General features: G+C 71.9%; 56 protein-coding genes, 1 tRNA gene and 1 other RNA gene (1 of these 58 cut by a window edge). 45 read left to right on the top strand and 13 right to left on the bottom strand.

Annotation, left to right across the window (positions count from 1 at the left end):
• The 3 genes from B9B60_RS09615 to B9B60_RS09605 all read left to right on the top strand — a co-directional run.
• Window positions 1–181 carry the 3' portion of a glycerophosphodiester phosphodiesterase gene (locus B9B60_RS09615; protein WP_143445526.1) on the top strand. The gene continues 968 nt to the left of window position 1, outside the view, so 181 of the gene's 1,149 nt are visible here — the last part of the coding sequence; its start codon lies off the left edge, out of view; the stop codon is at window positions 179–181.
• A gap of 159 nt (window positions 182–340) precedes the next feature.
• Window positions 341–1,048, top strand: a complete 708-nt coding sequence (locus B9B60_RS09610; RefSeq protein ID WP_159451186.1) for a DUF2470 domain-containing protein — start codon at window positions 341–343, stop codon at window positions 1,046–1,048.
• A complete protein-coding gene (locus B9B60_RS09605) occupies window positions 1,045–1,878 on the top strand; it encodes an arylamine N-acetyltransferase family protein (RefSeq protein ID WP_084451217.1) in 834 nt (277 codons plus the stop codon). Before B9B60_RS09610 ends, B9B60_RS09605 begins: the two co-directional genes overlap by 4 nt.
• An 18-nt stretch (window positions 1,879–1,896) precedes the next feature.
• Here B9B60_RS09605 and aceE read toward each other — a convergent pair whose 3' ends face one another.
• Both aceE and fdhD read right to left on the bottom strand, forming a co-directional pair.
• A complete protein-coding gene (gene aceE, locus B9B60_RS09600; protein ID WP_084451216.1) occupies window positions 1,897–4,689 on the bottom strand; it encodes a pyruvate dehydrogenase (acetyl-transferring), homodimeric type in 2,793 nt (930 codons plus the stop codon).
• An 87-nt stretch (window positions 4,690–4,776) separates the two neighbouring features.
• Entirely contained in the window at window positions 4,777–5,649 is an 873-nt protein-coding gene (gene fdhD, locus B9B60_RS09595; protein WP_084451215.1) for a formate dehydrogenase accessory sulfurtransferase FdhD, read from the bottom strand.
• A gap of 80 nt (window positions 5,650–5,729) precedes the next feature.
• Between fdhD and B9B60_RS09590 the strand changes: the two genes are divergently transcribed.
• The 12 genes from B9B60_RS09590 to B9B60_RS09535 all read left to right on the top strand — a co-directional run bounded on the left by B9B60_RS09590 (window position 5,730) and on the right by B9B60_RS09535 (window position 14,843).
• On the top strand, window positions 5,730–6,251 hold the full coding sequence (locus tag B9B60_RS09590; RefSeq protein WP_234993827.1) for a PH domain-containing protein: 522 nt from the start codon (window positions 5,730–5,732) through the stop codon (window positions 6,249–6,251).
• A complete protein-coding gene (locus tag B9B60_RS09585; RefSeq protein ID WP_084451213.1) occupies window positions 6,248–7,729 on the top strand; it encodes a PH domain-containing protein in 1,482 nt (493 codons plus the stop codon). Before B9B60_RS09590 ends, B9B60_RS09585 begins: the two co-directional genes overlap by 4 nt.
• Window positions 7,726–8,196: a DUF3052 domain-containing protein gene (locus B9B60_RS09580; RefSeq protein ID WP_185220367.1), complete on the top strand. Its 471-nt coding sequence runs from the start codon at window positions 7,726–7,728 to the stop codon at window positions 8,194–8,196. The genes B9B60_RS09585 and B9B60_RS09580 overlap by 4 nt, the downstream gene beginning before the upstream one ends.
• The gene (locus B9B60_RS09575; RefSeq protein ID WP_200811206.1) at window positions 8,154–8,660 is read left to right on the top strand and encodes a peroxiredoxin; all 507 of its coding nucleotides are present in this window, start codon (window positions 8,154–8,156) and stop codon (window positions 8,658–8,660) included. Before B9B60_RS09580 ends, B9B60_RS09575 begins: the two co-directional genes overlap by 43 nt.
• Before the next feature lie 31 nt (window positions 8,661–8,691).
• Entirely contained in the window at window positions 8,692–9,666 is a 975-nt protein-coding gene (locus tag B9B60_RS09570; RefSeq protein ID WP_084451211.1) for an isopenicillin N synthase family dioxygenase, read from the top strand.
• Window positions 9,667–9,717: 51 nt separating this feature from the next.
• A tRNA-Val gene (locus B9B60_RS09565) sits at window positions 9,718–9,790 on the top strand.
• A gap of 1 nt (window position 9,791) precedes the next feature.
• Entirely contained in the window at window positions 9,792–10,655 is an 864-nt protein-coding gene (locus tag B9B60_RS09560; RefSeq protein ID WP_084451210.1) for a Nif3-like dinuclear metal center hexameric protein, read from the top strand.
• The gene (locus B9B60_RS09555) at window positions 10,652–11,392 is read left to right on the top strand and encodes a zinc ribbon domain-containing protein (RefSeq protein ID WP_072624851.1); all 741 of its coding nucleotides are present in this window, start codon (window positions 10,652–10,654) and stop codon (window positions 11,390–11,392) included. The genes B9B60_RS09560 and B9B60_RS09555 overlap by 4 nt, the downstream gene beginning before the upstream one ends.
• On the top strand, window positions 11,392–12,513 hold the full coding sequence (locus B9B60_RS09550; RefSeq protein ID WP_084451209.1) for a bifunctional RNase H/acid phosphatase: 1,122 nt from the start codon (window positions 11,392–11,394) through the stop codon (window positions 12,511–12,513). Before B9B60_RS09555 ends, B9B60_RS09550 begins: the two co-directional genes overlap by 1 nt.
• A 59-nt stretch (window positions 12,514–12,572) precedes the next feature.
• A complete protein-coding gene (locus B9B60_RS09545; RefSeq protein ID WP_072624849.1) occupies window positions 12,573–13,067 on the top strand; it encodes a hypothetical protein in 495 nt (164 codons plus the stop codon).
• A 73-nt stretch (window positions 13,068–13,140) separates the two neighbouring features.
• Window positions 13,141–13,554, top strand: a complete 414-nt coding sequence (locus tag B9B60_RS09540) for a rhodanese-like domain-containing protein (protein ID WP_084451208.1) — start codon at window positions 13,141–13,143, stop codon at window positions 13,552–13,554.
• Window positions 13,551–14,843 carry an O-succinylhomoserine sulfhydrylase gene (locus B9B60_RS09535; RefSeq protein ID WP_234993826.1) on the top strand — a complete coding sequence of 431 codons (1,293 nt, stop codon included), beginning with the start codon at window positions 13,551–13,553 and terminating at the stop codon, window positions 14,841–14,843. Before B9B60_RS09540 ends, B9B60_RS09535 begins: the two co-directional genes overlap by 4 nt.
• Window positions 14,844–15,018: 175 nt before the next feature.
• Here the strand turns inward: B9B60_RS09535 and B9B60_RS09530 are convergent, their stop codons facing one another.
• Window positions 15,019–16,110 carry an ArsB/NhaD family transporter gene (locus B9B60_RS09530; protein WP_234993825.1) on the bottom strand — a complete coding sequence of 364 codons (1,092 nt, stop codon included), beginning with the start codon at window positions 16,108–16,110 and terminating at the stop codon, window positions 15,019–15,021.
• Window positions 16,107–16,853 (bottom strand): YaaA family protein, encoded by a 747-nt coding sequence (locus B9B60_RS09525; RefSeq protein WP_084451207.1) that lies wholly within the window; start codon window positions 16,851–16,853, stop codon window positions 16,107–16,109. The genes B9B60_RS09530 and B9B60_RS09525 overlap by 4 nt, the downstream gene beginning before the upstream one ends.
• 37 nt (window positions 16,854–16,890) lie before the next feature.
• Between B9B60_RS09525 and B9B60_RS09520 the strand changes: the two genes are divergently transcribed.
• From B9B60_RS09520 to rnpB, 3 genes are all read left to right on the top strand, one after another.
• Window positions 16,891–18,357, top strand: a complete 1,467-nt coding sequence (locus B9B60_RS09520) for an RNB domain-containing ribonuclease (protein ID WP_200811205.1) — start codon at window positions 16,891–16,893, stop codon at window positions 18,355–18,357.
• A 238-nt stretch (window positions 18,358–18,595) separates the two neighbouring features.
• Window positions 18,596–19,180: a TMEM165/GDT1 family protein gene (locus B9B60_RS09515; protein WP_072624840.1), complete on the top strand. Its 585-nt coding sequence runs from the start codon at window positions 18,596–18,598 to the stop codon at window positions 19,178–19,180.
• 30 nt (window positions 19,181–19,210) lie between these two features.
• An RNA gene (gene rnpB / locus B9B60_RS09510) (RNase P RNA component class A) lies at window positions 19,211–19,591 on the top strand.
• Window positions 19,592–19,620: 29 nt separating this feature from the next.
• Here the strand turns inward: rnpB and B9B60_RS09505 are convergent.
• The 3 genes from B9B60_RS09505 to map all read right to left on the bottom strand — a co-directional run bounded on the left by B9B60_RS09505 (window position 19,621) and on the right by map (window position 22,579).
• A complete protein-coding gene (locus B9B60_RS09505; RefSeq protein ID WP_084451205.1) occupies window positions 19,621–20,880 on the bottom strand; it encodes an APC family permease in 1,260 nt (419 codons plus the stop codon).
• A gap of 67 nt (window positions 20,881–20,947) precedes the next feature.
• Window positions 20,948–21,703, bottom strand: a complete 756-nt coding sequence (gene ppgK / locus B9B60_RS09500) for a polyphosphate--glucose phosphotransferase (RefSeq protein WP_084451204.1) — start codon at window positions 21,701–21,703, stop codon at window positions 20,948–20,950.
• A 12-nt stretch (window positions 21,704–21,715) separates the two neighbouring features.
• Window positions 21,716–22,579: a type I methionyl aminopeptidase gene (map, locus tag B9B60_RS09495; RefSeq protein ID WP_084451203.1), complete on the bottom strand. Its 864-nt coding sequence runs from the start codon at window positions 22,577–22,579 to the stop codon at window positions 21,716–21,718.
• A gap of 32 nt (window positions 22,580–22,611) precedes the next feature.
• Here map and B9B60_RS09490 point away from each other — a divergent pair, with 32 nt between their 5' ends.
• Window positions 22,612–22,854 (top strand): methionine aminopeptidase, encoded by a 243-nt coding sequence (locus B9B60_RS09490; protein WP_318843239.1) that lies wholly within the window; start codon window positions 22,612–22,614, stop codon window positions 22,852–22,854.
• 3 nt (window positions 22,855–22,857) lie between these two features.
• Here the strand turns inward: B9B60_RS09490 and B9B60_RS09485 are convergent, their stop codons facing one another.
• Window positions 22,858–23,487: a class I SAM-dependent DNA methyltransferase gene (locus B9B60_RS09485; RefSeq protein ID WP_084451202.1), complete on the bottom strand. Its 630-nt coding sequence runs from the start codon at window positions 23,485–23,487 to the stop codon at window positions 22,858–22,860.
• Window positions 23,488–23,489: 2 nt separating this feature from the next.
• Window positions 23,490–24,344 carry a 3-methyl-2-oxobutanoate hydroxymethyltransferase gene (gene panB / locus B9B60_RS09480; protein ID WP_084451201.1) on the bottom strand — a complete coding sequence of 285 codons (855 nt, stop codon included), beginning with the start codon at window positions 24,342–24,344 and terminating at the stop codon, window positions 23,490–23,492.
• 250 nt (window positions 24,345–24,594) lie between these two features.
• Between panB and B9B60_RS09475 the strand changes: the two genes are divergently transcribed.
• The 14 genes from B9B60_RS09475 (at window position 24,595) to B9B60_RS09410 (ending at window position 39,630) form a co-directional block, all read left to right on the top strand.
• A complete protein-coding gene (locus B9B60_RS09475) occupies window positions 24,595–26,928 on the top strand; it encodes an immune inhibitor A domain-containing protein (RefSeq protein ID WP_234993824.1) in 2,334 nt (777 codons plus the stop codon).
• A gap of 128 nt (window positions 26,929–27,056) precedes the next feature.
• Window positions 27,057–28,394, top strand: coding sequence for a glutamine synthetase family protein (locus tag B9B60_RS09470; RefSeq protein WP_084451200.1), 1,338 nt, complete (start codon window positions 27,057–27,059; stop codon window positions 28,392–28,394).
• A gap of 7 nt (window positions 28,395–28,401) precedes the next feature.
• A complete protein-coding gene (locus B9B60_RS09465) occupies window positions 28,402–31,371 on the top strand; it encodes a bifunctional [glutamine synthetase] adenylyltransferase/[glutamine synthetase]-adenylyl-L-tyrosine phosphorylase (RefSeq protein ID WP_084451199.1) in 2,970 nt (989 codons plus the stop codon).
• Window positions 31,372–31,427: 56 nt separating this feature from the next.
• A complete protein-coding gene (gene hisD, locus B9B60_RS09460; protein ID WP_084451198.1) occupies window positions 31,428–32,774 on the top strand; it encodes a histidinol dehydrogenase in 1,347 nt (448 codons plus the stop codon).
• Window positions 32,771–33,889: a histidinol-phosphate transaminase gene (locus tag B9B60_RS09455; RefSeq protein ID WP_084451197.1), complete on the top strand. Its 1,119-nt coding sequence runs from the start codon at window positions 32,771–32,773 to the stop codon at window positions 33,887–33,889. Before hisD ends, B9B60_RS09455 begins: the two co-directional genes overlap by 4 nt.
• Window positions 33,886–34,494 (top strand): imidazoleglycerol-phosphate dehydratase HisB, encoded by a 609-nt coding sequence (gene hisB / locus B9B60_RS09450; RefSeq protein ID WP_072624819.1) that lies wholly within the window; start codon window positions 33,886–33,888, stop codon window positions 34,492–34,494. Before B9B60_RS09455 ends, hisB begins: the two co-directional genes overlap by 4 nt.
• An 8-nt stretch (window positions 34,495–34,502) precedes the next feature.
• Entirely contained in the window at window positions 34,503–35,093 is a 591-nt protein-coding gene (locus B9B60_RS09445) for a hypothetical protein (RefSeq protein WP_143445524.1), read from the top strand.
• A complete protein-coding gene (gene hisH, locus B9B60_RS09440) occupies window positions 35,090–35,743 on the top strand; it encodes an imidazole glycerol phosphate synthase subunit HisH (protein ID WP_084451195.1) in 654 nt (217 codons plus the stop codon). The genes B9B60_RS09445 and hisH overlap by 4 nt, the downstream gene beginning before the upstream one ends.
• The gene (priA, locus tag B9B60_RS09435; protein WP_072624816.1) at window positions 35,740–36,483 is read left to right on the top strand and encodes a bifunctional 1-(5-phosphoribosyl)-5-((5-phosphoribosylamino)methylideneamino)imidazole-4-carboxamide isomerase/phosphoribosylanthranilate isomerase PriA; all 744 of its coding nucleotides are present in this window, start codon (window positions 35,740–35,742) and stop codon (window positions 36,481–36,483) included. Before hisH ends, priA begins: the two co-directional genes overlap by 4 nt.
• Window positions 36,480–37,202, top strand: a complete 723-nt coding sequence (locus B9B60_RS09430) for an SseB family protein (RefSeq protein WP_084451194.1) — start codon at window positions 36,480–36,482, stop codon at window positions 37,200–37,202. The genes priA and B9B60_RS09430 overlap by 4 nt, the downstream gene beginning before the upstream one ends.
• A gap of 265 nt (window positions 37,203–37,467) precedes the next feature.
• On the top strand, window positions 37,468–38,148 hold the full coding sequence (gene infC / locus B9B60_RS09425) for a translation initiation factor IF-3 (RefSeq protein ID WP_234993823.1): 681 nt from the start codon (window positions 37,468–37,470) through the stop codon (window positions 38,146–38,148).
• A 43-nt stretch (window positions 38,149–38,191) separates the two neighbouring features.
• Window positions 38,192–38,386, top strand: coding sequence for a 50S ribosomal protein L35 (gene rpmI / locus B9B60_RS09420; RefSeq protein ID WP_007925928.1), 195 nt, complete (start codon window positions 38,192–38,194; stop codon window positions 38,384–38,386).
• Window positions 38,387–38,425: 39 nt separating this feature from the next.
• Window positions 38,426–38,809: a 50S ribosomal protein L20 gene (gene rplT / locus B9B60_RS09415; protein ID WP_072624813.1), complete on the top strand. Its 384-nt coding sequence runs from the start codon at window positions 38,426–38,428 to the stop codon at window positions 38,807–38,809.
• Window positions 38,810–38,865: 56 nt separating this feature from the next.
• On the top strand, window positions 38,866–39,630 hold the full coding sequence (locus B9B60_RS09410; protein ID WP_084451193.1) for a TrmH family RNA methyltransferase: 765 nt from the start codon (window positions 38,866–38,868) through the stop codon (window positions 39,628–39,630).
• Window positions 39,631–39,690: 60 nt separating this feature from the next.
• Here the strand turns inward: B9B60_RS09410 and B9B60_RS09405 are convergent, their stop codons facing one another.
• The gene (locus tag B9B60_RS09405; protein WP_084451191.1) at window positions 39,691–41,262 is read right to left on the bottom strand and encodes a catalase; all 1,572 of its coding nucleotides are present in this window, start codon (window positions 41,260–41,262) and stop codon (window positions 39,691–39,693) included.
• A gap of 41 nt (window positions 41,263–41,303) precedes the next feature.
• A complete protein-coding gene (locus B9B60_RS09400) occupies window positions 41,304–41,744 on the bottom strand; it encodes a Fur family transcriptional regulator (RefSeq protein ID WP_200811204.1) in 441 nt (146 codons plus the stop codon).
• A gap of 65 nt (window positions 41,745–41,809) precedes the next feature.
• On the opposite strand from B9B60_RS09400, the gene B9B60_RS09395 reads away from it, so the two are divergent.
• From B9B60_RS09395 to B9B60_RS09345, 11 genes are read left to right on the top strand one after another with little or no spacing between them, the layout of a single operon-like run.
• Entirely contained in the window at window positions 41,810–42,646 is an 837-nt protein-coding gene (locus B9B60_RS09395) for a hypothetical protein (protein WP_084451189.1), read from the top strand.
• Window positions 42,647–42,670: 24 nt separating this feature from the next.
• Window positions 42,671–43,765 carry a phenylalanine--tRNA ligase subunit alpha gene (gene pheS / locus B9B60_RS09390; RefSeq protein WP_084451188.1) on the top strand — a complete coding sequence of 365 codons (1,095 nt, stop codon included), beginning with the start codon at window positions 42,671–42,673 and terminating at the stop codon, window positions 43,763–43,765.
• The gene (gene pheT, locus B9B60_RS09385) at window positions 43,765–46,284 is read left to right on the top strand and encodes a phenylalanine--tRNA ligase subunit beta (protein ID WP_084451187.1); all 2,520 of its coding nucleotides are present in this window, start codon (window positions 43,765–43,767) and stop codon (window positions 46,282–46,284) included. The genes pheS and pheT overlap by 1 nt, the downstream gene beginning before the upstream one ends.
• A gap of 37 nt (window positions 46,285–46,321) precedes the next feature.
• A complete protein-coding gene (gene argC / locus B9B60_RS09380) occupies window positions 46,322–47,389 on the top strand; it encodes an N-acetyl-gamma-glutamyl-phosphate reductase (RefSeq protein ID WP_223277589.1) in 1,068 nt (355 codons plus the stop codon).
• The gene (argJ, locus tag B9B60_RS09375; RefSeq protein ID WP_084451184.1) at window positions 47,386–48,537 is read left to right on the top strand and encodes a bifunctional glutamate N-acetyltransferase/amino-acid acetyltransferase ArgJ; all 1,152 of its coding nucleotides are present in this window, start codon (window positions 47,386–47,388) and stop codon (window positions 48,535–48,537) included. Before argC ends, argJ begins: the two co-directional genes overlap by 4 nt.
• Window positions 48,538–48,551: 14 nt before the next feature.
• Complete coding sequence (gene argB, locus B9B60_RS09370) at window positions 48,552–49,511, top strand: acetylglutamate kinase (RefSeq protein WP_084451182.1); 960 nt, start codon at window positions 48,552–48,554, stop codon at window positions 49,509–49,511.
• Complete coding sequence (locus B9B60_RS09365) at window positions 49,508–50,716, top strand: acetylornithine transaminase (protein WP_084451180.1); 1,209 nt, start codon at window positions 49,508–49,510, stop codon at window positions 50,714–50,716. Before argB ends, B9B60_RS09365 begins: the two co-directional genes overlap by 4 nt.
• Window positions 50,713–51,651 (top strand): ornithine carbamoyltransferase, encoded by a 939-nt coding sequence (gene argF, locus B9B60_RS09360; RefSeq protein ID WP_084451178.1) that lies wholly within the window; start codon window positions 50,713–50,715, stop codon window positions 51,649–51,651. The genes B9B60_RS09365 and argF overlap by 4 nt, the downstream gene beginning before the upstream one ends.
• Window positions 51,648–52,160: an arginine repressor gene (locus B9B60_RS09355; protein WP_084451177.1), complete on the top strand. Its 513-nt coding sequence runs from the start codon at window positions 51,648–51,650 to the stop codon at window positions 52,158–52,160. The genes argF and B9B60_RS09355 overlap by 4 nt, the downstream gene beginning before the upstream one ends.
• Window positions 52,157–53,605 (top strand): argininosuccinate lyase, encoded by a 1,449-nt coding sequence (gene argH / locus B9B60_RS09350; protein WP_084451175.1) that lies wholly within the window; start codon window positions 52,157–52,159, stop codon window positions 53,603–53,605. Before B9B60_RS09355 ends, argH begins: the two co-directional genes overlap by 4 nt.
• Before the next feature lies 1 nt (window position 53,606).
• A complete protein-coding gene (locus B9B60_RS09345) occupies window positions 53,607–54,236 on the top strand; it encodes a DNA-3-methyladenine glycosylase (RefSeq protein ID WP_084451173.1) in 630 nt (209 codons plus the stop codon).
• Here B9B60_RS09345 and bfr read toward each other — a convergent pair.
• On the bottom strand, window positions 54,223–54,711 hold the full coding sequence (bfr, locus tag B9B60_RS09340) for a bacterioferritin (RefSeq protein ID WP_072624801.1): 489 nt from the start codon (window positions 54,709–54,711) through the stop codon (window positions 54,223–54,225). The two genes, B9B60_RS09345 and bfr, sit on opposite strands and share 14 nt — an antisense overlap.
• Window positions 54,698–54,919, bottom strand: a complete 222-nt coding sequence (locus tag B9B60_RS09335) for a (2Fe-2S)-binding protein (protein WP_072624800.1) — start codon at window positions 54,917–54,919, stop codon at window positions 54,698–54,700. Before B9B60_RS09335 ends, bfr begins: the two co-directional genes overlap by 14 nt.
• Before the next feature lie 196 nt (window positions 54,920–55,115).
• On the opposite strand from B9B60_RS09335, the gene tyrS reads away from it, so the two are divergent.
• Window positions 55,116–56,387 carry a tyrosine--tRNA ligase gene (gene tyrS / locus B9B60_RS09330; RefSeq protein ID WP_072624799.1) on the top strand — a complete coding sequence of 424 codons (1,272 nt, stop codon included), beginning with the start codon at window positions 55,116–55,118 and terminating at the stop codon, window positions 56,385–56,387.
• Window positions 56,388–56,644: the final 257 nt, after the last annotated feature.

Raw genomic sequence — 56,644 nt, 5'->3', positions numbered from 1 at the left:
GACCTTCCGCTCGGAAAACTCCTTCCTGCCGGTCGACTACCGCATCGGCACCGACCCGGCGACGCACGGCCGGGCCAAGGACGAGGTGACCCGCTTCTTCGAGGTCGGCATCGACGGCGCCTTCTGCGATCAGCCCGATGTCTGCGTCGAGGCGCGCGCGGACTTCCTCGAGCAGGACTGAGCCGACCGGCAGGACGAAGGGAGGGCGCGCCCGGCGCACCCTCCCTTCGTCATGAGGTTAGGCTTACCTTCATTCGACGTGGAGGAGGCCCCAGTGGCACAGGACGCACTGCTGGCCAGGACGGTGGTCGCGACAGCGAGCTGCCTCGAGGTGGGACTGATGGGCAGCCGTGCTCCCGTCAGCCGGCACGCCACCGACGGCTCCGGAGCGGTGTTCTTCGCCCTGGCGGAGGCCGCTCCCGACTGCGTCCACCTGGCGGTCCCGGGTGAGCCCGGACCGGTCGTCGACGCGGTCGCGTACGACGTCTCGTCGGTGGCGCACCCGGGGCGCCTGCGCGGGCTGGTGCGACTCTCCGGCCCGGCCGAGGTCATGACGGAGCCCGTCACCGACGACCTCCGCGAGCACCTCGGTCTGGCCGAGGACGGGCTCGTCGGCCGCCTCGTCCCGGACACCGTCACGCTCGAATGGACCGTCGAGCGGGGCCGCTCCGACCGGTCGCCCGTCGACGTCGACGCCGGGGACTACGCCCTCGCGGACATCGACGCCCTCGGCGGCTGGCAGGACGGCTGGATGGCCCACCTCGATCAGCACCACCGCGACGACCTGCGTGATCTCGTGGCCCACGAGGTGCAGCCGGTCGCGGTGGTCCGTCCGGTCCACGCCGACGAGCGGGGCATCGTGCTCCGTGAGCACATGGGCACCTACCAGCGCGACATCAGGGTGGCCTTCCCGCAGCGTGTCCGGTGCGGGTGCGAGGCGGTCGAGGCGCTCACGAGCATCATGGCGGTGCATGCCGCGGGGGTGAGCTGCTCGGTCCGTGGTGGTCTTGACCTCAACCGGACTTCAGGTCACAGACTCGGCCCATGACCGACATCGACCTGGCCGCATACCTCGGGCGCACGGGCGCTGCGGAGGAGACTCCGTCCCTCGCGGCGCTGACCCGGCTACTCCACGCCCACGTGACGACCTTCCCCTTCGACACCGTCGACGTGCTCCTCGGCCAGCACCGGGGCGTGGACCTCGACACGGTCGGGGCGAAGTTCCTCGACCACCACCGGGGCGGGTACTGCTTCGAGCACGCGACCCTCTTCAATGCGGTGCTCCTCGCCCTCGGCTACGACGCCCGCCTGCTCCTCGGGCGCGTCGGTGACCCGGCCACGGCCCCACGGACCCACCTCGCGGTGGTCGTGACGATCGACGGCGTTCGCCACCTGTGCGACCCCGGCATCGGGGTGCCGCCGACGGCGCCGATCGAGCTGCGCGACGGTGCCCGCGTCGAGGGCGGGATCTGGCCGCACGAGATCCGCCGGGTCGACGAAGGGAGCGCCGGCGCGGCCTGGCAGCTGTGGCGGGTGCGCTCCGGGGGCTGGGAGCACATGCACACGATGGACGAGCTGCAGGTGCGGGAGGTCGATGTCGCGATGGGCCACCACTGGACGTCCACGTCGCCGCGCTCGCACTTCCGCCGCTCGCTCACGCTCGCTCGCCACGGGGTGGCCGCCGACGGCACCCCGGTCCAGGTGTCGGTGTCCACGGACACGATCACCGAGCGGAGGGCAGGGGAGCCCTCGCGGCAGCGTCCGTACGCGGTGGAGGAGCTGCCCGAGCTCCTGCCCCTGCTCGGCATCCGCCTCGACAGCCCGGAGGCCACGAGACTCGTCGAGCGAGTCCGTGGCCTCCGGGAGGGTGTGCGCTGAGCCGTGACCTGCGCCGGGTCAGGCGTCGCCCCCGGCGTTGCCGGACGTCCCGGCGGTGACGTCGAGCAGCCGGTACTTCTCGGCGGCCTTCGCCGGCACGTCCTCGGCGACCCAGCCCCGGTCGGCGAGCATCTGGAGGGCGCGGACCGCCATCGACGGGCCGTCGACGTGGAAGTAGCGGCGCGCGGCAGCCCGGGTGTCGGAGAAGCCGAACCCGTCCGTGCCCAGCGCGGAGTACTCCTCGGGGACCCACGGGCGGATCTGGTCCTGGACCTGCTTCATGTAGTCCGAGACGGCGACGATCGGGCCGACCGACCCCTCGAGCGCCTGCGTGACGTACGGCGTGCGGCGCTCCTCCTCGGGGTGGAGGAAGCGGTGCTCGTCGCAGGCCATCGCCTCACGGCGCAGCTCGCTCCAGCTCGTGACCGACCAGACGTCGGCGACGACGCCCCAGTCCTCGCGCAGCAGCTCCTGGGCCTCGAGCGCCCACGGCATGCCGACGCCGCTCCCGAGGAGCTGGCAGCGCGGCGGGGTGTCGCCGAGCCCGGAGTCGTCACCCGCGGAGTAGCGGTAGATGCCCTTGAGGAGCCCGTCGACGTCGAGCCCCTCGGGCTCGGCCGGCTGGACGATCGGCTCGTTGTAGAGGGTGAGGTAGTAGATGAGGTTGCGGCTCGGGTCGGCCTGAGGGGCGTCCCCTCCGTACATCCGCTCGAGGCCGTCACGCATGATGTGCGCGATCTCGAAGCCGTAGGCCGGGTCCCAGGCCACGACAGCGGGGTTGGTCGCGGCGAGCAGCGGCGAGTGGCCGTCGGCGTGCTGGAGACCCTCACCCGTGAGCGTGGTCCGCCCGGCGGTCGCGCCGAGCATGAAGCCGCGGGACATCTGGTCGGCGGCCGCCCAGATCCCGTCGCCGGTCCGCTGGAAGCCGAACATCGAGTAGAAGATGTAGACCGGGATCATCGGCTCGCCGTGCGTGGCATAGCTCGTCGCCGCAGCGGTGAAGGCAGCCACCGACCCCGCCTCGTTGATGCCGGTGTGGAGGATCTGCCCCTGCTCGGACTCCTTGTAGGCGAGCATGAGGTCCGCGTCGACCGAGGTGTAGTTCTGCCCGTGGGGGTTGTAGATCTTCTTGTTCGGGAAGAAGGAGTCCATCCCGAAGGTCCGCGCCTCGTCGGGGATGATCGGCACGATCCGATCGCCGAAGCCCTGCTCCCGCATGAGGTCCTTGATGAGCCGGACCCAGGCCATCGTCGTGGCGATCTCCTGCTTGCCGGAACCCTTCGCCATCTGGCTGTAGGCCTTGTCGCCCGGGAGGGGCGGGGCGGCGTACTGCACCCGCCGCGAGGGCAGACCGCCTCCGAGCTTCGTCCGGCGCTCCTTGAGGTACTGGATCGCCTCGTCGTCCTCGCCCGGGTGGTAGTAGGGCGGCAGGTAGGGGTCCTTCTCGAGCTCCTCGTCCGAGATCGGGATCTTCAGCCCGTCCCGCAGGCCCTTGAGGTCCTCGATCGTCAGCTTCTTCATCTGGTGGGTCGCGTTGCGCCCGGCGAAGCTCGAGCCGAGGCCGTACCCCTTGATCGTCTTCGCGAGGATCACCGTCGGCTGACCGGTGTGCTCCATCGCGGCGCGGTAGGCGGCGTAGACCTTGTTGTAGTCGTGGCCACCGCGCTTGAGCTTCCACCAGATGTCGGCGTCGGACCAGTCCTCGACGAGCTTGCGGGTCCGGGGGTCGCGGTTGAAGAAGTTGTCCCGCACGTAGGCGCCGTCGTTGGCGCGGAAGGTCTGGTAGTCGCCGTCCGGCGTCTGGTTCATGAGGTTGACGAGCGCCCCGTGCCGGTCGGCGGCGAGGAGCGGGTCCCACCCCCGGCCCCAGACGACCTTGATGACATTCCACCCGGCTCCGCGGAAGTAGGCCTCGAGCTCCTGGATGATCTTGCCGTTGCCACGGACCGGGCCGTCGAGCCGCTGGAGGTTGCAGTTGACGACGAAGGTGAGGTTGTCCAGCTCCTCGAAGGCCGCGGTCTGCAGCAGGCCACGGCTCTCCGGCTCGTCCATCTCGCCGTCGCCGAGGAAGGCCCACACGTGCTGCTGGGAGGTGTCCTTGATGCCCCGGTTGTGCAGGTACTTGTTGAACTGCGCCTGGTAGATCGCGTTCATCGGGCCGATGCCCATCGACACCGTCGGGAACTCCCAGAAGTCTTGCATGAGCCGCGGGTGGGGATAGGACGGCAGGCCCGAGTCGGCCTGGCCGGCGAGGTGCGCGGCCTCCTGGCGGAAGCCGTCCATCTCCTGCTCGTCGAGCCTCCCCTCGAGGAAGGCCCGGGCATACATGCCGGGGGAGGCATGGCCCTGGATGAAGATCTGGTCGCCGCCGCCGGGGTGGTCCTTGCCGCGCCAGAAGTGGTTGAAGCCCACCTCGTACATCGTCGCCGCGGAGGCATACGAGGAGATGTGACCGCCCACGCCGAGCCCGGGACGCTGGGCGCGGTGGACCTGGATCGCGGCGTTCCAGCGGATCCAGGCGCGGTACTGGCGCTCGACCTCCTCGTCACCGGGGTACCAGGGCTCGTTGGACGGCGAGATCGTGTTGACGTAGTCGGTCGTCGTCAGCGACGGCACGCCCACGCGCTTCATCCGCGCGCGCTCCAGCAGACGCAGCATCACGTAGCGGGCCCGCGAGCGGCCGGACTCGTCGATGAGCGCATCGATGGACTCGAGCCACTCCGCCGTCTCCTCCGAGTTGATGTCCGGCAAGTGGGTCGGAATCCCGTTGAGGATGGGTCCGTCGCTGAGGTGATCTGCCGATCCGGGCACGTCGTCGTCCTTTCCAAGACCATTCCTCCGGGGGTGTCGGAGGACACATCCATCTTCCCCGGTGGTGGTGCGGGTCACAAACCCGGCTCAGTCCGTGATCCGCTCCGGGTGGCTGAGGGCGGTCGCCCGCGGCTCCCGGACGAAGCCGAGGAGGGTCAGGCCCGCGCGGTCGGCCACCTCGACGGCCAGCGTCGTCGCGGCGGAGACGCAGGCGAGGACGGGCACGCCGGCGACCGCCGCCTTCTGGGCGATCTCGAAGCCGGCCCGGGAGGAGACGAGGAGCACGTGCCCACGAAGGGGGAGACCCCCTTCGCGCGCAGCCCACCCGAGGACCTTGTCCACCGCGTTGTGCCGGCCGATGTCCTCGCGGACGGCGAGCACGGTCCCGTCGGGCCCGAGGAGCGCCGCGGCATGGACCCCGCCGGTGGCCTCGAAGACCTTCTGCCGCTCGCGCATCGCGGCCATGCCCGCGTGGATCGCCGCGAGCGGCACCCGGACGTCGTCATCCGAGGGGCGGTGCGGCAGGACGGCGAGCAGGTCGTCCACGGACGCCGACCCGCACACCCCACAGGCGCTCGTCGCGACCTCGGTGCGCTCGGTGACCGGTCGCCGCAGGGAGACCCCGGCCGCGAGGGTCACCTCGACGACGTTGAAGGTCGGCGAGCCGTCCGGCGCGGTGTCGGTGCAGTGCATCATCGTCGCGACGTCCTCGGCCCCCGCGACGAGTCCCTCCGCGACGAGGTGCCCGAGGGCGAGGTCGAAGTCATCGCCGGGCAGGCGCATCGTCGTCGTGACGGTCGTCGACGGCGGACGAAGGGGGGAGCTCCCGGCAGGCACGCCCCCGTCGGGCAGGGCCGCGACCCGGATCTCGAGCGGCTCCTCGACGGCGACCGACTCGATGCGACGCAGGGTGCGTCCGTCACGTCGCTCCACCTTGAGCCGCTGCGTCACCCGACCCATCGGGCACCTCCTTGCTCGCTTGCACGTCGCTCGTCCACCACGCGTCCAGCCTACGGACCGTGGTCTGGTGTGATGGTGCCGTGGACGAGCAGCCAACCCCGCCCCCTTCGGTCCCGCACGTGCTCCCGCTGCGCGGCGACGGTGGCGCGGACTGGCGGCCCGTCTCGCCCGCGCTCGCCCGGGTGCGCCGGGTGAGCACGAGCGCGGTGCTCCTGCCGGTGGCGCTGGCCCTCGGCGTCGCCGCGGCGTTGCTGTGGCCCTGGCTGGCGGTCGGCTCCGCACTGGTCGTCGTCTTGTGGGCCTGGCTCATGTGGCTCATCGGGGTCCAGGTGCGGGCGATGAGCTGGGCCGAGCTGCCCGAGGAGCTGGCCATCCGCCGTGGTCGCATGTGGCGGCGCCTGGTCACCGTGCCCTACGGCCGCATCCAGTACGTCGACCTCAGCTCCGGTCCCTACATGCGACGCGCCGGGCTGGCCGAGATCACCGTCAACACCGCCTCGCCGGCGAGCAGCGGGACGATCTGCGGCCTGCCGGCCGACGTGGCCGAGGAGCTGCGTGTGCGTCTGGCCGCACGTGGCGAGGCGCAGCGAGCAGGACTGTGACCGGAGCCGACGCCGACGGGTTCGCCCGGGTCCACCCGATCTCGCCCTTCATCCGCGGCGGGCTCGTCGTCCTCGGCGTGCTCGGCTACCTCGTGAGCCAGCAGATCGACACCCTCGCCGCGGCCTTCGGTGGTGGTGACGGCGGCTCGGGCCGGGAAGGGCCCGCGGGCGCTGTGCCGGGTGTCGCGACGCTGCTGCAGGTCGGCGCGGTCGCACTCGTCGTCCTCGGCGCGATCCTCCTCGGCCTCGTGTCCTGGTGGTTCACGCGTTACCGGATCGGCGAGGACAGCATCGAGATGCGCACGGGCGCCCTCTTCCGCCAGCACCGTCAGGTGCGCTACGACCGCATCCAGGCCGTTGACGTCGTGCGGCCGCTGCTCGCCCGCCTGTGCGGCCTGTCGGAGGTGCGCGTCGAGTCGGCGGGCGGCGGCGACTCGCACCTGTCGATCGCCTACCTGCGAGCCGCCGACGCCGAGTCGGTCCGAGAGCGTCTGCTGGGCCTGGCCCATCGGGCGGCGGCCGGCCCGCCAACGACCGCCGGGTCTCCCGAGGAGGGCGGGCTCGGGCCCGATCGCCGCGCAGGTGACCGCCCGGAGGAGCGGTTGTTGACCGTGCCGCCGGGACGGATCGTCGCCTCGGTGCTGCTGAGCGGCGAGGCGATCTTCCTCGCCGGCATCGGCGTCATCGCGGTCGTCCTCGCGCTCGTCGGCCTCGCCCCGGCCGTCACCGGGTTCTTCCCCGTCGTCGTCGTGGCCGGCGGCCGCGCGCTGCTGCGCCTCACCCGCTGGTGGGGCCTGGTCATCGGGCTGCGCGGGGGCACCCTGACCAGCCAGCGCGGCCTGACCGACACCCGTACGTCGTCCGTGCCGATCCACCGTGTGCAGGCCGTTGCGATCGAGCAGCCCTGGCTGTGGCGCCGTCCCGGATGGTGGTCGCTCAAGGTCAACGTCGCCGGCGCCGAGATCGGATCGGCGTCCGAGGCGGCGTCCGACGCCGTCCTCGTCCCCGTCGCGACCACCGACGAGGTGCTGCGGCTGCTCGCCGTCGTCACCGACGACCCCGAGACCACCGCTGAGGTCGGGTCGCTCGTGGGGGCCACCCCCGACGGGTTCGTCGGCCAGCCGCGACGCGCCCGGTGGGTCCACCCCTTCGCCCACCGCCACATCGGCTACCTGGCCGGGCGCCGGGCCCTGGTCCTGCGACGCGGCTGGCTCGACCGCAGCCTGCAGGTCGTGCCGTGGCACCGGGTCCAGTCGCTCACGGTGAGCCAGGGGCCCGTGTCGCGCCGTCTCGACCTCGCGAGCGTCGCGGTGGTGAGCACGGTGGGGCCGGTGAGCCCAGAGGTCTGCCACCTCGACCGGGCGGGCGCCGAGGCCCTGCGCGGGCTCGTCGAGGCCCACGCGAGCCCCGCGCGACGCGACGAAGACGGTGGACCTGCTTGCAACGGCGGGCCGGACACGGTGGACTATGAGGGATGAGTGATCAGCGAGCAGCAGAAGGGACCAGTGTCGTGACGGGGGAGCCCCGGTCCGCGGGAGCGGATCTTGCCGAGGCCGCGGTGGAGAAGCTCGGCTTCACCACCGGGCAGATCGTGCAGGAGTACGGCTGGGACGACGACGTCGACGAGGACCTGCGGGCGGCGGTCCAGGACGTCATCGGCGAGGAGCTCGAGGACGAGGACTACACCGGCGTCGTCGACGCGGTGATCCTGTGGTGGCGCGACGGCGACGGTGACCTGACCGACGCGCTCGTCGACACCCTCGGCACCCTCGCGGAGGGCTCCTCGATCGTGCTCCTCACGCCCCGTCCCGGTCAGGCGGAGGAGGTCGACCCCAGCGAGGTCGACGAGGCGGCGACGACCGCGGGCCTGCACACCTCCGGGTCGGTCATGTGCTCCGAGGAATGGGTGGCCACCCGGCTGGCCGCGCCCAAGGGCGCGCGCTGAGCCTGTCTGTCGGGCAGCACGCTCCCGACTTCACCCTGCGCGACCAGAACGGCCGTGACGTCTCGCTCGCCGAGCTGCGTGCCGACCGGGCCGTGCTCCTGGTCTTCTACCCCTTCGCCTTCTCGGGCATCTGCACCGGCGAGCTCGGGGAGATCCGGGACGACCTCGGGCGCTTCGAGTCCGAGCAGGTGACGACCGTGGCGATCTCGTGCGACCCGATGTTCAGCCTGCGGGCCTGGGCCGACCAGGAGGGCTACTTCTTCCCCCTGCTGTCCGACTTCTGGCCGCACGGGCAGGTGGCTCGGGCCTACGGCGTCCTCGACGACGAGCGCGGGATGGCCCGGCGAGGGACCTTCCTCGTCGACCCCGCCGGACGCGTGGCCTGGTCGCTCGTCAACCCCACGGGGCAGGCGCGTGACTTCACCGGCTACCACGAGGCGCTCGCGCAGCTCGGCGGTCCCTGACGGGCCTGCACGACGGGTAGTCTTCGCCCTCATGAGCGATGACATCCTCGAGGTGGACCTGCTGGCCTTCGAGTCCGGGGACGCTGAGCGCGAGCGGGCCGTCGTCGACGGCCTGATGACGTCGCTGGAGACCGGCTTCGTCTACGTCAAGCACGACCTGTCGGAGGACCTCATCGACAGCGCCTACGGGATGCTCGAGGAGTTCTTCACCGCCGAGCGCGAGGTCAAGGAGCAGTTCGTCGCGCCGGGCACCCACGGGCAGACCGGCTACACGGGGCTGCTCGTCGAGACCGCCGCGACCGCCGACGTCGCGGACTGGAAGGAGATGCTCAACTGGGGCCCCGCGATCCCTGCCGGGCACCCGCTGCGCACCCGCTACCCGCACCGCTACCACGACCCGGTGCTTCCCGAGTCGGCCGTGCCGGGCATCACCGAGACGCTGACGACCTTCCACCGCTCGGTCGCCGACCTGCAGCGGCGGGTGCTGCGCATCATCGCGACCGGTGTCGGTGCCCACCCCGACTACTTCGAGAAGATGCTCGTCGACGGGCCGACCCTCTCCCGCGCAATCCACTACCCGGCGATGGAGTCCGCGCCCGAGGCGCCCCACGTGTGGGCCGCGGAGCACGCCGACATCAACCTCATCACCGCCCTGCCGCGGGCGACCGCGGCCGGTCTGCAGGTGCGCCTCAAGGACAGTGGCGAGTGGATCGACGCGATCGCCCCCGACGGCGGCGCGATCATCAACACCGGTCTCATGCTCGAGGTCGTGACCAACGGCGTCATCGAGCCCGGCATCCACCGGGTCGTCGCGGCCCCCGGCCAGGAGGGCGACCGCTACTCCGTCGTGCAGTTCACCCACCCGACGCCGTGGACGGTCCTCAGCCCGCTCGTGTCGACGGTCACCGAGGCGACCCCGCAGCTCTTCTCGCCGATCAGCGCGGCCGATGCCCTCGACCTCGTCCTCTACGAGATCAACCTCATCGAGGACGCGCGGCGCGTCTGAGGTCGGGTCGCGGCCTGACACAATGACGCCGGCGCCCCCTCGGGGCGTCCGGGGCCTGTAGCTCAGTTGGTAGAGCACCGCGTTTACACCGCGGGTGTCGTCGGTTCGAGCCCGGCCGGGCCCACATGAGCCACCTTCGCCTCCAGGACGTCCTGGCGGTCCTCGAGCAGACCTTCCCGCTCGACTCGGCGCAGTCGTGGGACCGCGTCGGCCTCGTGACCGGCGACCCCGAGCAGCCCGTGCGGCGCATCCACGCCGCGGTCGACCCGACCCTCGCCGTCATCGAGGAGGCCCGCGAGGCCGGAGCGGACCTGCTCGTCACGCACCACCCGTTGCTCCTGCGCGGCGTGCACTCGGTCGCCACGACGAGCGCGAAGGGAGCGGCCGTCACCTCGCTCGTCGTCGGAGACGTCGCCCTCTACGTCGCGCACACCAACGCCGACGTCGCCGAGCCGGGCGTCAACACCGCCCTGGCCACCGCGTGCGGCCTGACGACGAGCGAGCCGCTGAGCGTCGAGGAGGGCCGCCCCATGGGACGCGTCGGTGACCTCGACGAGCCGGTGACCCTCGCGGACTTCGCGTCGGGCCTGGCGGCGGCGCTCCCTTCGGCACCGGCGGGGGTGCGGGTGTCCGGCCCGCCCGATGCCCGGGTGCGCCGCGTGGCCCTGCTCGGCGGGGCCGGCGACGGGCTGCTCGACGCGGCGGCCGCGGCCGGTGCGGACGTCTACGTCACCTCCGACCTGCGCCACCACCCGGTGCTCGAGGCCCGCGAGGAGGCCACGAGCCGGGGCGGCACCCCCTTCGTCGTCGACGCCGGTCACTGGGCCACCGAGTCGCTGTGGCTGCACGAGATGCTCGAGCGTCTCGTGGGGTCGCTCGCCGCGGCGGGCCACGATGTGATGGGCTTGGACACCCACGTGAGCACCATCTGCACCGACCCGTGGACCTTCACCGTCGGCGCCCGACCCCTCCAAGGAGACCCGCAGTGAAGGCAGACCCCTTCGTCCAGGCACGACTCCTCGAGCTGCAGGCTCTCGACACGAGGCTGCAGCAGATCGACCACGCGCGCACCCGCGTGCCGCAGATCGCGGCACTCGCGGAGGCGCGGACCCGGTTGCAGCAGGTGAGCGACGACGTGGTCCGTGTCGAGACGGGTCTGTCCGACATCCGTCGCGAGGTCGAGCGGGCCGAGTCCGACGTGCAGCAGGTGCGCGACCGGGCGGCCCGCGACCAGGCGCGGCTCGAGGCCGGCACCGGCATGACCTCCAGGGACCTCACCTCGCTCCAGCACGAGCTGCAGACCCTCGCGCGTCGGCAGGCCGAGCTCGAGGACGTCGAGATCGAGGTCATGGAGCGCCAGGAGGGCGCCGAGGCCCGGCTCACCGAGCTGACCACCGAGCGCGACGCGGCGCAGGCCGAGGTCGACCGACTCACGGCCGAGCGGGACACCGCCGTGGGTGACCTCGACGCCGAGCGGGTCGAGGTCGAGCGGCCGCGAGCCGACCTCGTCGGCGGCATCGACGACAAGCTCCTCGCCCTCTACGACCGCATCCGTGACAGCTCGGGCGGTCTCGGGGCGGCGGAGTTCACGCACGGCCGCTGCGGCGGCTGCCGGCTGGAGCTCAACCCGGTCGACGTCTCGGCCATCGAGCGGGCCGCGAGCGACGAGGTCGTGCGGTGCGAGGAGTGCGGCCGCATCCTCGTGCGCACCCATACCGAGAGCTGATGGGTCGCACGCTGCGCGTCGAGGCCGACGGTGGGTCCCGCGGCAACCCCGGCGTGGCCGGGTACGGCGCACTCGTGCGTGACGAGGCCGGGACCGTCCTCGTCGAGCTCGCCGCCCCCATCGGCACCGCGAGCAACAACGTCGCCGAGTACCGAGGCATGCTCGCCGGGCTGGAGGCGGCACATCGGATCAGCGCCGACGCCGAGGTCGTCGTCGCCATGGACTCCCAGCTCGTCGTCGAGCAGATGGCCGGTCGCTGGAAGGTCAAGCACCCCGACATGCGCGCCCTCGCGCAGCAGGGCCGCGACCTCGTCGCCCGCATCGTCGACGCCGGTGGCAGCGTCGACTTCGTCTGGGTGCCGCGAGCGGACAACTCCGCGGCCGATGCCCTGTCCAACCGGGGCATGGACGGTGACGAGGTCGAGGACTGGCACGCCGACGAGCAGGTGCGCGACGACCTCGCGCCGTCCCGTGACGGCGAGCAGGAGCCGGCTCGACCATGGAGCGGCCGGGGCACCCCGACGCGCGTGGTGCTCGTGCGCCACGGGGTCACCGCGTTCACCGAGCAGGGGCGCCTCGACGGGCGAGGTGGGTCCGACCCGGACCTCACCGACGCCGGCCGGCGCCAGGCACAGCGAGCGGCCGAGCTCCTCGCAGAGCTCGTCGGGGACGACCCCGTGCAGGTCGTCACGTCGGACCTGGCCAGGGCGCGGCAGACCGGAGCGGTGATCGCCGAGCGGTTCGGGACCGCGATCGAGGTCGATCGGGACTGGGACGAGCAGTCCTTCGGCGACTGGGACGGCGCCGCGGTGCGTGACCTCGTCAACGATGCTGCCGAGGAGTTCCGGGCGCTGCGTGACGACCGGGGCCACGCCCGGCCCGGGGGAGAGAGCCACGACGAGATGCTCGAGCGGGTGGTCGGTGCGTGGGAGCGGGTGGTCGCGCGCGGGGGCACGGTCGTCGTCGCGAGTCACCGCAAGCCCATCCTCGCGGTGCTCGGTCTGGTCCTGGCTCTCCCGCACGAGTCCATGTGGCGGATCGCGGGGTCACCCGGGTCCCTCACCGGCATCGAGGCCTGGCCCGACGGGCAGGCCGTCGTCGCCTTCACCAACCGCACCTGAGAGGCGCCGACATCGACGACCTGCCCACCTGGCTCACGGCCTCCGGCCTCGTCGGGGCCGTGCTCTTCGGGCTGCTCTCCGCCTACTTCCCGCCGCTCAACGCCGAGATCTACGCCATCGCCGCCCCGGTGATCTTCCCCGAGACCTGGGCGCTGCACGTGGCGGCCATGACCGCCGGACTCGTCGCGGGCAAGATGACCCACTTCGTGGCCGCCGCCAAGGGGGCGGAGGCCTACACCCGGCGACGCGAGGCCAAGGAGGCCCGCGAGGCGCAGGAGGCGGCCGACCAGCGCCGCACCGTCGGTCCGGTCCGCGAGCGCCTCACCCGGTGGAGCAAGGCGATGATCGACGTCCTCGACCGTCCGCGTCTCGGGCCGCTCGTCATGCTCGCCAGCTCGGGCATCGGCTTCCCGCCGCTGGCCGTCGTCACCGTCGCCGCCGGGATCAAGCGGGTCAGCGCGGTCACCTTCCTCGCCGTGACGACGATCGGCTGCCTCGCCCGCTTCCTCGCGACATCGTGGCTGGTCAGCCACGGCGTCTCCCTGGGGCACTGACGCCCGCACCCGCCGACGTCTCGGGTGCTGACCCGAGCGGGGCGTGTGGGGGAGCGGTGACTAGCCTGACGCCATGAGTCAGCACGCAGACCTCACCCCACAGGAGGCGTGGGAGCGCCTCGAGAGCGACCCCCACGCGGTGCTCGTCGACGTGCGCACGCAGGCCGAGTGGTCCTTCGTCGGGCTGCCCGACCTGACGTCGATCGGCAAGCGGGTCGTCCCCGTCGAGTGGACGACCTTCCCCGACGGCGCTCCCAACCCGCACTTCCTCGACCAGCTGCGCACCGCGCTGCCGAGCGAGGACGCACCCGTGCTCTTCCTGTGCCGTTCGGGCGCTCGCTCCGCTGCGGCGACGGCCAGGGCAGCTGCCGCTGGGTACACCGGTGCGGTCAACGTCACCGAGGGCTTCGAGGGAGAACTCGACGCGCAGGGACACCGCGCCGTCAACGGCTGGAAGCAGGCCGGCCTGCCGTGGAGGCAGGGGTGAGCGCGACTCCCTTCGGCCCGGACAACCCTCGTCCCTACCTCGATCCCGAGGGGCTGTCCCCGCAGACCCTCGCGGTGCGGGGCGGGCAGGCCAGGTCGACCTTCGACGAGACCTCCGAGGCGCTCTACCTGACCTCCGGCTTCGTCTACGGCAGCGCCGAAGAGGCCGAGGCGGCCTTCACTGACGAGGTCGACAAGTTCGTGTACTCGCGCTACGGCAACCCGACCGTGGCGATGCTCGAGGAGCGGCTGCGGCTGCTCGAGGGAGCCGAGGCGGCCTACGCGACGGCATCGGGCATGTCTGCCGTCTTCACCGCCCTCGCGGCGCTCCTGGCACGGGGGGACCGAGTCGTCTCCTCCCGTGGCCTCTTCGGCAGCTGCTTCGTCATCCTCGACGAGATCCTGCCGCGGTGGGGTGTCGAGACCGTCTTCGTCGACGGGCCCGACCTCGACCAGTGGCGCGAGGCGCTGTCCGAGCCGACGACCGCCGTGTTCTTCGAGACGCCGAGCAACCCGATGCAGGAGCTCGTCGACATCGGCGCGGTGAGCGAGCTCGCGCACGCCGCCGGGGCCCAGGTCGTCGTCGACAACGTCTTCGGCACGCCCGTCTTCTCCCGGCCGCTCGAGCACGGCGCCGACATCGTCGTCTACTCGGCGACCAAGCACATCGACGGCCAGGGCCGCGTGCTCGGTGGCGCGATCCTCGGGCCGCAGGACTACATCGACGGCCCCGTCCGCAACCTCATCCGGCACACCGGTCCGTCGCTGTCGCCCTTCAACGCCTGGGTGCTGCTCAAGGGCCTGGAGACGATGGACCTAAGAGTGCGACGCATGGCCGAGTCCTCGCTCGCGGTCGCCCGGGCCCTGACGGAGCACCCCAAGGTGGCCCGGGTCATCCACCCGTGGCTCCCGGAGCACCCCCAGCACGAGCTGGCTCGGCGGCAGATGACCGGGGGTGGCACGGTCGTCACCTTCGACATCGAGGGGGGCAAGGCTGAGGCCTTCGCGGTGATGAACGCGCTGCGCACCGTCGACATCTCCAACAACCTCGGCGACTCCAAGTCGCTCATCACCCACCCGGCGACGACGACCCACCGCCGCATGGGCGAGGAGGCGCGGGCCGCGATCGGCATCACCGACGCCACCCTGCGGATCTCGGTGGGTCTCGAGGCCGCCGAGGACCTCGTGGCCGACCTGCGGAGCGCGCTCGGTCAGGCGACACCCACGCCCACGGCATCGAGGGACGCGCCCGGCGCCGAGGACGTCGTTCACACCGGGCACAACGACTGACGACGGCGCTGCACGTCGACCGAGCGTCAGCGAGGTGGGCGAGATGCTGTGGTCGGCGGCGTTGTCGCCACCTGGCGTCATTGGTGGCACGTGGTTGCCCTTGTCCGGGGGACCAGGTGAGTGCAACGCCGTCAGGTTGCCGGGTCAGAGGGCGCGAGCTGTGCACCGGCCGCGCTCACCCGGCGAGGGCGAGGACGGCGGCGCCGCCGGCGACGAGCGCCACCGCGAGTCCCTGGGCGACGAGGTGCAGCGGGGCGACCCGCAGTCCGGCCGCGCGCACCCGGTGCAGCCACAGGAGCGTGGCGAGCGACCCCCACGGGGTGACGATCGGCGCGACGTTGGTGCCGACGAGCAGCGCCACGAGCCGCGTGGGTGTCGTCCCGGCAGCCGCCTCGAGGGCGAGATAGCCCGGCAGGTTGTTGAGCAGGTTGGCCGCCAGCGCGCCGAGGCCGGCGACGCGGGCGAGGTCCCCCACGCCCTCGCCCGAACCCGACAGGTCGGCCAGCACGGCTCCCGCGCCCGCGTCGAGCAGCAGCTGCACGAGCACGAAGAGACCGGCGACGACGAGGGCCATGCCCCACGGCGGACGGACCTGGCGCAGCAGGAAGGGGGCACGCCACGCCATCGCGACGAGGAGGACGAGGGCGGCCACGGACGCGACGAGCCACGGCTGCAGACCCACGGCGAAGAGCGGCGCGCTCACGAGACATGTGAGCGCCGCGATCCGCAGCAGGACACGGTCGTGGGGCGCTGCCGGGGGCTCGACGGCGTAGCGCCCGGTCAGCGCCCGACGGTGCACGAGCCCGATGACGAGCAGGGTGCCCGCGACCGCGGCGAGACCGGGCAGCAGGGTCAGCCGCACGAAGTCGCCGTGGCCTGCGCCCAGCGTCGCGAGGTGCTGCACGGCGAGCAGGTTGGTGAGGTTGGAGACGGGGAGGAAGAGCGAGGCGGTGTTGGCCAGGAAGAGCGTCGTCAGCGCGAAGGGGGCTGCCCCCACCCCGACCTGCCGAGCCACCGTGAGCGCGACCGGCGTGAGCAGCACTGCGGTCGTGTCGAGCCCGAGGAAGGCCGTGACGAGGACCGCCAGCGCGGCGAGCAGCAGCCACAGCACGACGGTGCGGTGACCGGCCAGGCGGGCCGTGGCGTGACCCGCGACGTCGAAGACGCCCGCGAGGTCGGCGATCTCGGCGACGACGGTGATGGCCACCAGGAAGGCCATGACCGGAAGGGTCCGGGCGAGGACCTCGGCGGCCTCGGCGGTGCTCACCTCACGGTGGTGTCGAGCACCCAGGGCTGGCCCGGTCGGGCCGGCTCGGTGAGGCCGACCTCGAAGGCCGGCTCGAGCGCGCGGGCGAGCGCCGCGGGCGTCCGCGGCTCCCGGTCGACCCCGAGCAGGTGCCGGGTCACCAGACCGCGGGTGTGCTTGGCCATGTGGGTGGCGCCGGGCACCCGGATCTGCACCCACCGGCGCGCCACGTCGCCGCTCGGCGTCCACGCGGCGACATAGGTGCTCGACCGGCAGTCGACGACGAGCCCGGTCCCCGCCGCGGCGGTCAGCTCGTCGTCGAGGACGGGCCGCCAGTGCCCGGCGAGCGGGCCCACCCCGGGCAGGTTGACTGCCATCGACAGGCGGTAGGGCGGGATCCGGTCGGTGGGCCGGACCGCGCCGAAGAGCGCCGAGACGACGACGAGCCAGCGGTTGGCCCGCCGGCGCTGCCCGGGGGTGAGGTCGCCGAGGTCGAGGGCGTCGTAGAGCACGCCGGTGTAGACCTGCGCGGCCGGGGGAGCGGGAGTGCTCATCAGGGCGGTGTTGCGGGCGACCTCGTCGACGAGGTTGGGGCTGACGCCGAGGACCTCGTGGGCGTCGTGGGCGGCGCTCGCCGCGGCGAGCGCGTCGAGCACCTGCTGCCGGTGCGCGGTGAGTGTGGGGAAGGACAGCCGCCCGAGGTCGAGGGGCGTGCCGCGCGAGCGGCCGGTCTTGGACTCCGAAGGGGGCAGCAGCACGAGCACCCCCCGGACGATACGTCAGCCACCTAGGGTGGCTGGCATGGCAGCCGCACAGCGAACCGTCACCCTGCGCCCGAGCGACCCCCAGTCCGGGGAGGTGGTCGCCGCCGCGGGGCTCACGGAGCGCTTCGACGCGATCCGGGCCGAGCAGGAGGTGCCCGACGAGTTCCCCGAGGACGTGCTGGCCGAGGCCGAGCGCGTTGCGGCCCAGCCGCTCTCGCAACCGGAGCGCGACGAGAGCGACCTCCCCTTCGTCACCATCGACCCGCCCGGCTCGATGGACCTCGACCAGGCCATGCACCTGTCGCGGGAGGGCGACGGCTACCGGGTGCGCTACGCGATCGCGCACCTCGAGTCCTTCGTCGAGCCGGGTGGGGCCATCGACGCAGAGGCTCGTCGTCGCGGGCAGACGATCTACGCGCCCGACGAGCGCACGCCGCTGCACCCGCCGGTGCTCAGCGAGGGTGCGGCCAGCCTCCTGCCGGAGGAGGTCCGCCCCGCCTACGTCTGGGACATCCGGCTCGACGCGACGGGTGCCCACACCTCGGCCGAGCTCTACCCGGCGCTGGTGCGCAGCGCCGAGCGGCTGGAGTACACGGCCGTCCAGGCGGCCGTCGACGCCGGGACCGGCGACGAGCGGCTGGTGCTGCTCAAGGAGATCGGCGAGCTGCGGATCGCGCTCGAGCAGGAGCGCGGCGGCGCCTCGCTGCCGATGCCGGACCAGCAGGTCGAGGAGGTCGATGGAGGCTTCCGACTCCATCTGCGACCGCTCGTGCCCGCGGAGGACTGGAACGCGCAGATCTCGCTGCTCACCGGCATCGTCGCGGCCGAGATGATGCTCGAGGCCGGGGTGGGGATCCTGCGCACCATGCCCGAACCCGAGGAACGCGACGTGCAGCAGCTGCGCCGGATCGCCCGAGCCCTCGGCGTCGAGTGGGCGGCGGGCACCGACCACGGGACCTTCCTGCGGTCCCTCGACGGGACCGACCCCAAGCACCTCGCGCTGATCCACGAGTCGACCGTGCTCTTCCGCGGGGCTGGCTACACGGTCTTCGACGGCGAGCCCCCCGAGGTCGTCGAGCAGGCGGCCATCGCTGCTCCCTATGCCCACGTGACGGCCCCCCTGCGTCGTCTCGTCGACCGTTTCGGGCTGGCTCTGTGCGCCGCGGTGAGTGCCGGCGCGGAGGTGCCCGGGTGGGTGCGCGAGGCGCTCCCGCTCCTGCCGGAGCTCATGGAGGCCTCCGACCGGCGGGCGGGCGCCGTCGAGCGGGCCACGACGGACGCCGTGGAGGCCGCGACCCTGGCCGACCGGGTAGGGCAGTCCTTCGACGCGGTGGTCGTCGACGTCCCGGAGGGCGACGACGGCAAGGGGCTCGTCGAGATCCAGCTCGTGGACCCGCCCGTGACGGCCAAGGCATCGGGTGTCGCGGAGCTCGGCGCCGAGGTCACCGTGCGGCTCGAGAGCGTCGACCTGGCGAAAGGCAGGGTCGAGCTCACCGTGGTGTGAGCCCCGCGTGCGACGGGTGGTTTTCGCTCCCTTCGTCCGTGGGCTAGGGTGGGGCCAGCGAAAGGGAGTAGTCCCCAACAGGTGTGTCGACACACTGAGCCTCGGCCTCGGCCCCGGCTCCGGCGCATCGGGCCAGCACTGCTGGCGGACGAGACTTTCGACCGGTTTGTCATACGACGATCCCGGTCGAGGCTCGTCGCACCATGACTCCTCGTCCGGGCGGACGAGGAGTTTTTTCATGTTCTCAGCACTGGTGCTCAGCACCGTGGTCATCTTCGTCGCCGAGCTCGGCGACAAGAGCCAGCTCATGGCGATGACCTTCGCGACCCGCTACCGGGCACGTGACGTCATCCTCGGCATCACCGCCGCGACGGCCGTCGTGCACCTGGCCTCGGTCGGCATCGGCTACTTCATCGGCGCGAGCTTCGAGCGCTACCAGGGACCGATCGCCATCGCTGCCGGCATCGCCTTCCTCGGCTTCGCCGCGTGGACCCTGCGCGGCGACGAGCTCACCGACGAGGAGGCGCAGAAGGCGCGCAAGGCGAAGGGGTCGGCCCTGCTGGCCGTCGGTCTGGCCTTCTTCCTCGCCGAGCTCGGCGACAAGACGATGCTGGCGACGATCACCCTCGCGGTGCGCGAGAACTGGTTCGGCACCTGGATCGGCTCGACCGTGGGCATGGTCGCGGCCGATGCGCTCGCCATCGGCGTCGGCGCCCTGCTCGGGCGCAAGCTGCCCGAGAGGGTCATCAAGTACGGGGCGGCAGCCGCCTTCGCGATCTTCGGACTGGTCCTGATCGCCGAGGGCGCGGGGTGGCTGGGCTGACCTGCGCCGCACCGTAGAATGCTCGTCGGATGAGTCGGCCGGACGGCTGCGTCACCGCCTCGGCGGTGTCGAGGAAAGTCCGGGCTCCACAGGGCAGGGTGGTGGCCAACAGCCACCCGGGGTGACCCGCGGGACAGTGCCACAGAAAGCAGACCGCCACGACGACCTCGGTCGTCGCGGTAAGGGTGAAACGGTGGTGCAAGAGACCACCAGCGATCCGGGTGACCGGATCGGCTCGGTAAACCCCACCCGGAGCAAGTCCAGACAGTGTGCGTCCGAGGGCGGCCCGCCCGAGCACACGGGTAGGACGCTGGAGGTCGTCGGCAACGGCGACCCGAGATGGATGGCCGTCACCCCGGTCCGGGCAACCGGCCCGGGGGACAGAACCCGGCTTACAGGCCGACTCATCCCCCTCCCTTCGCGCCACGTGCCGAAGGGGGTCACTCGCGCGTCGTGTGCCGCACCCATCCGATGAAGGCACCGATCGCCAGGACCACCGCCCCGGCGAGGACCGACTCCCACGGCAGCAGCGCAGCCACGAGGAGGCAGCCGATGAACCCGACCGCCGCGACCGCACGCCCGAGCCAGCCGTCGTCGAGGGTCCATGCGCTGGCATTGGCGATGGCGTAGTAGACGAGTACGCAGAAGCTCGAGAAGCCGATCACCCCGCGCAGGTCGACGAGCACGATCATCACGATGACGAAGCCGGCGACGACGATCTCGGCGCGGCGGGGGACCCGGTGCGGCCCCTCGAGCCGCGCGAGCACCGGTGGCAGGTGCCGGTCGCGCGCCATGGCCAGGACGGTCCGGGAGACGCCCAGTGTCAGGGCGAGCAGCGCGCCGCTGGCCGCGAGCACGGCCGCGATGCGCAGCATGGGGCCCAGCCAGGGCCAGGCGGAGATCTCGGCCGCCTCGGCGAGCGGCGCCTCGCGCGCGGCGACCCACCCGGCACCCAGGGTGCGTCCCAGGGCCACGGTGATGAGCACGTAGAGGCCCAGCACGACGCCCAGGCAGATCGCGACGGCGCGCGGGATGGCGCGCCGCGGCTCGACGACCTCCTCGCCGAGGGTCGCGACCCGGGCGTAGCCGGCGAAGGCGAAGAACATGAAGCCCGCGGCCTGCGCGACGCCCCACCAATCGCCGGACCCCGGCGGGGTCGGCGGGGGAGCGTCGACGGTGACCGGTGGGCTCATCAGGAGCACGACGACGAAGGTGAGCACCACGACGAGCACGGCGAGCGTGATCGCCCGCGCGACCCGTGCCGGTCGCTCGATGCCCTGGAGGTTGAGGGCGAGCACGACCAGCACGACGAGGATCGCCACGGCCTTGGACCAGCCGGGGAGCACGTGGACACCGATCGTCAGTGCCATGGCCGCGCACGAGGCGATCTTGCCGCTGATGAAGGCCCACCCGGCCAGGTGCCCCCAGGGCATGCCCAGCCGCTCACGCCCGTAGACGTAGGCACCGCCTGCCCTGGGATATCGGGTCGCCAGCCGTGCGGTCGAGGTGGCGTTGACGACGGCGAGCGCCCCGGCGAGGACGACGGCGAGCAGCAGCAGCGAGCCGGCCCGGGCCGCCGCCGGGGCGAAGACGACGAAGACCCCGGCCCCGAGCATCGAGGCAAGCCCGATCCCGACGGCGTCGGTCAGGCCGAGCCGACGTGAGAGGGCCGGATGGCCCGCTCCCCGCGAGGTCGTCATGGCCCCAGCCTGCCGCATGCGACGGGTCGGGCCGGGCCCGACACCACGAGCCGAGACCGGATCGTGGTCAGGAGCCCTTGGCCGCGAGATGGGCGGCACCGATGATGCCGGCCTTGTTCTTCAGCTTCGCCGCGACGATCGGCGTCCGCAGGTCGAGCAGGGGCAGGAAGGTGTCGGCCTGCTTGCTGACCCCGCCGCCGACGACGAAGAGGTCGGGCCACAGCAGCGCCTCGAGGCGCGAGTAGTAGGTCTGCAGGCGCTCCACCCACTCCTGCGTCGACAGGCCCTCGCGCTCACGCACGGACTCCGCGGCGCGGGTCTCGGCGTCGTGCCCGTCGATCTCGATGTGCCCGAGCTCGGTGTTGGGCACGAGGTGCCCGTCGACGAGGACGGCGGTGCCGATGCCGGTCCCGAGGGTGGTGAGGACGACGGTGCCCTTGGCTCCCTTCGCCGCTCCGTGGTGCCGCTCGGCGACCCCTGCGGCGTCGGCGTCGTTGACGAGGTGGACCTCACGCCCGAGACGGTCGCTGAAGAGCTCGTCGGCGTCGATCCCGATCCACGCCTTGTCGATGTTGGCCGCGGTCTGGACCACGCCGTGCATGACGACGGCCGGGATCGTGATGCCCAGCGGCAGGTCCTTCTTCACCGAGAAGTGGTCGACGATCTGCGCCACGACGTCGCACACGGCCTCTGGGGTCGACTCCTCGGGGGTGGCGATCCGCAGCCGATCGTCGGTGAAGCTGCCCTTGTCGAGGTCGACCGGGGCACCTTTGATGCCGCTGCCGCCGATGTCGATGCCCAGGGCGTGGGGCTTCTTGCTCATCGCTACCTACCTTCAGGGGAGGGTGAGGATCTCGTTGCCGTCGTCGGTGATGAGGATCGTGTGCTCGAACTGCGCGGACCGTCGACCGTCTGCGGTCACGACGGTCCACCCGTCGTCCCACATCTGCCAGTCGGGCGTGCCGAGGTTGAGCATTGGCTCGATCGTGAAGGTCATGCCCGGCTCGATGACCGCGTCGTGACCGGGGGCGGCGTCGAAGTGGGGCACGACGAGCCCGGAGTGGAAGCTCGTCCCGATGCCGTGGCCGGTGTAGTCGCGCACCACGCCGTAGCCGAAGCGAGCGGCGTAGCGCTCGATGACCCGACCGATGATGTTGATCTGCCGCCCGGGCAGCGCCGCCTTGATGCCACGCATCATCGCCTCGTGCGTGCGCTCGACGAGCAGGCGCGACTCCTCGTCGACCTCGCCGGCGCAGAAGGTCGCATTGGTGTCGCCGTGCACACCACCGACGAAGGCGGTGATGTCGATGTTGACGATGTCGCCCTCCTCGATCGCCCGCGAGTCGGGGATGCCGTGGCAGACGACCTCGTTGACCGAGGTGCACAGCGACTTGGGGAAGCCGCGGTAGCCCAGGGTCGAGGGGTAGGCGCTGTGGTCGAGCAGGAACTCGTGGCCGATCCGGTCGACTTCGTCGGTCGTCACGCCGGGAGCCACGGCCGCACCGGCCGCGGCGAGCGCCTGCGCGGCGATCCGCGAGGCGTGCCGCATCCGCTCGATCGTCGCGGCGTCCTTGATCTCGCTGCCGTCGAAGGGGGTCGGCGCCGGCCGGTCGACGTACTCGGGCCGCGCGATGGCGGCAGGGACGGCGCGGCGGGGGGAGACCTCACCGGGTGTCACGGTTGCGGCAGCGGCAGGCATGCGGTGAAGTCTAGGCAACGAGGGCGTGACCGATGCGCCCCGGTCCGCGGGTCACCGCGAGGAAGGACGGCACGACGATGGCGTACTGGTTCAACATCGAGACCCAGCAGGTCGAGACCGACGACAACCGCTCCCAGGGCGAGGACGTCATGGGCCCCTACGAGACCGAGGCCGAGGCCGCCGCCGCGCTCGCCACCGCGCGCGCCAAGACAGAAGCCTGGGACGAGGAGGACCGCAAGGAGCGCGAGTGGCAGACCGGCGACGCCGGGGCCTGACGGTCAGCGCGGCCGGTGCACGGTCAGGGCATAGGAGCCGTCACCGGGCCAGCGCTGCGCCTCCCACGTCGCGTAGCGCGTGACGAGGGACAGGTCGGCGGCGAAGGCCGCCCGCTCGTAGTCCTCGGGCGAAACCGCGGCGGCCCCGTCGGGCTGGTGGCCCGGCAGGGACCACCCGGCGACGAGCAGCCCGTCACCCGTGAGGTGTGCCCGCAGTCGGCGCAGGACCTCGACGAGCGTGCCGTCGGCGAGGAAGGGCACGACATTGCCCGCGAGGAGCACGACGTCGAAGGCCTGCGTCGTGAGGGACAGCGTGGCCAGGTCGGCGTGGACGAAGCGGGTCACGTCGTCGCGCTCGCGGGCCACCTCGATCATCGCCGCGTCGGCGTCGACCCCGACGACGTCGTGGCCGAGCCGGGTCAGCTCGGTCGCGACCCGCCCGGTGCCGCACCCGGCGTCGAGGACGCGCACCGGTGCCTCGTGCAGGCCGTGGACGAAGCGCGCCTCGCCGTCGAGGTCGGCACCGCCGCTCGCCAGCTCGTCGAAGCGTCGCTGGTAGGCGTGCGCGGCGTCGATGCCGCCGGACACCTCCGACCACCGCGTGCGGATCTCGGGCAGGTCGTCGGGGGCCATCGTCAGCTCTCGAAGGAGTGCTCGGACGCCGGGAAGGTGCCGGCCGCGACGTCCGCGGCATAGGCGCGCGCCGCGTCCTCGAGGACGGTGCCGACGTCGGCGTAGCGCTTGACGAAGCGGGGAGCCTTGCCCGTGCGCAGCCCGGCCATGTCCTGCCACACGAGGACCTGCGCGTCGCAGTCGGGGCCGGCGCCGATGCCGATGGTCGGGATGCTCAGCTCGCGCGTCACCTCGGCCGCGGCCGGCGCGGGCACCATCTCCAGGACGACCGCGAAGGCGCCGGCGTCCTGGACCGCCCGGGCGTCCTCGAGCAGCTTGCCCGCGGCCTCGCCGCGCCCCTGGACGCGGTAGCCGCCAAGAGTGTGCTCGCTCTGCGGAGTGAAGCCGATGTGCGCCATGACGGGGATGCCCCCCTGGGTCATCCGCTCGATCGTCGGCGCCATCTCTGCGCCGCCCTCGAGCTTGACGGCGTGCGCCAGACCCTCCTTCATCAGGCGGGCCGCCGAGAGGTAGCCCTGCTCGGGGGAGGCCTGGTAGGTGCCGAAGGGGAGGTCGGCCACGACGAGGGCGCTCGCCGCGGCACCGGCGACGGCGCGGGTCAGCGGGATCATCTCGTCGAGCGTCACGGGCACGGTCGTCTCGTGGCCGTAGACGTTGTTGCCGGCCGAGTCGCCGACGAGCAGCACCGGGATGCCCGCGCGGTCGAAGACCTGTGCGGCGTACATGTCGTAGGCGGTGAGCATGGCCCAGCGCTCGCCACGATCGGTCATCGCCTGCAGGTGGGGGATGCGCACCCGCTTGGGCGCCGAAGGGGGAGGGGTGCTCCCGGATCCGTAGGGGGCGGTCGTCTCGCTCATGGGGCCACCCTAGGCCTGACCGCACGATGCGCCGGAGGATAGAGGGAAAACCCGCAGGGTCGCCGGGTCAAGAGTAAGGATTCCTTCAGAAACTCCTGTGGTGACTCCCGGAGGCCGGCAAATCTTGGTTGAGTGCGCTCACCCCCTGTGGTTCGAGCCACAACATCTTTTTGGAGGACCCGTGAAGAGACGCCACACCCATGTCGTGTCCGGCCTCGCGGCTTCCGCCCTCGTCCTGACCCTCGCGCCGATGGCCGCGAGTGCAGGGACGAGTGCCGCGGTGGCACCCGAGGACAAGGCCGCTTCGTCGGCCCGGCACGACGACCTGCCCAACCCCCTGGGTGACGCCCAGCGCGAGCTGCGCGAGGACGCCGTCGACAAGCTGATGCGCGGCGAGGCCCGCGTGGTCACCAAGAACGGCACGCAGGTCATCGAGATCACCAGCGATGACGCCGCCGAGACCCACGCCAAGGCCAAGGGCCACCAGGACAACACGACCGCCGCCAAGGGCAAGGGCAAGGGCAAGCGCACCAAGTACGTCCAGTACGACGTCGACCGGGAGGCGAGCGTCTTCACGATCCTCACCGACTTCGGTGACCAGACCAAGCCCGCCCAGGGCGGCGAGGCCGGTCCGGTCCACAACGAGATCCCCGAGCCGGACCGGTCGGTCAACAACTCGACCATCTGGGACGAGGACTTCAGCCGCGACCACTACACCGAGCTGATGTTCGGGTCCGACGCCGAGACCAAGGGCAAGGGCAAGGGCAAGGGCAAGGGCAAGAAGAAGGAGCAGGAGTCCTTCCGCGACTTCTACCTCAAGCAGTCGCAGGGCCGCTTCCTCACCAAGGGCGACGTGAGCGACTGGGTGACGGTGCCCTTCAACGAGGCCCGCTACGGCCACAACCCCGTCGAGGGTGACGGCACCACCGAGGCCGAGGGCTACTGGAACTACGTCAAGGACACCGCCACGGCCTGGTACGAGGACCAGAAGGCCCAGGGCACGTCCGACGCGGAGATCAAGGAGTACCTCGCGCAGTTCGACGTCTGGGACCGCTACGACTTCGACGGTGACGGCGACTTCAACGAGCCCGACGGCTACATCGACCACTTCCAGGCGATCCACGCCGGTGAGGGCGAGGAGGCCGGCGGCGGCGCGCAGGGCGAGGACGCCATCTGGAGCCACCGCTGGTACGCCTTCTCCAACAACATCGGCAAGGACGGCCCGGAGCAGAACAAGCTCGGCGGTGTCCCGCTCGGCGACTCCGGCATCTGGATCGGTGACTACACGACCGAGCCGGAGAACGGCGGCCTGGGTGTCTTCACCCACGAGTTCGGTCACGACCTCGGTCTGCCCGACCTCTACGACACCGCCGGCGGCGACAACGGCACCGGCTTCTGGACCCTGATGTCCGGCGGCTCGTGGCTCAACGACGGCACCGTCGACATCGGCTCCAGCCCGGGCTACATGGGTGCCTGGGAAAAGCTGCAGCTCGGCTGGCTCGACGCCGAGACGGTCAGGCCGGGTCAGGACGTCAACCTCGACCTGGGCCCCGCCGACCGTGACCACGCCAAGCTGCCCCAGGCCGCTGCGGTCCTCCTCCCCGAGGAGACGGTGACGACCGACTACAACACCCCCCACTCCGGCAGCTACGAGTGGTGGTCCGGCTCCGCCGACAACCTCAACAACACCCTGACCCGCGAGATCGACCTCACCGGGGCGACCTCGGCGTCGGTCTCGGCGCAGCTGGCCACCCAGATCGAGGCCGGCTACGACTTCCTCTACACGGAGGTCAGCGCCGACGGTGGGTCCACGTGGGAGGAGCTGTCCGCCACCGACGGCGGCGACCTGTCGTGGAACGAGGTCACGACCGACCTGAGCGCCTACGCGGGCCAGAAGGTCCAGTTCCGCTGGCGTTACCAGTCGGACGGTGGTGTCTCCGAGCCCGGGGCCTTCATCGACGACATCACCATCACGGTCGACGGGACCGCGGTCCTCACCGACGACGTGGAGTCCGGCGACAACGGCTGGACCGCAGACGGCTTCACCCGGATGTCGGGCTCCACGTCGGAGACGGTCCAGAGCTACTACCTCGCGGAGAACCGCGTGTACTCGGGCTACGACAAGAACCTCAAGACCGGTCCGTACAACTTCGGTGACCCCGAGCGCCCCGACTGGGTCGAGCGCTTCCCGTACCAGGACGGCCTGCTCGTCTGGTACATCAACAACGCCTACTCGGACAACAACACCAGCGTGCACCCCGGCTACGGCCAGGTCCTGCCCGTCGACGCCCGCCCGGCGCCGGTGAAGTTCTCCAACGGCAAGCTGCTCGGCAACCGCCGTCAGCCCTTCGACGCCACCTTCGGCACCCAGCGCACCGACGAGGTGACCTTCCACAACGCAGGCATCCCGCAGACGGTCCCCTCGACTCCGGGCATCCGCACGTTCGACGACTCCGACCCCAACCGCTACTGGTCGGCCGACAACCCGTGGAGCTCGACCAAGGTCGCCGGATCCGGCACGAAGATCACCGTCCTCAAGGAGAAGAAGGACGAGATGTCCCTCCGGATCCAGTCCGGGAAGTGATCGCACCCACCTGCTGAGCACCGCAGGCGATCGCCGGGCCCGCCTCACCCCCTTCGACCGAAGGGGGTGAGGCGGGCCTCGTCGTGCCCTGCACGATCTGTGCCGCCCGCCTAGGGCAGGATGGGCGCATGGATCGTCAGCAGGAGTTCGTCCTCCGCACCATCGAGGAGCGGGACATCCGGTTCGTCCGGTTGTGGTTCACCGATGTCCTCGGCACGCTCAAGTCGGTCGCCATCGCCCCCGCCGAGCTCGAGGGCGCCTTCAGCGAGGGCATCGGCTTCGACGGGTCGGCCATCGAGGGCTTCACCCGGGTCTACGAGGCCGACATGCTCGCGCGTCCCGATCCCTCGACCTTCCAGGTGCTGCCGTGGCGCGGTGAGCACCCGGGCACCGCGCGCATGTTCTGCGACATCCAGCTGCCCGACGGCAGCCCCGCCCTGGCCGATGCGCGCTACGTCCTGCGCCGCACGCTGGGCAAGGCCGCCGACATGGGCTTCAGCTTCTACACCCACCCCGAGATCGAGTTCTTCCTGCTCCAGCAGGGCACGCCGCGGGGCGAGCGGCCCGAGCCGGTCGACGACGGCGGCTACTTCGACCACGTGCCGAAGGGGGAGGCCCACGACTTCCGTCGTGCCGCCATCACCATGCTCGAGTCGGTCGGCATCTCCGTGGAGTTCAGCCACCACGAGGGCGCCCCGGGGCAGAACGAGATCGACCTGCGCTACGCCGACGCGCTGTCGATGGCGGACAACATCATGACCTTCCGCACAGTGATCAAGGAGGTGGCGCTCGAGCAGGGTGTCTACGCGACCTTCATGCCCAAGGTCTTCGCCGAGCACCCCGGCAGCGGGATGCACACCCACCTCTCGCTCTTCGAGGGCGACACCAATGCCTTCTACGAGGCCGGTGCCCCCTACCGGCTGAGCAAGGTCGGCCGTCAGTTCATCGCCGGCCTGCTCCACCACGGTCGCGAGTTCACGGCCGTGACCAACCAGTGGGTCAACAGCTACAAGCGCCTGTGGGGCGGCGGCGAGGCGCCGGCGCACCTGACGTGGGGCCACAACAACCGCTCGGCGATGGTCCGGGTGCCGATGTACAAGCCCAACAAGAGCAACTCCAGCCGGGTCGAGCTGCGCAGCCTCGACGCGGCGTGCAACCCCTACCTCGCCTTCGCCGTCACCCTGGCCGCGGGGCTCAAGGGCATCGAGGAGGGCTACGAGCTCCCGGCGGAGACCGAGGACGACGTGTGGAGCCTCACCGACCGCGAGCGCAAGGCGATGGGCATCAAGCCGCTGCCCTCGAGCCTCTCCGAGGCCATCGAGGCGATGGAGGAGAGCGAGCTCGTCGCCGAGACCCTGGGCGAGCACGTCTTCGACTTCGTCCTGCGCAACAAGCGGCAGGAGTGGGCCGACTACCGCAACCAGGTCACCCCCTTCGAGCTGGAAAGTCTGCTGCCGCGACTGTGAGGACCGCGTGACACCACCTGCCCGACCCGGACCCAGCATCTCCCGACGAGGCTTCGACGACACTCGTCGGGCCGAGTCCCTGCTGGCCGACCCCGCACTCGCGCCGCTCGCCGAGGTCCGTGGCGACCTCGTCGCGGCCCTGACACGAGCCGCCGACCCCGACAGCGCGCTGCTCGGGCTCGTCCGGGTCGTCGAGGCGGCTGGCGACGAGGTCGAGGCGCTGCTCGCCGCCCTGCGGGACGACGCGGCGGCGCGGGCCCGGATCATCGGGGCGATGGGCGTCTCGACGGCGCTCGTCGACCATCTCGTCGCCCACCCCGAGCAGTGGCGTGATGCCGTCGACGCCCGGGAGATGACGCCGGAGGAGCGGACCGAAGCCCTGCTCGCCGAGATCGCTGACCCCGGCGACCTCGAGCCGCAGGACGCCCTGCGGGTCGGCTACCGGCGCCAGCTGCTCGGCATCGCCGCCCGCGACACGACGGCCGAGGACCCCGTGGAGTTCCTGCCCCAGGTCGGGCGCGCCCTGGCCGACCTCGCCGGCTCGGCGCTCGAGGGCGCGGTCCGGATCGCGATCGACGAGCTGGGTGACGAGGGGCAGACCTGCCGCTTCGCCGTCATCGGCATGGGCAAGGCCGGCGGTCGCGAGCTCAACTACGTCTCCGACGTCGACGTCATCTTCGTCGCGGAGCCGGTCGAGGGCGCCGACGAGGCCGCCGCGCTCGACGTCGCCACGCGGGTGGCGACCCGGATGATGCACGCGTGCTCCGACGCGACCGCCCACGGCAGCCTGTGGCCGGTCGACCCGGCGCTGCGGCCGGAGGGCAAGCAGGGCCCTCTTGTGCGCACCGTGGCCAGCCACCGTGCCTACTACGAGCGCTGGGCCAAGACGTGGGAGTTCCAGGCCCTGCTCAAAGCGCGTCACCTGGCCGGCGACGCCACGCTGGGGGCGGAGTACCTCGCCGCGGTGCAGCCGATGGTCTGGGAGGCGGCCTCCCGGGAGGACTTCGTCGACGACGTGCAGGCGATGCGCCGTCGCGTCGAGGAGCACATCCCCGCCGCCGAGGCCTCCCGCCAGCTCAAGCTCGGTCCCGGTGGTCTGCGCGACGTGGAGTTCTCCGTCCAGCTGCTCCAGCTGGTCCACGGCCGCACCGACGAGAGCCTGCACTCGGGCACCACGCTCGACGCCCTCGCCGCGCTGTCGGCCGGTGGCTACGTGGGGCGAGCGGACACCGCCGTGCTCGCCGACGCCTACAAGGTCCTGCGCACCCTCGAGCACCGCATCCAGCTCCACCGGCTGCGGCGCACCCACCTCATGCCGACCGCCGAGGCCGACCTGCGGCGGCTCGGACGGGCCCTGCACCTGTGGGACCAGCCCGACAAGCAGGTCGTCCAGCTGCGCACCGAGCACTCCCGCGAGGTGCGGCGTCTCCACCAGCGGCTCTTCTACCGCCCCCTGCTGTCGGCGGTCGCCAAGCTCAGCCCCGACGAGGCGCGGCTGACCCCCGACGCGGCCCGCGCGCGGCTGAGCGCGCTCGGCTACCGCGACCCGGCCGGTGCCCTGCGCCACCTCGAGGTCCTCACCGACGGGGTCAACCGCACGGCGGCCATCCAGCGGCAGCTGCTGCCCGTCATGCTCGAGTGGTTCGCCGAGATGGCCGACCCCGACGCCGGTCTGCTCGCCTTCCTCAAGGTGAGCGAGGAGCTCGGCACGACCCACTGGTACCTGCGCCTGCTGCGTGACGAGGGCGAGGCCGCCCAGATCCTCGCCCACACCCTGGGGGCGAGTCGATTTGCCGGGGACCTGCTGCTGGCCAGCCCCGAGGCGGTGCAGATGCTCGGCGACCCCGACGGACTGCGCCCGCGCGAGCGGGAGGAGATCCTCAAGCGGATGCGGGCTGCCGCGAGCCGTCGGGACGAGGCCGATGCGGCCGTCGCGTCCATCCGCGCGATCCGGCGGGCCGAGATCTTCCGCGTCGCGGTCGCCGACCTGCAGGGGCGGATCAACCTCGAGCAGGTGGGCGACGCGCTCACCGACATCAGCGAGGCGGTCATCCAGGCCTCCCTCGAGGTTGTCGTGCGCGCGGTCGAGGCCGATCGAGGGGCGCCGGTCGGCACCGACCTGCTCATCGTCGGCATGGGGCGCCTCGGTGGCAGCGAGATGGGCTACTCCTCCGATGCCGACGTCCTCTACGTGCACGAGCCCCACGAGGGCACGGACGACCAGGCAGCCCAGGAGGCCGCACTCGCCGTCGTCGGTGAGCTGCGACGCCTGCTCGGCGCCCCGGGGTCCGACCCGCCGCTCGGTCTCGACGCCGACCTGCGGCCCGAGGGCAAGAGCGGGCCGATGGTGCGCTCGCTGGCGTCCTACGCGACCTACTACGAGCGCTGGTCCGAGACCTGGGAGGCCCAGGCCCTGCTGCGCGCTCGTCCGGTGGCGGGCGACCCCGGGCTGGGGGAGCGCTTCACCGCCCTCATCGACCCCATCCGCTGGCCCGCCGAGGGGCTCGACGCGACCCAGGTGCGCGAGGTGCGCCGACTCAAGGCGCGCATGGAGGCCGAGCGGCTGCCGCGCGGCGCGGACCGCAAGGCGCACTTCAAGCTCGGCATGGGCGGTCTCTCCGACGTCGAGTGGACCGTCCAGCTGCTCCAGCTGCAGCACGCGCACGACCACGAGGAGCTGCGCACGACCCGGACCCTGCCGGCGCTCGGGGCGGCCGTCGAGGTCGGGCTCGTCGGGGGCGAGGACGCCGTGGTCCTGCGCGAGGCCTGGTCGATGGCCTCGCTGCTGCGCAATGCCGGCATGCTCTTCCGCGGGCGACCCGTCGACTCGGTGCCGTCCAACCTGCGCGAGGCCGACGGCGTCGGGCGCATCGTCGGCATGGCGCCGCAGTCGGGGCTGGCCCTCGCCGAGTCCTACCGCCGCACCGCACGCCACGCCCGCCAGGTGGTCGACCGGATCTTCTACGGCGGGGTCTGACCCCGACGCATGAGACGCCGGTCAGGAGCCGGCGCGGACATACCTAGACTTGGGGCATGCTCGCGACGATCGACCTGCGCTCACAGCCCCTCGGCGCCCGGCAGCTGCGTGCCGTCCTGCCGCGGGCCGAGTACGACGTCGAGGCCGCCCTGGACGCGGTCCGGCCGATCAGCGACGACGTCCATGACCGTGGGGCCGCAGCCCTCTACGACCTCGCCGAGCGCTTCGACGGGGTGCGGCCGTCCTCCCTTCGCGTCCCGCAGGAGGTCCTCGAGGCCGCCGTCGACACCCTCGACCCGGCCGTGCGCACGGCCCTCGAGGTGGCCATCGAGCGCACCCGGGCGGTGCACGCCGACCAGCGGCGCACCGACACCACGACCGACCTCGGTGGCGGCGGCACCGTCACCGAGCGATGGGTCCCCGTCGAGCGCGTCGGCCTCTACGTCCCCGGCGGCCGGGCGGTCTACCCGTCGTCCGTCGTGATGAACGTCGTGCCCGCGCAGATCGCCGGGGTCGGCTCGCTCGCCGTCGCCAGCCCGCCGCAGAAGGAGAACGTCGGCGTCTTCGCCGGCTACCCGCACCCGACGATCCTCGCCGCCTGCGCCCTGCTCGGCGTCGACGAGGTGTGGGCCATGGGCGGCGCCCAGGCGGTGGCGGGATTCGCCCACGGCTTCGAGGACGAGGCCTCGGGGGAGCGCGGCGAGTGCCTCCCGGTGAGCCTCGTGACCGGCCCGGGCAACATCTACGTGGCCGCCGCCAAGCGCCTGCTCAAGGGGATCGTCGGCATCGACGCCGAGGCCGGCCCCACCGAGATCGCGGTCCTCGCCGACGCCACCGCCGACCCGGAGCACGTCGCGGCCGACCTCATCAGCCAGGCCGAGCACGACCCCATGGCCGGGTCGGTCCTCGTCACCGACTCCACCGAGCTCGCCGACGCCGTCGCCGGCGCGGTCGAGCGACGGGCCGCCGCGACGAAGCACAGCGAGCGCGTCGCCGAGGCCCTCTCCGGCCGGCAGTCGGCGATCGTGCTCGTCGACGACCTCGACGCCGGCCTGCGGGTCGTCGACGCCTACGCCGCCGAGCACCTCGAGGTCATCACCGCCGACGCGCCCGCGGTCGCCGCCCGGGTGCGCAGCGCCGGGGCGATCTTCGTCGGGGCGCACTCGCCGGTGAGCCTCGGCGACTATGTCGCGGGGTCCAACCACGTGCTCCCCACGGGCGGCAGCGCCGCCCACAGCAGCGGGCTGTCGGTCCAGTCCTTCCTGCGCGGGATCCACGTCGTCGAGTACTCCGAGCAGGCGCTGGCCGAGGTCGCCCCGCACGTCCTCGCGCTGTCCGAGGCCGAGGACCTGCCGGCCCACGGCGAGGCCATCAGCGCGCGCACCGGGGAGGCCCTGCGATGAGCGAGATCGAGCAGCTGCTGCGCCCCGCCCTGCGCGGACGCACTCCCTACGGCGCCCCGCAGCTCGACGTCGACGTCCAGCTCAACACCAACGAGTCCTCCTACCCGGTGCCGCCCGAGGTCGTCGCGGCCATCGTCGCCGAGCTCGAGGAGCAGCTCGGGGGGCTCAACCGCTACCCGGACCGGGAGTTCACCGACCTGCGCACGGCGCTCGTCGCCTATCTCGAGGACCGCAGCGGGGTCTCCCTTCGTCCCGAGCAGGTGTGGGCCGGCAACGGCAGCAACGAAGTCCTCTCGCACCTCGTCCAGGCCTTCGGCGGACCGGACCGCACGGCGCTCGGCTTCACGCCTGCCTACTCGATGCACCCGATCATCAGCGAGACGCTCGGCACGACGTGGGTCGACGGCCAGCGCGACCGTGACTCCTTCGACCTGACCGTCGAGTCCGCCGTCGAGCAGGCCCGGCGGGTCGACCCGCACCTGGTCTTCCTCTGCTCGCCCAACAACCCGACGGGCACGGCGCTGCCCTTCGACGTCATCGAGGCGATGCTCGAGGCGGCTCCGCGGGCGGTCGTCGTCGTCGACGAGGCCTACGCCGAGTTCGCCCGGCCCGGCACGCCGAGCGCACTGTCGCTGCTGGCCGCCCACCCGCGCCTGGTCGTCACCCGGACCATGAGCAAGGCCTTCGCCCTCGCCGGTGGCCGCCTGGGGTATCTCGCGGCCGACCCGCAGGTCGTCGATGCGCTGCGGCTGGTCCGCCTGCCCTACCACCTGTCGGCCCCCACGCAGACGATCGCCCGCGTCTCGCTCGAGCACGCCGACCGGCTGCTCGAGACCGTCGACGCGATCAAGGAGCAGCGCGACCGGCTCGTCGCCGAGCTGACCGCGATGGGCCTGCGGCCCGTGCCGAGCGATGCCAACTTCGTCCTCTTCGGCGGGCTCGCCGACGCGCCGGCGACGTGGCAGGCTCTGCTCGACCGGGGGGTCCTCGTCCGTGACGTCGGTATCCCGCACCACCTGCGGGTCACCGCCGGCACCCCCGAGGAGACCGGTCGCTTCCTCGCGGCGATGACCGAGCTCGTCACCACCCACGCATCGAGCCAGGAGGCCTCGTGAGCACACCGTCCCGCACCGCCACCGTCACCCGGGGCACGTCGGAGAGCCGCGTCGAGGTGAGCGTCGACCTCGACGGCACCGGCAAGGGTGACGTCTCCACGGGCGTGCGCTTCTACGACCACATGCTGCTCTCGCTCGCCAAGCACAGCCTCATCGACCTCACGGTCCGGGCCGACGGCGACGTCGACGTCGACGCCCACCACACGGTCGAGGACGTCGCGATCGTCCTCGGGCAGGCCGTGCGCGAGGCGCTCGGCGACAAGTCGGGCATCAGCCGCTTCGGTGACGCGACGGTCCCGCTCGACGAGGCCCTCGTCCATGCGGTCGTCGACGTCGCCGGTCGCCCCTACGTCGTGCACTCGGGTGAGCCGGCCGGCCAGGAGTACGTCATCATCGGCGGCAACTTCGTCGGGTCCCTCACGCGACACGTCCTCGAGTCCTTCGCCTACAACGCCGGCATCGCCCTGCACGTGCGCGTGCTCGCCGGCCGCGACCCGCACCACATCGTGGAGGCGCAGTTCAAGGCGCTGGCACGGGCCCTGCGCGCAGCCGTCCAGCCCGACCCGCGCGTCGTCGGCATCCCCAGCGCCAAGGGCGCCCTGTAGAGGATGCGATGACCCAGCAGGGCAGGGGAGTGGTGCTCCTCGCCGCCTCGTCCGCGAGCGCGGTGGAGTGGGTACGTCGTGGTGTCGTGCCGTGCCACGTGCTCGAGCACAGCGCGTGGTCGATCGTCGTGCCGGCGACGCGGGCGAGCGTCACCGCGGCCCCCTACGACGACGCCCTCACGCTTCTCGCCTCGCGGCACGTGGGCCCTCGGCTGACCCCCGCGATCGGCCTGTTCGCCATGGACGACACGGCTGTGGTCACCGCCCGGGCCGGCCGCAGCCCTGCCCGGTGGGCCCTGCGTGCGGCCGACCGTGAGATCGTGCGCGGTCCCCGGTTGCCCGCGCTCACCCCCGAGGACCTGCACCGCACCCTCGCCGGCAATCCCGGCGCGCGGGAGGTGCCGATCCGTGAGGTCCGTGCCCTCTGGGGCCGGACCGACCTGACCCACCTGGAGTGGCTCGTCGAGGTCGTCACGGTGCTCGGGCTCCCCGGTGGGCGGGCACTCGACGGCAGCGACGGGGCCCTGGGGCCGGTCATCTCGCCCGACGAGAGCGCCGTGCGCGCCTTCGAGTCCGTCGTCAAGGATGTGCACCAATGAGCACCAGCCCGCACGTCGTCGTCCTCGACCACGGTTCCGGCAACGTCCACTCCGCCGTCCGGGCGCTCGCCCACGTCGGAGCCCGCGTCGAGCTGACCGCCGACCGCGAGGCGGTGCTCGCCGCTGACGGGCTGCTCGTGCCCGGGGTGGGCAACTTCCACGCCTGCATGGCCGGTCTGCGCGCGGTCGACGGCCCGTCGCTCGTCGACACCCGCCTCGCCGGTGGTCGTCCCGTGCTCGGGGTCTGCGTCGGCATGCAGGTGATGTTCGACGGGTCCGACGAGCCGAGCGGTGCCCAACCACCGCAGCAGGGTCTGCAGCAGTGGCCCGGGACCGTCGCCCGTCTCGCCGCACCCGTCGTGCCGCACATGGGCTGGTCGACCCTCGAGGCGCCCACCGGCACACGGCTCTTCGCCGGTGTCGAGGACGAGCGCTTCTACTTCGTGCACTCCTACGGGGTGCCCACCTGGGACCTGCCCCGACCCGATGGCGCGCTCTCGGCTGCAGCGCCCCTCGTCACGTGGAGTGAGCACGGGTCCCCCTTCGTCGCCGCCGTCGAGAACGGCCCCTTGTCCGCCACGCAGTTCCACCCCGAAAAATCCGGGGACGCCGGGCTGCACCTCCTGAAGAACTGGGTGATGTCACTGTGACCACGACCGAGAGCCCCCGCCTGGAGCTCCTGCCCGCCGTCGACGTGCGCGAAGGGCGGGCCGTGCAGCTGCAGCAGGGCGTGGCCGGGTCGGGGTGGGACTTCGGCGACCCGCTGCAGGCCGCCCGGGCCTGGCAGGAGCAGGGCGCCGAGTGGATCCACCTGGTCGACCTCGACGCCGCCTTCGGCACCGGGAGCAACCGCGACCTGCTCGCGGGCATCGTCGGCGGTCTCGACATCAAGGTCGAGCTGAGCGGCGGGATCCGCGACGAGGAGTCGCTGACCGCAGCCCTCGACTCCGGCTGCGCGCGGGTCAACCTCGGCACGGCCGCACTCGAGAACCCGGAGTGGACCGCGCAGGCCATCGCCGAGCACGGCGACCGCATCGCCGTCGGTCTCGACGTGCGGGGCACCACGCTCGCCGCCCGTGGGTGGACCCAGGAGGGTGGTGACCTCTGGGAGACGCTGGCCCGACTCGACCGCGAGGGGTGCGCGCGCTACGTCGTCACCGACGTCGCCAAGGACGGCATGCTCGCCGGTCCCAACCTCCAGCTCCTGAAGGACGTGTGCGCCGCGACCGACGCCGCGGTCGTCGCCAGCGGTGGCGTGACGACCCGCGACGACGTCATCGCCCTGCGCGGGCTCGTCGCCGAGGGCGTCGAGGGGGCGATCATCGGCTCCGCGCTCTACAAGGGCACGGTCACCCTGGCCGAGGCACTCGACGCTGCGGGGCGGCCGTGACCACCGGCGACTCCGCCGGCATCCCTTGGCAGGGCCGCGAGCTGCCGACTGGCGGCTTCGGCGGGGACACGGGCGAGGCCGACCCGGCCCTGCTGCGGGCCCTGACGACCGGGGGCGAGGCCGAGGTCGTCGACCGGCTGGCGGGCGCCCGGCTGCTCGTGCCGGTCAAGGCCGTCGCCGGCGAGACCGCCGAGGGCGAGCACGGGGTCGTGGCCGACAAGGAGGCCGACATGGCGGTCGTGCTGCTCGAGCACCCCGACGGGCGCACGGCGCTCCCGGTCTTCTCCTCCATGGCCGATCTCGCGGCCTTCGACGGGTCCGTGCGGCCGGTGCCCGTCGAGGCCGCCCGGGCTGCCCAGGCTGCCGTGAGCGAGCAGGCCGACCTCATGGTGCTCGACTGCGCCAGCGAGCACGCCTTCGAGGTGCGGGCCTCCATGGTCTGGGCCCTGGCCCAGCAGCGGGCCTGGCTGCCCGCGCACGAGGACCCCTTCGTCGCCGAGTCGGTGGCGCGGGTCGTCTCCACCCGTGAGGAGATCACCGAGCACGCCCTGGGGGCCGGCGTCCCCGACGGCCAGGGGATCCTGCAGATCACGCTCACCCTCGTGCCGGGGCTCGGCGAGGAGCAGGTGCGCTCGCTCGTCACCGGTGTGGCCGAGCAGCTGGCCACCGACGGTGAGCTGCGCGCGCGGGTCGACGGGCTGTCCTTCGCGGTCGTCTGAGTCGGCGGCGATTTCGACTCTGCGGGATCCGCTGGTAGCGTTGGCCACGACCGGTCACCGTCCTTGTGGCGGTGACGCAAGAGGAGCCTCGCTTCCACCCGCGTCGACCACAGGTTCGCATGGACCGCTGGGTTGCCGGGTCACAGGTCTCGACGCGGTCCCGACCGCGGGAGTGGCACCGTCGCTCCCTTCGTCCGGGTGTGGTGTCGTGCTCTGGTGAGGCTCCTCGCGATCGGCGAGGAGCCTTTCTTCGTCGGTGGCGGGAGTGACACACCGAGCTAAGGAGCAGCACATCAGCGAGCCTCGCATCAATGACCGTATCCGCGTCCCGGAGGTGCGGTTGGTCGGCCCCAACGGGGAGCAGGTCGGCATCGTCCGCGTGGAGGACGCCCTTCGTCTCGCCGCAGAGGCGGACCTCGACCTCGTCGAGGTCGCTCCGATGGCCAAGCCCCCCGTCGCCAAGCTCATGGACTTCGGCAAGTACAAGTACGAAGCCGCCATGAAGGCGCGTGAAGCGCGCAAGAACCAGGTCAACACGGTCATCAAGGAGATCAAGCTCCGACCGAAGATCGACAGCCACGACTACGGCACGAAGAAGGGCCACGTCGAGCGCTTCCTGGGTGCCGGCGACAAGGTCAAGGTGACGATCATGTTCCGTGGCCGCGAGCAGTCCCGCCCCGAGCTGGGCTTCCGACTGCTGCAGCGTCTCGCGGAGGACGTCGTGGAGCTCGGCACCGTCGAGTCGGCCCCCAAGCAGGACGGCCGCAACATGGTCATGGTGCTCGCCCCGACGAGGAAGAAGTCCGAGGCCCGCGCCGAGGCGCGACGCAAGAAGGACGAGCAGAAGGCGGCCACCGCGGCCGCTGCCGCCCCGGCGGAGTCGGCCGAGACGACCGAGGCCGAGACCACCGAGGCCGAGACCACCGAGGCCCCGGCCGAGTCCTGAGCCGGCCCCAGACCAGCACAGCAACGAGAAGGAGATCGGCGCCATGCCGAAGAACAAGACGCACTCCGGTGCGAAGAAGCGCTTCCGGGTCACCGGCTCGGGCAAGATCATGCGCGAGCGCGCCAACCACGTCCACAAGTTCCACGAGAAGACCCCGCAGCACGCGCGTCGTCTCGCCAACGACGTCCTGGTTTCCAAGGCCGACGAGAAGAAGATCAAGAAGCTGCTCGGTCGCTGACCTGAGCCTCTTGTCCCCACACATCTAAGGAGTCATCACGTGGCACGCGTGAAGCGGGCGGTCAACGCCCACAAGAAGCGCCGGGTCGTCCTCGAGCGCGCCAGCGGCTACCGGGGCCAGCGGTCCCGCCTGTACCGCAAGGCCAAGGAGCAGGTCACCCACAGCGCGGTCTACAGCTACCGTGACCGTCGCGCCAAGAAGGGCGACTTCCGTCGCCTGTGGATCCAGCGCATCAACGCCGGCGCCCGCGCCAACGGCATGACCTACAACCGCTTCATCCAGGGCCTGCGCGCCGCGGAGATCGAGGTCGACCGTCGCATGCTCGCCGAGCTCGCCGTCAACGACGAGGCCGCCTTCGCCGCGCTCGTCGAGATCGCCAAGGCCAACGTGCCGGCGACCACCGACGCCAAGGTCGAGGCCTGAGCGACCACACCGGACGCCGGGAGCGCCCACCACTGACCAACCCCGCCTCGGAGCGGGTGCGGTCGGTGCGCGGGCTCTCCCGGCGTTCTGCGCGTCGACGCACCGGCCGTGTCCTCGTCGAGGGACCCCAGGGGGTGCGTGAGGCGGTGCGCTTCACGCCGGAGAGGGTCGTCGACCTCTACGCGACGGCCGAGGCCGCCGAGCGCTACGCCGAGTTCGTCGAGCCGGCCCGTGAGCGCGGGATCTTCGTCCACGAGGTCACCGACGAGGTCCTCGCCGCGATGTGCGATGCCGACACCCCGCAGGGGACGGTCGCCGTCGTCGACTGGTCACCCAGTTCGCTGGATGGCGTCCTCGCCGGCGACCCGCGGCTGCTCGTCCTGCTCACCCATGTCCGCGACCCCGGCAACCTCGGCACGGTGATCCGTGCTGCCGATGCGGCCGGGGCCGACGCCGTGCTCGTCAGCGACGCCTCCGTGGACGTCACCTCGCCCAAGGTGGTGCGCTCCACGGCCGGCTCGCTCTTCCACCTGCCGGTGGTCACCGGTCTGGCGATCGAACCGACCCTGGCGACCCTCGGGGAGGGCGGGGTGCGGCGTCTGGCCGCCGACGGCGGGGGAGCGGGGACGATCGACGACACCGAACTCGCCGGCCCCCACGTGTGGGTCATGGGCAACGAGGCCTGGGGTCTGGAGGAGGCGACCCTCGCCGCCTGCGACGAGGCCGTGCGGGTGCCGATCCACGGGCACGCCGAGTCGCTCAACCTCGCGATGGCGACGACGATCTGCCTCTATGCCTCGGCGCGCCAGCAGCGAGCCTGACACGACGAAGGGCGCCGCCCCCGGTGCGGGGAGCGGCGCCCTTCGTCGTGGTGGGACCGGTCAGGCGTCCGCGCCGGCGCGGGCGTGGGTCTCCTGGCCGCGCAGGATCTCGCCCGGGTCGCTCGGCGCCTCGTCGGCCGCCTGCTTGCCCGCGGCGATGCGCTGGCCGATCTCGGCGTCGATGTTCTTCCAGTACTGCAGGGCCTGACCGAGGACCGGCTCCTGCACCCCGGCGAGCGCCCCGACGACGGTCCCGACGAGCCGGTCGCGCTGGGCGTCGTCGAAGACCTCGCGCACGAGGGTGCCGGCCTGCCCGAAGTCGTCGTCCTCGGCGTGCAGCTCGTATGCCGAGCGGACGATCTCGCCGTCGGCCTCCCACCCGTCGTCGACCGGGCCCTGGGTGTCGGCGTGGGGCCGACCGAAGCTGTTGGGCTGGTAGACGGGGGCGGCACCGGAGTGCTCGTAGCGCATCGGGCCGTCGAAGGAGAAGTGGTTCTCCGCGGCGACCGCCGGCCGGTTGACCGGCAGCTGGTGGAAGTTCGGCCCGATCCGGGCGCGGTGGGCGTCGGCGTAGGCGAAGACCCGGCCGAGCAGCATCTTGTCCGGGGAGAAGCCGATGCCCGGCACGGTGTTGCTCGGGGCGAAGGCCGCCTGGTCGATCTGCGCGAAGAAGTTGACCGGGTTCTCGTCGAGGGTCATCGTGCCGACCTCGATGAGCGGGTAGTCCTCGTGAGACCAGGTCTTCGTCAGGTCGAAGGGGTTGAAGCGGTAGGTCTTGGCCTCCTCGTAGGGCATGACCTGCACCGACAGCTTCCACTGGGGGTGCTCGCCGCGGGCGATGGCGTCGAAGAGGTCACGCCGGTGGAACTCCGCGTCCTCGCCGGCCAGGCGACCGGCCGCGTCGTTGGTCAGGCCCTCGACGCCCTGCTGGGTGTGGAAGTGGTACTTGACCCAGAACTTCTCGCCCGAGGCGTTGACCCACATGTAGGTGTGGCTGCCGTAGCCGTTCATGTGCCGCCACGAGCGGGGCAGACCGCGGTCGCCCATGAGGTAGGTGACCTGGTGCGCCGACTCGGGGTTGTTGGTCCAGAAGTCCCACTGCATCGTGTTGTCGCGCAGGCCGGAGTCGGGCAGGCGCTTCTGGCTGCGGATGAAGTGGGGGAACTTCAGCGGGTCGCGCAGGAAGAAGATCGGCGTGTTGTTGCCGACGAGGTCGAAGTTGCCCTCGCTCGTGTAGAAGCGCAGCGCGAAGCCGCGCACATCGCGCCAGGTGTCGGGGGAGCCGAGCTCACCGGCGACGGTGGAAAATCGGGCGAGCATCCGCGTCGTCGTGCCCTGCTGGAAGAGCGCCGCCTTGGTGTACTGCGAGACGTCAGCGGTCGTCTCGAAGTGCCCGAAGGCACCGGAGCCCTTGGCGTGCGGCTTGCGCTCGGGGATGTTTTCCCGGTTGAAGTGGGCGAGCGTGTCGACCAGGTGGGTGTCGTGGAGCAGCAGCGGTCCGTTGCTGCCGACCGACAGGCTGTTGCGGTCGCTCACGGCGGGGGCGCCGTTGACCTGCGTCGAACGTCCCGACACGTCGAGCGTGCCGTTGGCGTCCGAGCGCGGGGCGGGGGTGGAGTGGGTGGATGACATCTGCTGCTCCTCTTTCTCTGCGGGGTGGGGAGTAGTGCGGGTCAGGGTGCGGCGGTCTGCGCGCAGTCGGAGCAGATGCCCCAGTAGATGACCTCGGCCTCGTCGATGGCGAAGCCGTGGTCGTCGGCGGCGTCGAGGCACGGGGCCTTGCCCGGGGCACACTCGACGTCGACCATCGTGCCGCAGGTGCGGCACACGAGGTGGTGGTGGTTGTCGCCGAGCTCGAGCTCGTAGCGGGCGGGGTGCCCGGCGGGCTCGAACTTGCGGACCATGCCCTGTGCGGCGAGGGCGCCGAGGATGTCGTAGACGGCCTGGGTGCTCACCGAGCCCAGCCGCTCGCGGGTGGCGCGGGTGATCGTGTCGACGTCGGCGTGGGGGTGCGCGGACAGCTCCCGCAGCACCGCCACTCGGGGGGCGGTGACGCGCAGGGAGTGCTCGCGCAGGAGGCCTGCCGCCGCGTCGGTGTCGATCATCGTGCTCATCCCCCCTAGAGTCCCACCAGAACTTGAACGAGTCAAAAAAAGGGGCGCGGCTAGGGTGCCGTGCCATGACGTGGTGGCGGACCCTGCGGCAGTGGATCAGGTGGCGGCGACGCGGACCGGGCGAGGTCGAGGCCGGTGCGGTCATCCCCTTCGTCCCCGGCGGCACGGAGGTGCCCCAGGGGCTGGCCCACGACGCGGAGCACGACGAGTGGCTCTACACCTTCTACGACGCCCGTAATCCCCGGGACGGCCTCCTCGTCATCGCCGATGCGAAGGGGGAGGCCACGGCCCGCGTCGAGCTCACCGGACTCGACCACTACGGGGGTGTGACCGTCCTCGGTGACCGGACCTACGTCAGTGGTCGGGGGCGGCTGCAGGTCCACGAGACGGCCCGGCTGCGCGAGGGCATCGCCGACCCGGTGCTCACGGTCAAGGTCCAGGCCAGCTCGACCGTCACCGCCCACGACGGCGAGCTGTGGGTCACCCGGTTCGTCGTCGACGGACCGGGGCGCACCTACCGCTACGTCCTCGACGACGAGGGACGTCCGCAGTGGAGCGGTGAGGAGCTCGTCGTCCCGCCGCGCACCCAGGGGATGGCCTTCGACGAGGATCGGGCCGTGTGGTTCTCGCGCAGCTGGGGGCGCACCGCGCCGTCGACACTCACCCGGGTGGACGCGGGGGACTTCCGCCGGGACGGGGGGTGGACACCCCTGACCGGACGCAACACCCTGCTGCCGCCCATGGCCGAGGGCTCGGTCGTCGTCGACGGGCGGCTGCACCAGCTCTACGAGTCCGGTGCCACCGCCTACTCGCGCCACCAGCGCGGACCCGAGCCGGTGATGAACCTCGTCCTCGGCCGGCTGCACCCGCGCGACCGGCTGACCGTGCACGATCTGGACTGACGAGGGCCCGTAGACTCGGGCCTCGTGTCAGGACCCAACACCAACTACGACCCGGTCGAGGTCGCCGCGCTCGACCCGCAGGTGATCGACGAGGCCGTTCAGGCCGCGCTCGACGCCGCCGCGGGCGCCACGACCCTCGACGAGCTCAAGCGGATCCGCGGGGCGCACCAGGGCGACAAGAGCCCGCTCGCCCTCGCCAACCGCGAGATCGGTGCGCTGCCGCCGAGCGCCAAGGCCGAGGCCGGCAAGCGCGTCGGCCAGGCCCGAGGCCGCGTCGCTCAGGCCTTCGCGGCCCGGCAGGCCGAGCTCGAGGCCGAGCGCGACGAGCGGATCCTCGTCGAAGAGACCCTCGACCTGACCGTGCCCAGCCCGCACCAGCGCCTCGGGGCGCGGCACCCGATCAGCCTCGTGACCGAGCGGGTCGAGGACATCTTCGTCGGCATGGGCTGGGAGATCGCCGAGGGACCGGAGATCGAGTCCGAGTGGCTGACCTTCGACGCGCTCAACATCGGGCCCGACCACCCGGCCCGCGGCGAGCAGGACACCTTCTTCGTCGAGCCGGCCGACGCCGGCGTCGTGCTGCGCACGCACACCTCGCCGGTGCAGATCCGCACGATGCTCGACCGCGAGCCGCCGATCTACGTGCTGTGCCCCGGCAAGGTCTTCCGCACCGACGACCTCGACGCGACCCACACCCCGGTCTTCCACCAGTTCGAGGGTCTCGTCGTCGACAAGGGCATCACGATGGCCCACCTGCGCGGGGCTCTCGACGCCTTCGTCCAGGGGCTCTTCGGCGAGGGCATCGTCACGCGGCTGCGGCCCAACTACTTCCCCTTCACCGAGCCGAGCGCCGAGATCGACTGCCAGTGCTGGGTCTGCCGTGGTGCCGACTCCTCCTGCCGCACCTGCGGCGGCACCGGCTGGATCGAGCTCGGCGGCTCCGGCATGGTCAACCGTCGCGTGCTCGCGGCCGCGGGCGTCGACCCGGACGAGTACACCGGCTTCGCCTTCGGCCTGGGCATCGAGCGCTCGCTCATGCTGCGCCACGGCGTCGCCGACATGCGCGACATCATCGAGGGAGACGTCCGCTTCTCGGCGGCGTTCGGGATGGAGATCTGATGCGGGCACCGATCGAGTGGCTCCGTGAGCTGACCGAGGTCGACCCGCAGGCGAAGGGGGCGGACGTCGCCGCCACCCTCGTGCGGGTGGGTCTCGAGGAGGAGGACATCCTCGGTGGCGAGGTCACCGGCCCGCTCGTCGTGGGCAAGGTCCTCGAGCGCACGCCCGAGGAGCAGAAGAACGGCAAGACGATCAACTGGTGCCAGGTCGACGTGGGTGCCGCCAACGGCACCGGCGAGCCGCAGGGCATCGTGTGCGGCGCGCACAACTTCGACGTGGGTGACCTCGTCGCGGTGATCCTGCCCGGCGGTGTGCTGCCGGGGAACTTCGAGATCTCCGCGCGCAAGACCTACGGGCACGTGAGCGCCGGCATGATCTGCTCCGCGCTCGAGCTGGGCCTCGGCGAGGACCACGACGGCATCATCGTGCTCACCGAGTACCTCGCCGACCGCCCGGAGGTGTTGGCGGCCCTCACCCCCGGTGACGACCTCATCCCCGTGCTCGGCCTCGACGCCGAGACGGTCGAGGTCAACGTCACGCCCGACCGCGGGTACTGCTTGTCCATGCGCGGCATCGCGCGGGAGTACGCGCTGTCCGAGGGCACCCCCTTCGTCGACCCCGCGGACATCGTCGTCGCGCCGGCCACCGGGCCCGGGCACGAGGTGCGGCTCGACGACGAGGCGCCGGTCGACGGTGTGCCGGGCTGTGACCGCTTCGTCGCCCGCGTCGTGCGCGGGATCGACGCGTCGGCACCCTCACCCACGTGGATGCGCCGCCGCCTGACCGAGGTCGGCATGCGGCCGATCTCGCTGGCCGTCGACGTCACCAACTACGTGATGATGCTGCTCGGTCAGCCGCTGCACGCCTACGACCTGGCCAAGCTCGGGGGAGCCATCGAGGTGCGTCGCGCCCGGGCGGGAGAGACCCTCATGACCCTCGACGACGTCGAGCGCACCCTCGACCCCGCTGACCTGCTCATCACCGACGGCGGCACGACACCGCTCGCCATCGCCGGCGTCATGGGTGGCGCGACGAGCGAGGTCGACGAGACGACCACCGATGTGCTCGTCGAGGCGGCGCACTTCGACTCCGTCACCGTGGCCCGCTCCTCGCGTCGGCACCGGCTGACGACCGAGGCGTCCAAGCGCTTCGAACGGGGTGTCGACCCTGCCGTGACGGCTGCGGCCGCCCAGCTGGCCGTCGACCTGCTCGTCGAGCACGGCGGCGGTACGGCCGATGACGCGGCGACCGACATCGGGTCCGTCGCCGAGCCCGCGGCCATCCCCTTCGACCCCGCGCTGCCGAGCCGTTACATCGGGCTCGACTACCCGCGCGATGAGGTCGTCGGGACCCTCACCAGGATCGGGTGCACCGTGGTGGACTCAGGGGAGTCCCTCCTCGTCACGCCGCCCACCTGGCGCCCCGACCTCGGTGACGGACCGGACCTCGTCGAGGAGGTCGCGCGGGTGCGCGGCTACGACCAGATCCCGTCCGACGTGCCCCGGGCCACGGCCGGGCGTGGTCTGACCCACGGCCAGCGGGCGCGGCGCACGGTCGCCCGCACGCTCGCGGCCACCGGTCTGGTCGAGGTGCTCTCCTACCCCTTCACCTCGAGCGAGCGCCACGATGCCTTCGGCTACAGCGCGGACGACCCGCGACGCACGACGGTGCGGCTGGCCAACCCGCTGCAGGACGAGGCGCCGATCATGCGCACCTCGATCCTCGACACGCTCCTCGACACCCTGCGGCGCAATGTCTCCCGGGGTCACCGCGACGTCGGGCTCTACGAGATCGGCCTCGTGACGGCGGGCGGGATCACCCCCCTCCCGCTGCCGCCCGGTGGGGTGCTGCCCGCCGCGCCGACCCTCCAGCAGATCACCGACGGCGTGCCCCCGCAGCCGCGGCACGTGGCCATCGCCGCGGCCGGGGCGGCGCTGGCCGCCGGACCCCACGGGCCCGCGCGGTCCGTCGACCCGACCGACGCCGTCGGGTGGGTGCGGGCGATCGGTGACTCCATCGGCGTTGAGCTGGGCGTCGAGGCCGCGCAGCGGGAGCCCTTCCACCCGGGGCGCTGCGTCGCGGTCTCCGTGCCCGGTGGCGCGGTCGTCGGCCACGCGGGTGAGCTGCACCCCAAGGTCTGCTCGCGCCTGGAGCTGCCCGAGCGCACGGTCGCGGCCGAGGTCGACCTCGACGCGGTCGTCGCCGCCTCCGGTGAGCCGGTCAAGCCCGCCCAGCTGTCCACCCAGCCGGTCGCCAACACCGACGTCGCGCTCGTCGTCGACGAGGGCGTGCCCGCCGCGGTCGTCGCCGCTGCGCTGCGCTCGGGTGCGGGTGAAGACCTCGAGTCGCTGACGCTCTTCGACGTCTACCGGGGTGACCAGGTGGGCGGGGGGCGCAAGTCGCTCGCCTACCGCCTGACCTTCCGCTCCGGTCGCACGCTCACGACCGACGAGGTCAGTGCGCTGCGCGACCGGGCAGTGGCCTCGGCGGCTTCGGCGACGGGGGCCCAGCAGCGCTGACCCCGGCGAGCCCTGTGGCACGCGTTTGCATGAAACCATGCGTCTGCGTATGGTCATGCAGGTGATCACCGCAGCCATTGCCGGAGCCAGCGGCTACGCAGGAGCCGAGATCGCTCGGCTCCTGCTCGGCCACCCAGACGTCGAGATCGGCGCACTCACCGCGTCGGGCAATGCCGGGGTCCGCTTCGGTGACCTCGCGCCGCACCTGCAGCCGCTCGCCGACCGCGTCCTCGAGCCGACGTCCGCCGACACGCTCGCCGGCCACGACGTGGTCTTCCTCGCCCTGCCGCACGGGCACTCCGCGGCGATCGCCGAGCAGCTGCCTGACGACGTGACGGTCGTCGACTGCGGGGCCGACTTCCGGCTCGACGACGAGCAGGACTGGACGGACTACTACGACACCCCCTTCGCCGGGACCTGGCCCTACGGGCTCCCCGAGCTCGTGCGGGCCGACGGCACCAAGCACCGTGACGACCTCGCCGGCGCGCGGCGGATCGCCGTCCCGGGGTGCTACCCGACGGCCGCCAGCCTCGCCCTCGCACCGGGCCTGGCCGCGGGCGTCGTCGAGCCCGGCGACGTGGTCGTCGTCGCCGCCTCCGGCACCTCCGGCGCCGGCCGCTCGACCAAGCCGCACCTCATCGGGTCCGAGGTCATGGGCGCGATGAGCCCCTACGGCGTCGGTGGGGTCCACCGGCACACGCCGGAGATCGAGCGCAACCTCTCCCGGGCCGCCGGGCAGGACGCGACGGTCTCCTTCACGCCGACCCTCGCGCCGATGCCGCGGGGCATCCTGGCCACCGTCACGGCCCGCGCCGCTGCCGGCGCCACAGTGACGACCGTCCGCGCCGCGTGGGAGCGGGCCTACGCCGACGAGCCCTTCGTCCACCTGCTGCCCGAGGGGCAGTGGCCGCACACGGGCAGCATCGTCGGCTCCAACCTCGTCCACGTCCAGGTCGTCCTCGACGAGCGGAGCGGCCGGGTCGTCGCGATCGCGGCCGAGGACAACCTGACGAAGGGGACGGCCGGCGCCGCCGTGCAGTCCATGAACCTCGCCCTGGGTCTCCCCGAGACCACCGGACTGCCGACGACGGGAGTGGCACCGTGAGCACGACGACCCCTGCAGGATTCCGCGCCGCCGGCGTCACCGCCGGCCTCAAGGCGAGCGGCCGACCCGATGTGGCCCTCGTCGTCAACGACGGCCCCGACCGGCACGCGGCGGCGGTCTTCACCACCAACCGGGTCGAGGCTGCCCCGGTCACGTGGTCACGCCAGTCCCTCGTCGACGGTCGTGCCGACGCAGTGGTGCTCAACTCCGGCGGTGCCAACGCGTGCACCGGGGCGCAGGGCTTCCAGGACACGCACGCCACCGCCGAGCACACGGCCGAGGCGCTCGGCGTCTCGGCGGGGGACGTCGTCGTCTGCAGCACCGGCCTCATCGGTGAGCTGCTGCCGATGGCCAAGCTCACCGCGGGCGTCACCGCTGCCGCCGGCTCCCTCACCGCCGAAGGGGGAGCCGCCGCGGCCGAGGCGATCATGACGACCGACACCGTGCCCAAGACCGCTGCGGCCGTCCGCGATGGGTGGAGCGTGGGTGGCATGGCCAAGGGGGCCGGGATGCTCGCCCCCGCGCTGGCCACGATGCTCGTCGTCGTCACCACCGACGCGGTGACGAGTGCCGCCGACCTCGACGCGGCCCTGCGCGAGGCGACCCGCACGACCTTCGACCGGATCGACTCCGACGGGTGCATGTCGACCAACGACACCGTCCTCGCCATGGCCTCCGGCGCGTCCGGGACCACCGTCTCCCGCGACGAGCTCACGGAGGCGGTGCGTGAGGTCTGCGTCGACCTGGCCCGCCAGCTCATCGGTGACGCAGAGGGCGCCCACCACGACATCGAGATCGTCGTGCAGCGGGCCGCGAGCGAGGCCGACGGCCTCGAGGTCGCGCGCAGCATCGCCCGCAACAACCTCTTCAAGTGCGCGATCTTCGGCAAGGACCCCAACTGGGGTCGCGTGCTGGCCGCGGTCGGCACGACCTCGGCCGTCTTCGAGCCCGCACGGCTCGACGTGTCGATCAACGGCGTGCAGGTCTGCCGTGCCGGCGGGGTCGGTGAGGACCGCACGCTCGTGGACCTCGAGGCCCGCGAGGTGCGCGTCGAGGTCGACCTGCACGCCGGTGACGACGAGGTGACGGTCTGGACCAACGACCTGACCCACGACTACGTCCACGAGAACTCCGCCTACTCCACGTGAACGGAATGACAGGCATGCCTGCTGAATCCACCCTTCGCGGTGCCATCGACGCGGCCGCACTGCGGGTCGCCCAGACCAAGGCGACCACCCTCGTCGAGGCCCTGCCCTGGCTCGAGCGCTTCCGCGGGGCACTCGTCGTCATCAAGTACGGCGGCAATGCCATGACCGACGACGCGCTCAAGGCGGCCTTCGCCGAGGACATCGTCTTCCTGCGCTATGCCGGCCTGCGCCCGGTCGTCGTCCACGGCGGCGGCCCGCAGATCCAGGCGATGCTCGACCGGCTCGGACTCCAGAGCGAGTTCAAGGGCGGCCTGCGGGTGACGACCCCCGAGGTCATGGAGGTCGTGCGCATGGTCCTCACCGGCCAGGTCGGCCGCGAGCTCGTGGGCCTGCTCAACCAGCACGGCCCGGTGGCCGTCGGCCTGTCCGGCGAGGACGCGAGTCTCTTCGGCGGCCGCCGCAAGGGCGTCGTCGTCGACGGTGAGCCGGTCGACATCGGCCTCGTCGGCGACGTCGAGTCCGTGGACCCGGCGGCCGTCCTCGACATCCTCGACGCCGGTCGGATCCCGGTCGTCTCGACGATCGCACCCGACCTCGACGTCGACGGTCAGGTGCTCAACGTCAACGCCGACACCGCCGCCGCAGCACTGGCCGTCGCCCTGCGGGCACACAAGCTCGTCGTCCTCACCGACGTCGACGGGGTCTACGCCGACTGGCCCGACCGCGACTCGCTGCTGTCGCACCTCACCGCCTCGGGCGCGCGCGACCTGCTCGCCACGGTCGACTCCGGGATGATCCCCAAGCTCGAGGCCTGCATCCGGGCCGTCGAGCACGGCGTGCCCCAGGCGCACGTCGTCGACGGCCGCCAGCCGCACTCGATGCTCCTCGAGCTCTTCACCAACGAGGGCTTCGGCACGATGATCCTGCCGGACCTCGACGACACCGACGACGAAGGGGAGGGCAGCCCCTCATGAGCACCCCCAGCGAGCATCACCAGGCTCTGCTCGAGCGCTATCGCGCCAGCCACATCGGGGTCTTCGGCCTTCCCGGCCTCGTCCTCGCCCGCGGTGAGGGCGCCTGGGTGTGGGACGTCGACGGCACCCGCTACCTCGACCTCCTCGGGGGCATCGCCGTCAACGCGCTCGGTCACGGTCACCCCGAGCTCGTCGCGGCGATCTCCAAGCAGGCCGGTGAGCTCGTCCACGTGAGCAACTTCTTCACGACCCCCGCGCAGATCGAGGCGGCCGAGGCGCTGCTGCGCGTCGCGCAGGCCCCGCAGGGGTCGGGCGTCTTCTTCTGCAACAGCGGTTCCGAGGCCGTCGAGACCGCGATCAAGCTCTCCCGGCGGACCGGACGCACCGGGATCGTCGCCGTCGGCGGTGCCTTCCACGGCCGGACCACCGGAGCGGTGAGCCTGACCCACAAGGAGGCCTACCGGGCCCCCTTCGAACCGCTCCTGCCCGGGGTGACGCACGTGGAGCCCGGTGACGTCGAGGCGCTTCGCGCCGCCGTCGGCCCCGACACCGCGATGGTCCTGCTCGAACCCATCCAGGGCGAGGCCGGAGTGGTGACGCCCCCGGAGGGCTATCTCGCCGCAGCCCGCGAGATCACCCGCGAGGCCGGCGCCCTGCTCGTCCTCGACGAGATCCAGACCGGGGTCGGGCGCACCGGTGCGTGGTTCGCCCACCAGCTCGACGGCGTCGTGCCCGACGCGATCACCGTCGCCAAGGGTCTCGGCGGGGGAGTGCCGATCGGTGCCCTGGTGACCTTCGGTCCGGAGACCACCGGTCTGCTCACCGCGGGGCAGCACGGCTCGACCTTCGGCGGCAACCCGCTCGCCTGCAGCGCAGCCCTCGCAGTGATGTCGACCATCGAGTCCGAGGGTCTGGTCGAGCACGCGGTCACCGCCGGAGACCTGCTCGTCGAGCGGGTGACGGCGCTGGAGCACCCCCGGGTCGCCGGTGTGCGTGGGGCGGGGCTGCTTCGCGCCATCGCCCTGACCGCGCCGATCGCCCCTGCGGCGGCGCTCGCGGCCCGCCGTCACGGGTTCATCATCAACCCGGTCGCGCCCGACGCGCTGCGGCTGGCGCCGCCGCTCACCATCACCACCGACCAGCTCACGAGCTTCGTCGACGCCCTGCCCGGGATCCTCGACGAGGCCGCCAAGGAGTCCGCATGACCGTCCGCCACCTGCTCGCCGACGACGACCTCACGGCCGCGGAGCAGTCGCAGGTCCTCGACCTCGCGGCCGCGCTCAAGGCCGACCGGCACGCCGAGCAGCCGCTCGCCGGGCCCCGGTCGGTCGCGATCATCTTCGACAAGCCGACGCTGCGCACCCAGCTGTCCTTCACCACCGGCGTCGCCGAGCTCGGCGGCTACCCGATGGTCGTCGACGGCAACCTCGCCCAGATCGGCACCCGCGAGTCGATCGCCGACGTCGCCCGGGTCGTGGGGCGCCAGGTGAGCGCCATCGTCTGGCGCACGCACGGTCAGGACCGGCTGCAGGAGATGGCCGACCACGTCGACGTGCCGGTGGTCAACGCGCTGACCGACGACTACCACCCCTGCCAGCTGCTCGCCGACCTGCTGACGATCCGCGAGCACAAGGGCTCGACGGCTGGCCGCACCATCGCCTACGTCGGCGACGGGGCCAACAACATGGCGCACTCCTACCTCCTCGCCTGCGCCCTCGCCGGGATGCACGTGCGCATCGGGACCCCGGCCAGCCACCAGCCCTCGGCCGACGTCCTGGCCAGGGCCGAGCGCATCGCCGGCGAGGAGGCTGGATCGGTCCTCGTCACCGATGACCCCACGGCCGCGGTGGCGGGAGCCGACGTCGTCGCGACCGACACCTGGGTGTCGATGGGCATGGAGGGCGAGAAGGGGGATCGCACCGGGCAGACCTCGCCCTTCGCCCCCTTCGCCGTGACGACGCACCTGCTGGGCCACGCCGCGGCCGACGCGATCGTCCTGCACTGCCTGCCCGCCTACCGTGGTCTGGAGATCGCGGCGGACGTCATCGACGGGCCGCACTCGGTCGTGTGGGACGAGGCCGAAAACCGGCTGCACGCACAGAAGGCCCTGCTCACCTTCCTCCTGCGCGCCTCGTCGTGATCGCCGCGACCCGACCCGGCCGGCAGGCACGGATCATCGAGCTCCTGCGGGAGCATGCCGTGCGCAGTCAGCCGGAGCTGCTCGAGCTGCTCGCGGCAGACGGCATCGAGATCACCCAGGCGACGCTGTCCCGGGACCTGCTCGAGCTGCGCGCCGAAAAGGTGCGGGTGGGCCGCGACCTCGTCTACGCCATCCCCGGCGAAGGGGGCGACCGCACCCCGCGCGCGGCCGTCGACCCGGCGGAGTACGACGACCGGCTGCGCCGGCTGTGCGAGGAGCTCCTCGTCACGGCCAGGGCGAGCGCCCAGCTCGTCGTCGTGCGCACGCCCCCGGGTGCCGCCAGCTACCTCGCCTCGGCGATCGACCACGCACGTCTCACGGGAGTGCTGGGGACGATCGCGGGGGATGACACGATCATGATCATCACCGGCGGACCCGACGAGGGTGCCGCCGTCACCGCACAGCTGCTGGGCCTGGCCCAGACCACCGACAGCCAGGAGGCACCGTGACCCAGGACGAGACCGCGACGACCGCCGAGCGGGTGAGCCTGTGGGGTGGCCGCTTCGCCGGGGGACCGAGCGATGCTCTCGCCGCCCTGAGCAAGTCGACGCACTTCGACTGGCGTCTGGCCCCCTACGACATTGCCGGTTCGAGGGCCCACGCGCGCGTCCTCCACGGTGCCGGCCTGCTCGACGACGCGACGCTCGAGGCGATGCTCGAGGCCCTGCGACGACTCGCCGACGATGTGGCGAGCGGCGCCTTCGAGCCCGCGCTCGACGACGAGGACGTGCACACCGCCCTCGAGCGCGGTCTCATCGAGCGCGCCGGTGCCGATGTCGGTGGCCGACTGCGCGCCGGGCGCTCGCGCAACGACCAGGTGGCCACCCTCTTCCGGATGTACCTGCGCGACCACGCCCGCATCGTCTCCGGCCTCGTCCTCGAGGTCGTGCGGGCGCTCGTGGACCAGGCCCGGGACAACATCGACGTGGCGATGCCGGGGCGCACCCACCTGCAGCACGCCCAGCCGGTCCTGCTCAGCCACCACCTGCTCGCGCACGCGTGGCCGCTGCTGCGCGACGTGCAGCGCTTCGTCGACTGGGACGAGCGCACCTCGCTCAGCCCCTACGGATCCGGTGCTCTGGCGGGCTCGTCCCTCGGGCTCGACCCGGAAGGGGTCGCGACGGACCTGGGCTTCGCCGGGGCGACCGCCAACTCCATCGACGGCACGGCCTCGCGCGACTTCGTCGCGGAATTCTGCTTCGTCGCGGCGATGACGGCGGTCGACATCTCGCGGCTGGCCGAGGAGGTCATCCTCTGGGCGACCAAGGAGTTCTCCTTCGTCACCCTCGACGACGCCTTCTCCACCGGGTCGAGCATCATGCCGCAGAAGAAGAACCCCGATGTGGCCGAGCTGGCCCGGGGCAAGGCCGGTCGTCTCGTCGGTGACCTCGCCGGCCTCATGACCACCCTCAAGGCGCTGCCGCTGGCCTACAACCGCGACCTCCAGGAGGACAAGGAGCCGGTCTTCGACGCCGTCGACACCCTCGAGGTCCTGCTGCCCGCCTTCGCCGGGATGATGGCGACGATGACCTACCACGGAGAGCGAATGGCCGCCCTTGCGCCGCAGGGCTTCTCGCTCGCCACCGACATCGCCGAGTGGCTCGTGCGCCAGGGCGTGCCCTTCCGAGTGGCCCACGAGGTCGCCGGGGCGTGCGTGCGGGTCTGCGAGGAGCGTGACATCGAGCTGTGGGACCTCACCGACGAGGACCTCGCCGGGATCAGTGAGCACCTGACGCCGGGGGTCCGCGAGGTCCTGTCGGTGGAAGGCTCGCTCGCCTCCCGCGACGCCCAGGGCGGCACCGCCCCCGCCCGGGTCCGCGAGCAGCTCGCCGACGCCACGGCCCTGCTCGAGGAGCTGTCCGCGTTCGCCGCGAGCCGCATCGAAGCTCGCTGACGTGACCACGAGGGGTCGTCGCCTGACCGGGTCCGACCTGGCGGGCGACCCCCTGTCCGTCGCACCCATGCTGCTCGGGACCCGGCTGGTGGCCGGCGACGTCACGCTCCGCCTGACCGAGGTCGAGGCCTACTGGGGCGGCAACGACCCGGGCTCGCACGGCTACCGGGGGATGACCCCACGCACCGAGGTGATGTTCGGTCCGCCCGGGCATCTCTACGTCTACCGCTCCTACGGCATCCACTGGTGCGCCAACGTCGTCGTGGGATCGAAGGGGGAGTGCGCTGCGGTCCTCCTTCGGGCCGGTGAGGTGGTCCGGGGGGAGGAGACCGCTCGAGAGCGCCGCGGCGACGTGCCTGCGCGAGACCTGGCCCGTGGGCCGGGTCGACTGACCCGCGCCCTGGGGCTGACCGGCGAGCACGACGGCAGCGCGCTGGTCGGGAGACGCGCTCCCATCGCCCTCGTCGCGCCCGACGAGCCCGTCGACCCCCAGCGCATCCGTACCGGGCCGCGGGTGGGGGTCTCGGGACCCGGGGGAGACGGAGCCGACTACCCGTGGCGCTTCTGGCTCGACGGGGAGCCGACGGTCTCGGCCTATCGGCCGGGCAAGCCGCGGGTCAGGCGGGGTTGACGCCCACGTCGACCTGCTGGGCCAGGTAGTTCTCGACGCCGACGCGGACGATGGCGTCGAGCTGCGCCTCGAACCAGTCGGCGTGACCCTCCTCGTCGCGCGCCATCTCCTCGAAGACCGCTGCGGTCGCGTGGTCACCCAGGTCGTGGCACTCCTGCGCGGCGGAGTTGAACTGCTTGACCGCGACGATCTCGCTGGCGAGGGCCAGCTCGAGCATCTCCTTGGCGTCCTCGCCGATCTGGATGTTGTTCAGCTTCTGGACGTTGGGGTGGCCGTCGAACATCAGGATGCGCTCGATGAGCTCGTCGGCATCCTTCATCTCACCGATGGACAGGTCGTAGAAGACCTTGCCCAGGCGGGGCAGGCCCCAGTTGTCGAGCATGCGGGCGTGCAGGAAGTACGTGTTGACGACGGTCAGTTCGAGGGTGAGTGCGTCGTTGAGGAGCGTGATGACTCGGGGGTCAGCTGGCTGCACGGTCTACCTCCGCGGGAGATGGGAAGAGGCCGGTGTCGACCTCGCTCCCGACACTCTCGCAGAGGATCCGCCGTACTGAGAAGACACAGGCACCGCAATCGCGGCCGGCTCCGGTGCTCGCGCACACCCGGGAGAGGGTGGTCGCGCCGGCGGCGGCGGCGTCGGCGATCTGGCGTTCACCGACCACGGCACAGTGACAGACGATCACGCCCGGTCTCCCTTCGTCTTCGTGAGGTGAGGCATACCTTAACCCTACGAAGGGAGGGTTCGTCACCTGGTGTTCCACATGGCGGATCGACTCTCGCCCACCGGTGCGCCTGACGGCAGTCGCCCCGGTCCGTGGCAGGCTGTCTCAGGGCATGCGACCGCGTGCCCGGCAACCTCCCGGAAGGACCGAGACGACCGTGACCGACATCCTCGACGAGCTGCAGTGGCGCGGAGCGGTGGCGCAGACCACCGACGAGGCCGCCCTGCGACAGGCCCTCGCCGACGGACCGATCACGGTGTATTGCGGCTTCGACCCGACCGCGCCCTCTCTGCACTTCGGCAACTTCGTGCAGCTCGTCGCCCTGCGACGGTTCCAGCGCGCCGGCCACAAGGTGATCTGCCTCGTCGGCGGGTCCACCGGGCTCATCGGTGACCCCAAGCCGACGAGTGAGCGCCAGCTGCGGACCAAGGAGCACACGGCGCACAACGTCTCCCGGATCAAGGAGCTCGTGCGCCCCTTCCTCGACTTCGACGGGAGCAGCGGCGTCGCGCACCCGGCGATCCTCGTCGACAACCTCGACTGGACCGCACCGATGACCGCGCTCGACTTCCTGCGGGACATCGGCAAGCACTTCCGGGTCAACCAGATGATCCGCAAGGACGCGATCTCGGCCCGGCTCGAGAGCCAAGAGGGCATCTCCTACACGGAGTTCAGCTACCAGCTCCTCCAGGCGTTGGACTACCTCGAGCTCTACCGCCAGTACGACTGCACGCTCCAGCTCGGCGGGTCCGACCAGTGGGGCAACCTCACTGCGGGGGTCGACCTCATCCACCGTGCGGAGGGCGGGTCGGTCCATGCTCTGACCTCGCCGCTGCTCACCGACTCCCACGGGGTCAAGTACGGCAAGTCCGAGGGCAATGCCATCTGGTTGTCCGCCGACATGACCAGTCCCTACGCCTTCTACCAGTACTTCCTCAACGTCGAGGACGCCTCCGTGGTCAAGCTGCTCAAGGTCTTCACCGACCGAGGCCGCGAGGAGATCGACGAGCTCGAGCGGCTCGTCAAGGACGAGCCCCACCGTCGTGCGGCCCAGCGAGCCTTGGCGTCCGACATGACGACGCTCGTCCACGGCGAGGCCGCCACGATCTCGGTCCAGGCGGCCTCGGAAGCCCTCTTCGGCAAGGGCGATCTCACGGCACTGGACGCCGGCACGCTGCTCGACGCGACGGCCGAGCTGCCCGGCGCCGATGTCCCCGTGGGCACGGGGCTGCTCGATGCTCTCGTGGCGACCGGGCTCGTCGACTCCAAGAAGGCCGCGCGTCGCGCGATCTCGGACGGCGCGGTCTCGGTCAACGGCACCAAGGTGTCCGACGAGCAGTTCGTCCTCGGGCCGGGGGACTACCTGCACGGGCGGGTGGCCGTCCTGCGACGGGGCCGCAGGAACCTCGCGGCGGCCCGGCAGCGCTGACCCGCCAACGACACCCACTCGGGGTCGGATCGCCCGGAAACTCGGGGGATCCGACCCCGATTTGGTGAAGTCGGGATCGGTGATCTAATGTTCTCGACGTCAGCCCGAGAGGGAGGAACGGACACCACGCGGTGACTCGCAAGAGTCACACCAGGCAGGCCAGTCCCGCGAGCTGACAGCCCCCATCCGAGTTACTCGGATCCGGCCGATCAGGTCGGAACCGCGGATTTGGAACCGAGCAGCTCCGCTGCTACGGT

The sequence above is a fragment of the Janibacter indicus genome (assembly GCF_900176385.1).
Taxonomy (GTDB): domain Bacteria; phylum Actinomycetota; class Actinomycetes; order Actinomycetales; family Dermatophilaceae; genus Janibacter; species Janibacter indicus.
The sequence above is the reverse complement of the archived record's forward strand: the minus strand, read 5'-3'. Positions and strand labels throughout refer to the sequence as shown.

Coding starts and splice junctions, on each gene's coding strand:
- map (WP_084451203.1), bottom strand. CDS start 22,579: ATGCCTGCCGCTGCCGCAACCGTGACACCCGGTGAGGTCTCCCCCCGC.
- pheT (WP_084451187.1), top strand. CDS start 43,765: ATGCGGGCACCGATCGAGTGGCTCCGTGAGCTGACCGAGGTCGACCCG.
- B9B60_RS09405 (WP_084451191.1), bottom strand. CDS start 41,262: ATGTCATCCACCCACTCCACCCCCGCCCCGCGCTCGGACGCCAACGGC.
- panB (WP_084451201.1), bottom strand. CDS start 24,344: ATGAGCGAGACGACCGCCCCCTACGGATCCGGGAGCACCCCTCCCCCT.
- B9B60_RS09490 (WP_318843239.1), top strand. CDS start 22,612: ATGCGCCCCGGTCCGCGGGTCACCGCGAGGAAGGACGGCACGACGATG.
- B9B60_RS09445 (WP_143445524.1), top strand. CDS start 34,503: ATGACCCAGCAGGGCAGGGGAGTGGTGCTCCTCGCCGCCTCGTCCGCG.
- B9B60_RS09475 (WP_234993824.1), top strand. CDS start 24,595: ATGGCCGCGAGTGCAGGGACGAGTGCCGCGGTGGCACCCGAGGACAAG.
- B9B60_RS09575 (WP_200811206.1), top strand. CDS start 8,154: ATGGGTGGCCACCCGGCTGGCCGCGCCCAAGGGCGCGCGCTGAGCCTG.
- B9B60_RS09605 (WP_084451217.1), top strand. CDS start 1,045: ATGACCGACATCGACCTGGCCGCATACCTCGGGCGCACGGGCGCTGCG.
- B9B60_RS09550 (WP_084451209.1), top strand. CDS start 11,392: ATGGGTCGCACGCTGCGCGTCGAGGCCGACGGTGGGTCCCGCGGCAAC.
- B9B60_RS09400 (WP_200811204.1), bottom strand. CDS start 41,744: ATGAGCACGATGATCGACACCGACGCGGCGGCAGGCCTCCTGCGCGAG.
- B9B60_RS09610 (WP_159451186.1), top strand. CDS start 341: ATGGGCAGCCGTGCTCCCGTCAGCCGGCACGCCACCGACGGCTCCGGA.
- B9B60_RS09515 (WP_072624840.1), top strand. CDS start 18,596: ATGTTCTCAGCACTGGTGCTCAGCACCGTGGTCATCTTCGTCGCCGAG.
- ppgK (WP_084451204.1), bottom strand. CDS start 21,703: ATGAGCAAGAAGCCCCACGCCCTGGGCATCGACATCGGCGGCAGCGGC.
- argB (WP_084451182.1), top strand. CDS start 48,552: ATGCCTGCTGAATCCACCCTTCGCGGTGCCATCGACGCGGCCGCACTG.
- B9B60_RS09485 (WP_084451202.1), bottom strand. CDS start 23,487: ATGGCCCCCGACGACCTGCCCGAGATCCGCACGCGGTGGTCGGAGGTG.
- B9B60_RS09560 (WP_084451210.1), top strand. CDS start 9,792: ATGAGCCACCTTCGCCTCCAGGACGTCCTGGCGGTCCTCGAGCAGACC.
- rpmI (WP_007925928.1), top strand. CDS start 38,192: ATGCCGAAGAACAAGACGCACTCCGGTGCGAAGAAGCGCTTCCGGGTC.
- hisH (WP_084451195.1), top strand. CDS start 35,090: ATGAGCACCAGCCCGCACGTCGTCGTCCTCGACCACGGTTCCGGCAAC.
- hisD (WP_084451198.1), top strand. CDS start 31,428: ATGCTCGCGACGATCGACCTGCGCTCACAGCCCCTCGGCGCCCGGCAG.
- B9B60_RS09580 (WP_185220367.1), top strand. CDS start 7,726: ATGAGTGATCAGCGAGCAGCAGAAGGGACCAGTGTCGTGACGGGGGAG.
- argF (WP_084451178.1), top strand. CDS start 50,713: ATGACCGTCCGCCACCTGCTCGCCGACGACGACCTCACGGCCGCGGAG.
- B9B60_RS09455 (WP_084451197.1), top strand. CDS start 32,771: ATGAGCGAGATCGAGCAGCTGCTGCGCCCCGCCCTGCGCGGACGCACT.
- fdhD (WP_084451215.1), bottom strand. CDS start 5,649: ATGGGTCGGGTGACGCAGCGGCTCAAGGTGGAGCGACGTGACGGACGC.
- B9B60_RS09470 (WP_084451200.1), top strand. CDS start 27,057: ATGGATCGTCAGCAGGAGTTCGTCCTCCGCACCATCGAGGAGCGGGAC.
- B9B60_RS09570 (WP_084451211.1), top strand. CDS start 8,692: ATGAGCGATGACATCCTCGAGGTGGACCTGCTGGCCTTCGAGTCCGGG.
- B9B60_RS09505 (WP_084451205.1), bottom strand. CDS start 20,880: ATGACGACCTCGCGGGGAGCGGGCCATCCGGCCCTCTCACGTCGGCTC.
- B9B60_RS09395 (WP_084451189.1), top strand. CDS start 41,810: ATGACGTGGTGGCGGACCCTGCGGCAGTGGATCAGGTGGCGGCGACGC.
- argC (WP_223277589.1), top strand. CDS start 46,322: ATGCGTCTGCGTATGGTCATGCAGGTGATCACCGCAGCCATTGCCGGA.
- B9B60_RS09365 (WP_084451180.1), top strand. CDS start 49,508: ATGAGCACCCCCAGCGAGCATCACCAGGCTCTGCTCGAGCGCTATCGC.
- B9B60_RS09520 (WP_200811205.1), top strand. CDS start 16,891: ATGGCAGCCGCACAGCGAACCGTCACCCTGCGCCCGAGCGACCCCCAG.
- B9B60_RS09540 (WP_084451208.1), top strand. CDS start 13,141: ATGAGTCAGCACGCAGACCTCACCCCACAGGAGGCGTGGGAGCGCCTC.